Below are 43759 nucleotides of genomic sequence, written 5' to 3'. Positions count from 1 at the left end.
TCGTACTTTGCAGCCAGGTCGGTTTGTGAGAACGCCTGGCTGACCCAGATAACTTGCTGAAGGCCCTCGTCCTGGCAGACTTCGAGCACGACCTGCTGTGTGTCCCGCCCGGATGCCGGCAGTTTGTCATGGAAGTAGAACAGAGCCGTTATATTGGCCTCGCGGTCGACCATTGAGGGCCGCGGTACGGTCGTCACAGGACCCCAAGACAGCCCGAACGGAGCCTCCGCGGCCTGTGTGGCGACCTTGCCGCTCGACCAGAGAAAAGCCACCGCGAGTACCAAGTAGATCCTCCTTCGTCCCGCACCGCTGCTCTCGAAAGTGGTGCGGTGCGGGCCGGGTCCTGGACTTCGCCTGAGACTTGAGGGCTTCCCGAGGGACATGACCGTCTCACTCTGCGGCTGACCTGAGCGGTGGATAGGCGCGATCTTTGGCTTCTTTCACTGAAGGTGTCGGGGTCTCCCTGCCGCCAAAACGTGCGTAGAGCGCCGGCAGCACGATGAGCGTGAGCAAGGTCGCGCTGATCAAGCCGCCGATCACCACGGTCGCCAGCGGGCGCTGGACCTCGGCGCCCGTCTCGGTGGCGAGCGCCATCGGCACGAACCCGAGCGAGGCCACCAGAGCCGTCATGGCAACGGGGCGAAGGCGGGTCATCGCTCCCTCCAGGATGGCCTCGCGCCGGGGTCGCCCCTCGGCCATGAGCTGCTTGATGAAAGTCAGCATCACGAGACCGTTGAGCACCGCCACGCCCGAGAGCGCGATGAAGCCGACCGCGGCCGGCACCGAGAACGGCATGCCGCGCAGCCACAGGGCCGCGATGCCGCCGGTCAGCGCCAGCGGCACCGCGCTGAACACCAGAAGCGCGTCCCGGGGTGAGCCCAGGGCCGAGTAGAGCAGCAGGAAGATCAGGAAGAAGCAGACCGGCACCACGATCATGAGCCGCTGCCGGGCCGAGGCGAGGTTCTCGAACTGCCCGCCCCAAGCGACGTAGTAGCCTGACGGCATTTGCACTTGGCGCGCGACCTTGGCTTGAGCTTCGGCCACAAGCGAGCCGATGTCGCGCCCGCGCACGTTCGCCGTGACCACGACGCGCCGCTTGCCATTCTCGCGGGAGATCTGGTTTGGCCCTTCCGTGACCTCAAATCTCGCCACCTGCTTCAGGAGCACCGAGGCAGCACGCCCATTCGCGCCGGGTGGCAGCGCGACAGGTAGGTTTTCGAGAGCCTCGCGATCTTCGCGCACCTTGTCGGTGAGCCGCACTACGATGGGGAAGCGGCGGTCGCCCTCGAAGACGACACCCGCGTCCTTGCCGCCGATGGCCGCTCCGATGACCTCCTGGATGGCCCCGGTGCTGAGCCCCAGGCGCGCGGCCTCTGTCTTGTTGATCTTGATCTCGAGGAAAGGCAGGCCTTGCGTCTGCTCGACCTTGACGTCCTCCGCGCCTTGTGTGCTCCGCAGGATCGCGGCGATCTGATTGGCTACCTTGAGCATCGGCTCGAACTCCTCGCCGAAGACCTTCACGGCGAGATCGCCCCGGGTGCCGGCGAGCAATTCGTTGAAGCGCAGTTGGATCGGTTGGGAGAATTCGAACACGTTGCCCGCGAGCTCACCCACCGCCTTCTCGATCTGCTCTTGGAGCTCGGCTTTGGACAGCTCCGGATCCGGCCACTCGTCCTGCGGCTTGAGAATAACGAAGGTGTCCGACGAGTTCTGCGGCATCGGGTCGGAGGCAACCTCGGCCGTGCCGGTCTTCGAGAAGACGTAGGCCACTTGCGGGAACTTCGCGACCGCCTGCTCGACCTTGAGTTGCATGGTCTGCGACTGCGACAGAGAGGTCGAGGGGATACGCAGCGCGTTCATCGCGATGCTCTTCTCGTCCAGCGTCGGGATGAACTCCGCCCCGAGCCGGGTGAAGAGCAGGCCTGCCCCGACCAGCAGCAGGAGGGCGGCCCCGATGAACGCCATCGGGGCGCGCACGGCGCCCACGAGTGCAGGGCGGTAGGCCGCCTTCAAACCGCGGATGATGAGGTTGTCCTTCTCGGTGACCTTGCCGGTGATGACGATGGCGATCATCGCCGGCACAAAGGTGAGCGACAGGACGAAGGCGGCGACCAGTGCGATGATGACGGTCAGCGCCATCGGCTCGAACATCTTGCCCTCGACGCCCGTGAAGGTGAGGAGTGGCACGTAGACGAGGATGATGATCGCCTGCCCGAACAGCGACGGCTTGATCATCTCCTCGGCCGAGGCCCGCACCGTAGCAAGCCGCTCTTCAAGGTCGAGCTTGCGCCCGAGCTCGTGCTGCTTTTCTGCCAAGTGCCGAAGTGAATTCTCGGCGATGATGACTGCGCCGTCGACGATGAGGCCGAAGTCGAGCGCGCCGAGCGACATCAGGTTGGCCGAGATCCGCGCCTCGACCATGCCGGTCATGGTCATCAGCATGGCGACCGGGATGACGAGCGCCGTGATGATGGCGGCGCGAATGTTGCCGAGCAGCAGGAACAGAATGACGATGACGAGCGTCGCGCCCTCGGCGAGGTTCCTGGCCACGGTCTTGACAGTGGCCTCGACCAGCAGCGTCCGGTTGAGCACCGTCTGGACCTCGATGCCGGGCGGGAGCGAGCGTCGGATCTCATTCATCTTGGCGTCGACTGCGGCCGCGACCGTGCGGCTGTTCTCGCCGATGAGCATCAGGGCGGTGCCGACCACGACCTCCCGGCCGTTCTCGCTACCGGAGCCGGTGCGTAGATCCCGCCCGATGCGGACCTCGGCGATGTCCTTGATCCGGACCGGCACGCCCCCCCGGGTGGTGACGACCACGTTGCGGATGTCGTCCATGCTCTCCAGCCGGCCGGCCGAGCGCACGACATAGCCCTCGCCGTTGTCCTCCAGGTAGCGGGCGCCCTGGTTGGCATTGTTGGCCTGGAGCGCTCGAGCGACGTCGCCGAAGGACAGGTCCAGGGCGGTCAGCTTCGCCGGATCTGGCTGGACGTGATACTGCTTCTCGTAGCCGCCGATGCCATCGACGCCGGCCACGCCAGGCACCGTCTTGATCTGCAGGCGGATGATCCAGTCCTGGATCGTACGCAGATAGGCCGAGCGCTCCAGCTCGGTCGTGAGCCGCTGGCCCTCCGGCGTCAGGTAACTGCCGTCGGATTGCCAGCCCGGCTTGCCATCGACGACGGGCGCACCTTCGTCGGGCTTCTTGTAGTTCACCGTCCACATGTAGACTTCGCCCAGGCCTGTCGAGACGGGACCCATCTGCGGCTCGGCCCCGGGCGGCAACTCGTCCTTCACCTGGGACAGACGCTCGGCGACCTGCTGGCGGGCGAAGTAGATGTCGAGCTTCTCCGCGAATACAGCGGTGACTTGCGAGAACCCGTTGCGTGACAGGGAGCGGGTGTATTCCAGGCCCTTGATGCCGGCGAGCGCGGTCTCGACCGGGTAGGTGACCTGCTTCTCAATGTCGACTGGGGAGTAGGACGGTGCGACTGTGTTGATCTGCACCTGATTGTTGGTGATGTCCGGGACCGCATCGATGGGCAGCTTCGTCAGCGAGTAGACGCCGAAGCCCGCCGCGAGCAGGGACAGGAGAACCACCAGCCAGCGCTGGTGCACGGAGAAGTCGAGGATGCGGCTGATCATGACTACCCTCCCGCTCAGTCGTGGTGCTCGGCTTCGCCCTTGCCGAGCTCAGCCTTGAGGAGGAAAGTGTTCTTGACCGCGATCTCGTCACCGGAGGACAGCCCGGACACGATCTCGACGGACGTGTCGTCCGCCTTGCCGGTCTTGACGTCGCGGCGCTCGAAGCCCTCGGGCGTGCGCACAAAGGCAACCTTCTCGCTGCCCATGGTCTGGAGCGCATCGCGCGGCACCAGCACTTTCACGTCGTCCTGCCCGATCTGGATCTCTGCCGTGACAAAGGTGCCCGGTCGCCAGCTGAAATCCTGGTTGGGTAGGGCGGCAATGACCCGAGCGGAGCGTGTCTCGGCATTCAGGATGGGGCTGACGAAGATGATCTTGCCCTTCGCTCGTTGGCCGGCATCTTCGTCGCGGGGAGCGATCAGAACCCCAGCACCCTCCTTGACCTTGGCCAGGTCCGTAGTCGGCACCGCGAGCTCGACCCAGACGGTGGAGAGATCCGCCACTAGATAGAGGTCGGCGGGATCACCCTGGCCACCCACTGTCGTGCCGACGTCGACCTTGCGCTCGACCACGCGCCCTGTCAGTGGCGAGCGCAGCTCGTAGCGGCGCAAACTCGACTGGTTCGGTGTGGCCTCATCCTTCTTGGCGGCTGCGACCACCTCGTCCGCATTGAGGCCCAGCGCCGAGAGCTTCTGCCGGGCCAGGTTCAGCCGTAGCTGCGTCTCGGAATAAGTCGCGCGCGCCTGGAGGAACGTGGCCTCCGCCGAGATCCGTTTGTCCCAGAGCGCCTGCTGGCGGTCGTAGTTGGTCTTCTGCAACTCGGTGTTGACCGAGGCCGTCAGGTACTCGCTCTTGGCATCCGCCACCTCACGGCTGTCGAGGACGGCCACAACCTCGCCCTTCTTCACGGGGTCGCCGAGGCGCTTGAGCATCTCCGCGACGGTTCCAACGACCCGGGCTGGCACGCGCGCGATCCGGTCGGTATCCGGCGTGATCGTGCCCGGAGCCATCAGGTGCCGCGAGAGCGTACCACCTTGAACGGGTGCGACCGCGATCTCCTGGTTGGAGATCTGCTTCTCCGACATCTTGATTAGTCCCTCGGCGGCGTGAGTCTCTGCCTTCTCGCCCGCGGGCTTCCCCACTTCTGCTTTCGAGGACTCCGCTTGGCTGTCCACCGCAGGCTCCGCCCTCGTCAGACCCGTCGCCGCCAAAGCCCCTTGGACGATCTGCGACACGCGTGGCACCGCACCACCGAGCGCGACGCCGGCTGCCAGCACAATCAAAATAAGAAATACGCGCATGGCGCTGACCTCGACTGGACCGTCGGATGGCTGCACTGGGGCGCGGCCGACCGGTCCCAAATCCCACATGATCCTAACGCCCAGCGCCTGGGGAAGGCGCGAGCGACCACACCCCACCCTTGCGGTGGGACGAAGTTAGGCCCGAGGAGGTCTGCGAAGGGGGCTGGCGGAGCGGGAGGCGAGCGGCTCGGCCTGGACGGGATAGGCGATCCTGTCAGCCGTCCGAAGAAGTTCAACCGTGTCCGGCTCGGCCCGCATCACCTGGTGACATCCGCAGTGGAGGTGGAGCAGAACGCCCCCGTCCGCTTTATCGTCCGAACTCGTTTCGCTTGGAGCTGGATGCGCTGAGAGCGTCAACAAGCCATCGCTGCGAAGAGGGCTTGCCGATGCGGGAGAGTCGGGAACGACGAGGCAGAATGCGAGCGCGAGGGCGACCAGGCATGCAACCACCGCACGTACCAACTCGCTCGTCCATGGGTGCCGCGGAGCATTCATCGCAGCCCTGATCTACGATCAACCGCACGCGGATACAAGGTCTGGCTCTCTGGAGAGGGAGCATTTCAAACCATGAGGTCGGATCAAGTCTCGCGGTCGCGGTGTTTTGGGGCCGCGGGCAGGGGGCGGTCTCGCGAAGCCGTTGAAAGCTGCGCTGTCGTGGGACTGCCCTCCTGGTCTGGAGCAGCCTCGTCACGCTCGCCCCCACCGCTGCGGCGTGCGGCCTGTTTCAACGGCACGAGGCAGCGCAGTGTGAGATAGGTGACGAGGCTCAGGATAGCAGCAATGTCGTAGAGGCCATAGCCTACCGCCGCTCCTAGCGCACCCGTCGCCCAGAGGCTCGCCGCTGTCGCAGTGCCGGAGGCACGGCCGGCATGTTTCAGGATCGCGCCGCCCCCGATGAAGCCTACGCCCGTGATCAAGCCCTCCAGGATGCGGGCCTGTCCCGTCGACTCCGCACCGAGCACGCGGATGGCGACCAGCACGAAGCCGCATGCGGCAACCGCCACAAGCGGGAAAGTCCGGATGCCAGCCGAGCGCTCCTCTTGCTCGCGATCCCAGCCGATCGGGACCGCGAGCGCATAGGCGATCGCGAGATTGACGACGTGTGACGCCACCTCCCAGACGCTGAGGACCGTAAACTTCATCGACGCGAGACCTCCTTTGATAAGGAATGTTGCTACTTTGTAGCACGCAGGCCGCGATCTCAATGTCAGATCCGGGCTCTGTGCGGAAAGGCCAAGTTTCATGGTACGCTGACCGGCTGCTGTCCGATCACGGGTTAGAAGCGGCGCGCAAATCGCCTTCAGGCAGCGATCTCCTCGATGATCAGCATGCCCAGGAAGCCGACGAAGAACATCGCCGTGGTCCAGGGCTGCTCCGGCACAGTATGTGCCTCCACGAGCAGCTCTTCCGTGACGAGATACAGAAGTGCAACGAGGGCGAAAGCAAAGAAGCCGGCAAGATAGGGACCGGGCAGAGCGCCAACCGGCGTACCCAGGACTGCGCCCAAAGGTAGCAGCAGCGCGAGGCTGGCGACAATGCCAATGACCCGAACCGCCGAGCCGCTTGTTTGCTTCAGTTCGGATGCGACCGCAAGCCCGAGAAACAGCACCTCGAGCGTGAGAGCACCTGTGAGCAGCAGGCCCTGCTTCGCCCCGGCTACAAAGCCGATGCCGAGCACGAGCCCGTCGACTAGAATATCGACACCAACTGTCACGATGAGGCCCAGAGATCCCTTCGCCCGCTCCCCCAAGCGCTTGATCAGGAGCATCACGGCGACGCCGATGGATCCGCCCACGATCACGGCAACCGGGGATTGCTGATGCTTGAGGTCGGGCAGGATCTCGCTCGCGACCGCAGCGAACAGAACACCGGCCGCAAGGTGCTGGACGGCGCTGGTGACCGAGGGGCGGGGCTGTCGCACGACGGCGACAGCAGCCCCCAGTATTGTGGCAACGGCCGGGATGAGCGTGTAGGTCCAAGCTGACATCGGGCCCTATAGTTCTGGTGTGTGGATAGAAATACGATGGCACGCGTCGCTGACCGGCTCAGGTCCGATCAGACATGCAGCGTTTTTTCCTCGGCCCGAAGTGCCGAATCCTCAACTTGGATCGTGACGTGATCAACTTTGAACTCGTTCGCTAGAATTTGCCGCGCCTGGCGCAGCACCGGAGCGACTTCATTCATCTGAGACACCACCAGGTGCCCACTCATCGCATCGAGGCCCGAGGTGATCGTCCAGACATGGAGATCGTGGACTGCTACCACACCGGGGATCTCGGCCAATCGACGCTGCAGGAGTGTGACGTCGACCTGCGGTGGCGTCCCTTCGAGTAGGATATGGGTGACTTGACTCAGCAGGCTCCAGGTCCGCGGCACGATGAACAGGCCGATGCCAGCTCCGACGATCGGATCGGCAAGCCGCCAGCCGGTCAACATCACGATCAGCGCAGCCACGATTACGCCGAGCGAGCCCAGCATATCGGAGAGAACCTCGAAGTAGGCGCCCTTGACGTTCAGGCTCTCCGACGAGCCGCCGGACAAGAGGCGCATGCTGATCAGGTTGACGATCAGGCCGACGGCCGCCACCGCCAGCATCGGGCCGCCGATGATCTCGGGTGGATCGACGAAGCGGCGGTAGGCCTCGTAGAGGATGTAGACGGTGAGAACCAGGAGCACGACGGCATTGGCCAGCGCCGAGAGGACCTCCGCACGCAGGTAGCCGTAGGTTCTCTGCGGTGTTGCGGGGCGTTCCCCGAAGCGGATGGCAAGAAGCGCCAGTGCGAGACCGCCCGCATCGGTGAGCATGTGGGCGGCATCGGCCAGAAGCGCGAGGCTGCCGGTGATCAAGCCCCCGATCACCTCCGCAGCCATGTAGGTCAGGGTCAGTCCGAGCGCCCAAACCAAGCGCCCGCGATGCCGTCCGGCAGCCGAGCTGCCGAGAGCCGCCCCGTGATCATGCCCTGCACCCATTCCAACACCTCCTTCTTTGGCTGAGCGATCACACCACCTCGGACAAGCGGCTGCGAGACAAACCTCATCGCCGCTCCCGCTCGAGGTGTAGCAATCGGAATAAGGTGCCGCAGGCCGAATTCTGCCTCCGCACCGGTGCGGTGAAAGCCGATCACGCTGGCCCAGCCTCCTTCATCGAGACTGAATTGATGTGATCCGTCGACCCGCACAGACGTTCGCCGCCGCGCGAGGTATGAACGAGCGCAATCACGCCGTCGCAGGCTCGATGCCTGCGCCCAGGCGCACGCTACCGCCGCCACTCGATATGCTGCCTGCGCGGAAGAAGCCGAGCAGGCGCAGAGCATTCGCGGTGACGATCATGGTCGCTCCGGTATCCGCCAGGATGGTGATCCACAGACCGGTGAACTCGAGCACGCTCGTGACGAGGAATACCGCCTTCAGGCCAAGCGCGATGGCGATGTTTTGACGGACGTTGGCCATGGCAGCCCGTGCCAGACGGATCATCTCCACAACGTCTGGGATCCGGCTTCTCACGAGCGCAGCATCGGTGGTCTCCAGCGACGCATCGGAGCTGGAGACCATCACCACGCCGACGCTTGCCGCGACGGCGCCTCGTTGATGCCGTCGCCCACCATCATCCGGCATCTGCTCGGTGCGGTACTCCAGCCCTAGGACGTTTGCAATGGCCGCGCCCGTGCGCGCATTGTCCTCGGAGAGCATGATCGGGCGGATGAAAAATCCTACAAATCGGCAATTGTCGATCTCGCATGTAGATCAGCACCGAAGTGAGTCCCAGGCCTGATCGAAAATAGGCCCTTGAAGCTATATTGGAAACGGACGTCGAGATGGGATCCCGATCAGCGCAGATCGGCTCCCACTCAGAACTCGCTTTTTGCTTTGAACCAAATGCGTCAGATTCATCCCTGATGTGAGCCACTTCGGTGCTGATCTACAATCAGGCCGGGGTCCTTGGCGCCCAGCTTATTCGGAGCGGCGCCGAGGGAAACGGCGAGTTCGGTCATGGCCGCCCCGGCGAGGCTGGTTACTGTCAAGCTGACGACCAGCGCCAGAACAAGCGCGAGCATGCGGACTGGGGTCGCCCACCAGCCCGCGGCCACCATGCCACACACGACAAGATCTCGATGCTGTCGAAGCCCGCCCCAGCATGGTGCTGGAGCGGGCCGATCACGGTGCGTGAGATGGGGGAAATTGCACCGTGACGGATGGGCCACAGACATGCAGCGGCTCGGCTGCGAGCGCATAGCCGATGCCTGCGGCGAGGAGCGTGAAAGCAATCAGCAGAGGCAGCATCCGCATGGTGGCGTTCCCTCCATCAAAGCGGCCTCACGCCATCGCGTCAATTCTTGCCGTGGCTGTGCCCGTGGTTGTGACCGTCCTTCTCGGAGTGCGCCGGCTTGCCGTCGGGGCTCTTCTCCTGCGCCTCGCCGACCCGTGGATCATCACGGTGAGCTGGCCCACCCGAGACGGAGCCGGTGTTCGGGACCGCGCGTTCCGGGTTCGACGCGTTGCCGTGCCCGTCTAAGGCAAAAGCGGGCACGATGGCGGTGGTCAGTCCTCCTGAGACGAGCGCGGCAGCCAGTATGCGGTTCATCGATCCGTCTCCAGCTTCGGTGCGGCAGTGGCCGCGTCCAACAGTGATGTATCCGAGCCGTTTGTCTTCCAGTCGCCGCCTTCGTGACAAAGTGTGTCAGCCGCTGGGATCGACCCGGGGCAAGCGGATCTCTGCCCGTAGACTGCCCTCGGGCCTATTGGCTAGGTGGAGCGTGCCCTCCTCGGCCTCGACGGCGCACTTCGCGATGGTCAGCCCGCGTCCTGTTCCGCTCCTGTTGCGATTGCGCGAGCCCTCCAACCGGGTGAAGGGCTCAAAGGCGGGGCAACGTCTCCGGACGGGATACCCGGACCGTCGTCGTCGACCCGCATGATCAAAGTGGTCGCTTCGATCCTCAAGTCGATCCGTGCTCGCGAGCCGTAGCGCACCCCATTGTCAACGAGGTTCTCCATCGCCCGCCGGAAGGCGACCGGTCCTACCGTTGCCCCTACGCCGACACCGTACTCGTGCGCCTGGGTCACTGGATCACCGACTACAACGAACACCTTCTCCATCGAGGGCTCGGCATGCGCTCGCCTCGCGAGTTCATCCGTGCTCAAAAGCAGCTTGCCTCGTGTCCGGTCTGACGGGGGCAACCCCACGTTCGCGGCCCCTGTTTGAACGCGCAAGCCCTGCACGCAGTGCCGCGCAATCGTCCCGTACATGACACCTCCGCCATGCTGCGGAGCCGCCGTTGCGAACTGTCCGGACAGTCCCGCGTTGTGGCCGCACAGCTTCGCGGCTGCCCATCAATCGACAGGAGACCTCATGTCCCGGATCGCCCTCTCCCTCGCGCCTCTCCTTCTTCTCACCGGCTTCGCAGCGGCTCAGACGAGCCCCACGACGCCTGCGTCGCCCCAGAGTCCTACGGCTGCTCCGCGCGGCAATGCGGAGGCTGCCCATGGGACTAAGGGTCACAGGGAGCGCGAGCACGAGGGCCTGCAAAACGTCAAGGTCTCTCTTGCCCAGGCCCTCGGCACGGCCGAGAGCAAGGGACCGGGCCGAGCGATCGAGGCGGACTTCGAGAACGAGGGCGGGAAGCTGTACTATGAGATCAAGGTGCTGGGTAGCGACGGCAAGCTCATCGATCACCACATCGATGCGAATTCCGGTCAGGTGATCAAGAGCGACAACCACCCGATCGAGAGTTGGTTCGTCCGTTTGAAGCCCGCCGACGTGCAGAGTGCCCCCACGACGCTGAAGCAGGCGGTCGCGACCGCCGAGCAGAAGGCGGGCGGAAAAGCGGCCGAGGCGCAGATCGAGCGCGAGGCCAGCAGCGTGCAGTACAAGGTCACGGTCATGACTGGCAGCCAGTCGCAGGAGATTGTGGTGGGCGCCGACGGGAGGATCATGCCGAACAAGTAGGCGTGGGTTGGCCGGGCGGAGGTTTGCGCTCCGCCCGGATCAGAGCGTTCAGCGAGCCGCGGCCGGGGGGCGGTCCTCCCTCGCAGGCGCGCTGTCCTCGGTTTGCAGCCCCTCTGTGAGGAGACCGGACGGTGCCCCAGTGATGGCACTGCGCAGGAGCGCGGCAAGCCGGCGTCCATCGACCAGGAACAGGATGCCCGCCAGCCCGAGATAGAGCCAAGCAAGCCAGGTCAGCGTCGCGATCGTGCGGGCCTCATCGTTGCGGTAGACGAACGCCAGTCCGACCTGGACGGCGAACAGCCCGGCCAGCGCGAGCGCGGACCGGAAGCCGAGGCGAAGCCGAAGCAGCAGCGCGATGCCGAACAGGGACTGTGCCGCGGTGAGGAAGAACTCCTCACCCTGGCGGGCATCGAGCGGCAGGGGACTGAGCGAGCCCGCCCCGACACTGAGCGCCAGGGGCAGCATGCCCACCAGCAAGGTCCACTGATTGATCTTGTCGCTGATCATGGCGGTCAGTCCGTCGCCGGCCCGGTTGGCCCGCACGAACAGCACGGCCACCGCGATGGCGGGGGCTTCGCTGGCCAGCGGCGCCAGCCACTGGATCAGCAGGAACTCGTTAAGCCCGATGGCGCGTCCGGTGCTGACCATCGCCTCGGCGAAGGGCTCGGCGGAGGCCAGGATCACGACACCGGCAAACGCCACGAGCCCCGCGATGGCGGCCCATTGTGCGCCGGAAGAGAGGCTGTTCAGGGCAGCGGCTGGGCCCGGCTCCTCCACCTCATCCGGACTGTCGCTCTTTTCCAGGTTGCGCACGCGCCAGACATAAGCGCCGAAGATGGCGGCTAGGATCAGGAAATCGACGAGCGAAATGCTGCGCTTGAGTAGAATGACGAAGGCGTACAGGCTCGCCAGCAGCAGGAAGCCGATCTCGGTCGCGTTGCCGGGGGCGAGATCGACCGAACGGTGGCGGTCCTTGGCCCAGTGCAGCACGACCATGAGCGGCCAGGCCAAGCCGACGAGCATGCGGTTGGCCCCGGTCATGTTGGCGGCCGCGTACTGGACGTATTGCGACTGAGGGCCGGAGACACCCGCCATGTAGGCGTAGTAGATGTCGACCGCGTATTCCGGCAGCACCGTCACCAGGGCGACCGCGGCCAGGATCAGACCCTGCGAGATGTGTGCCTCGGCCGTCTCCGCGCCCCAGGAGAGCAGGAAGCCGGCCGCCAGGATCGCGACCCCGAATGCGGCGACGTCGACGAAGGGGCTCGGCCGCCAGCCGACCAGGCGTAGCACCAGCGCCGGCAGGGTCGCCGCGACGGCAAGGGCGACCAGGAGCAGAAATCGTTTCATGCCGGTGATCTCCTTAGAACCGGGCGCTCCTTGCTGTGCTGCGCGCTTCAGCCCTGCACACCGGCTCTCCGGTTGAAGGTCAGGACGCGGTAGAGGTACAGCGCGAGCGCGAGGATCAGCACACCGTTCCCGATCGGCTCGATGAAGCCGGCGACGGCGCGATAGTCCGCGCCCAAGCGATAGCCGGCCGTGGCCAGCAGGCCGGTCCAGATCGCGCTTCCCATGGTGGAATAGGCCAGGAAGGGCACGAGCGGCATGCCGGCGACGCCGGCCGGAACCGAGATCAGGCTCCGCACGCCCGGGATCATGCGGCCGAGAAAAACCGCGCCACCGCCGTGGCGGACAAACCAAGCGCTAGCGCGTTCAACCTCGGCCGGGCTCAAGGTCAACCAGCGCCCGTGCCGGGCGGCAAAGCGCAGCAGGCGCTCGTGCCCGAGCCGGCGGCCAACCCCGTACCAGATCAGGGCACCCGCGAGCGACCCGGCCGTGCCACTGATGACCACGCCCACGAAACTGGTCTGCCCGCGTGCCGAGACGAAGCCGGCAAGCGGCATGACGAGTTCCGAAGGGATCGGCGGGAAGACGTTGTCGAGGAGCATCAGCAGGAAAACGCCGAGTGAGCCGCCGCGCTCGATCGTGGCGAGGATCCAGTCGAACAGGGCACGTCTCCCCTCGAGCTTGCCGGACGAAGCTGCAGGCCGGTCTCGGCGTGGGTCACAGCGGGAACGCGTCCGGGCGACATGGGTTCACGCGGCAGCGTTCCCGTTCTAGCTCAGAGTCCGGTTCCAGCGGCCAGACCGGCGGCGATCGGGCCAGGAGAGAGCAAGGTCCAGCGATGCACCATCCGTCGCATACAGCGCCCGCGCTCGCGGGCAGCGAGGGGCTACTGCAGCCCGGCCGGACGTGCTGGCGGGTCGAGCGGGCGGCGCGCTTCGCCCCGATCGTCGACGCGGCGGACTACTTCGCCCACCTGCGCAGCGCCCTCCTGCGCGCCCAGCATTCTGTTCTGTTCGTCGGCTGGGAGTTCGACACCCGCATCAAGCTCGATCCCGATCACCCGATAGCGGGCCTGCCAGAGGAACTCGGGCCGTTTCTGTCTGCTCTCGTCGAACGCCGCTCCAGCTTGAGCATCCGGGTGCTGCAGTGGAACTTGGGCATCCTCGGCACGCTGGCGCGTGGCACGACGCCCCTCTATCTGCTGAACTGGATGCGCGCCCGACGCTTCCAATTCCGGCTCGACAGCGCCCATCCGGTCGGCGCCTCGCATCACCAGAAGATCGTGGTGATCGACGACGTGCTCGCCTTCTGCGGCGGCATCGACATGACGGACGATCGCTGGGACACCCGCGCGCACGCCGACGGGGATGTGCGCCGAGTGCGCCCATCGGGACGCGCCTATGCGCCGTTCCACGACGCCACAGTGGCGGTCGACGGTGCTGCGGCTGCCGTGCTCGGTGCTCTGGCGCGGGAGCGTTGGTATCGGGCCACTGGCGAGCGACTTACGCCGCCTGACCGAACCGATCACGATCCCTGGCCCGACAGTCTGACTCCGGTGCTGCGCGACGTGGAGGTCGGGATCGCCCGCACCGAGCCACCCTATCAGGGCCGTCCTGGCGTGCGCGAGATCGAACAGCTCTACCTCGCCTGCATCGCGGCGGCGCGGCACACGCTCTACGTCGAGAGCCAGTACTTCGCCTCGCGCTGCATCGCCGAGGCGATGGCGGCGCGGCTGGGAGAGCCCGACGGACCCGAGGTCGTCGTCGTCAATCCCGACCGTGCCATGGGCTGGCTGGAGGAGACAGCCATGGGGCGCGGGCGCAGCCGTGTCTTGGCGCATCTCCGGTCCGCGGACCGCTTCGGGCGCTTCCGCCTCTACCGCCCCGTGACGGCAGCCGGCCAGCCGATCTACGTTCATGCCAAGGTGTTGATCGTCGATGATCGCCTGCTGCGGATCGGCTCGTCGAACTTGAACAATCGCTCGATGGGCCTCGACACGGAATGTGATCTCGCCGTCGAAGCGGTGCGCGAACCGGTAACCGCACAGACAACAGCGGCAGCGATCATCGGCTTGCGCGATGCGCTTCTCGGCGAGCACCTCGGCGTCGCGCCAGACGACATCGCTCGCACTCTGGCTCGTACAGGTTCGCTGATTGCGACGATCGAAGCGTTACGCGGAGGTCGCGGGCGCACCTTGGTTCCCTTTGAAGTACTAGCCGCAGGAACAATGCAGCCTTTGAGCGAGGGCGAGCTTCTCGATCCCGAGCAGCCTGAGCCGGTCTGGAGAGCTATGCTGCACGCGCTTGCCGATCGGCCTCGCCGTCGCGCTCATCCGCAGGGACACGGCCCGGGACGGAAGGGCGTCTCAAGCGAATGACAGTTCTTAGACTTTAAGCAGTAAGCGCTCGGTGAAGGCCGCCTTGTGTCTGTAGTGCTTTGCTCTGGATACAGTGTCTGGCGTCAGATGGCGCTGTATCGGCCCTGTGTCTGGACCTATGACCAACTCTCCTCATGTCGTCGTTGCGGGCACGCGCCGCGTCTGGTCGCCCGAGCAGAAGCGCATCATCCTGGCCGAGGCGGACGATCCCGGCACGACCGCCTCGGAGGTCGCCCGCCGGCACGGTCTGCACTCCAGCCTGCTGTTCCGATGGCGGCGCGCCTTGCTGGCCGAGCGACAGGCCTCGGCTGCGGCTGCCCCGCCAAGCTTCATCCCGCTCGCCCTGCCGCCTCCGGCCACGACGGCAGACGACGTGCCGGCCAGGTCGGGCCTGATCGAGATCGAGCTGTCGGGCGGGCACCGGGTGCGGGCCGCAGCCGGAGCGGACCTGACGCTCCTCCAGGGCGCGATCGCCGCGCTGCTCGGCCGATGATCCCCGTCCCGTCCGGCTCGCGCGTCTGGCTGGCCACCGGGCACACCGACATGCGCAAGGGGTTCGACGGGCTGGCCGCCCTCGTCCAGGACCATCTGGCGCGCGATCCGTTCTCGGGCCAGGCCTTCGTGTTCCGCGGGCGGCAGGGCCACCTGATCAAGGTGCTGTGGTGGGACGGCCAGGGCCTGTGCCTGTTCGCCAAGCGCCTGGAGAAGGGGCGCTTCGTCTGGCCGTCCACCGCCGGTGCCGCTGCTGCATTGACGCCGGCCCAGCTCGCCATGCTTCTGGAGGGGATTGACTGGCGTGCGCCGCTGCGCACCGACCGGCCGACGATCGCGGGCTGAGAGCGGCAGACTACCGAGGCGGCTACGTCGGGTGCCAGAACCGGTGGCGACGGCCCTTGGCGAGAGCTAAGCTGTTGGCATGGCTCTCGATCTTGCGACGCTGCCCGACGACGTCAACGCGCTCAAGCGTCTGATCGTCGGCCTGGCGCGCGAGGCGGTCCATGCCAGCACCCTGATCGAGAAGCTGCGTGGCGAGCTCGCCCGGCTGAAGCGGGCGCGGTTCGGCACCTCGTCCGAGAAGTTCGGCCCGCGCCTCGAGCAGCTCGAACTGGCCATCGAAGCGCTGGAGGTCGACGAGGCCGAGCGTCTGGCCGGCGCGTTGGTCGTCGCCGAGGCGAGGGAGGCCGCACGGCTCAAGCCCGCCCGGCGGGACCTGCCGGCCCACCTGCCGCGCGAGAGCGTGGTCCACGCCGGTCCCTGCGCCTGCCCGGCCTGCGGCGGGAGCTTGCGCCGGATCGGCGAGGACGTCACCGAGAGCCTCGACTACGTGCCGGGCCGGTTCAAGGTCGTGCGTCACATCCGCGAGGCGTTCGCCTGCCGCGCCTGCGAGCAGGTGGTCCAGGCACCGGCTCCCCACCATGCGGTTCCCCGCGGGCGGGCTGGTCCGGGGCTCCTGGCCCACATCGCGGTGGCGAAGTTCGACGACCACTTGCCGCTGTATCGCCAAGCCGAGATCTATGCGCGCGACGGCGTCGATCTGGCGACCTCGACGCTCTCGGGCTGGCTCGGCGCGACCGCGGCCACGCTGCAGCCGCTGACCGAACTTCTGCGCCGGGAGGTGATCGGGGGCTCGGACGTCCTGCACGGCGACGACACGCCGATCCCGGTGCTGGCGCCCGGCACGGGCAAGACGAGCACCGGACGGCTGTGGACCTACGTCCGGGATGAGCGTCCCCACGGCGGCGCCCGCCCGCCGGCGGCGGTGTTCTTCGCCTCTCCCGACCGTCGAGGCGAGCGCCCGCTCGCCCACCTGGCGGCCTTCTCCGGCGTGCTGGTGGCCGACGGCTATGCCGGCTTCAACGGGCTGTACGAGGCCGGGCGTGCGGGCGGTGCCCTGACCGAGGCGGCGTGCTGGGCGCATGTGCGACGCAAGATCTTCGACGTGCACGCCGCGACGGGCTCGGCGCTTGCGGCGGAGGCGCTGGAGCGGATCGGGGCGCTCTACGGGGTCGAGCGCGACCTGCACGGCAAGCCGCCTGATGCTCGTACCCGCGAGCGACAAATGCGGTCGAAGCCGCTGGCCGAGGCGCTGAAGGCGTTTGCCGAGACGAGCCTGGCCCAGGTGCCGGGCCGGTCCGACCTGGCCAAGGCGCTACGCTATATGCTGGCGCGCTGGCCGGCGCTCATGCGAACCTTCGACGACGGCCGTCTCACCCTCGACAACAACGCGGCCGAGCGGGCGCTGCGCTGCGTGGCGGTCGGGCGCAAGAACTACCTGTTCGCGGGATCAGAGCTGGGCGCCGAGCGGGCGGCGGCGTTCTACACGCTGATCGAGACGGCGAAGATGAACGGGCTCGATCCCGAGGGCTACCTGCGCGATGTGCTCACGCGCATCGCCGATCATCCGGCCAAGCGCTTGGCCGATCTGCTGCCCTGGAACTGGATGCCGACCGGTAGAGCCGAGCAGGCCGCCTGACCAGTGGCTCCGTCACCGAGCGCTTACTTTAAGCAGGTCGATGGTGCGCCTGTTGAGGTCATCGAGCGTCGCAATCACCTTCAGATCGAACTCGTAGGTGCCCATGGCTGCGCGCAACCCAGCCATCTCAGTGACGGGATAGACGTTGGGCATCTCGAGATTGCCGCTCACATCGGCAGTGGGGTAGTCAGGGTGACTTCTGTCGAGGAGGCGGCGTTATCGGCCAAAACCTCTCAGCTTCGAACTTGGATGTGTGACAAGAATCACTATTATGCGCCCCTAATAGCAAGACTCAACATGCGATCAAACGCCTTTGTGACTCCGATATTAAGGTTATGCTGACGCGAAACATCGTTTGCCTTTAGCATCTCTTGCTCAAGACTGACGGCGCTTGACGTTTCTAGAACATCCCAGCCTTCCCGAGACTGCATTGTCCGCACAGGAGCATCGCTCGCCAAAATGCTGGTATGGGCAGAGGCCGTGACTGCCAATTCGAGGTGAGTCTGAGCCATCACCTGAGAAAATGGTACCACGTCCCTGGCCTTGTATCCCGGTGTGTTCGCGTTCGCGACATTACCCGCAATGGTTGCCTGCCGCACGGCAAGATAGCGTGCCTGCTTCGATGCCAGATCGAATAGGTAGACCTCAGTCATGTCGCTAGCTCCAAGCTTTGCACCAGGGTCGGAACGCGAGCCACGCGCGCTCCTCCAAACGAAGGTGTAGGTTCATAACCTTGCATGAGGCTGTAATGGTAGCGAGCAGAGTGCCGAAGAGCATCGCCTTGGTCTTGAGCGCGACGGTGGCGACGACGTAAGCGTTCGGTGAGGCTTCCTTTTACCCACATCCTGGCGATGTCCGCGCGACGGCGGCTCCGAGCGCAATGTCGGTGAGCCGTGCAAAGCCGCGCCACATGACGAGATTGCCGGGCGGCGGAGCGCGTGAGCGAGCGAGATAGCCGCCGAGGCTGCGGTCCATCTGTCCGACGAGCCGGTGCAGCCGCTGCTCGAGGCTGGCATCGGCGAACGTGCTTTCGGCGAGTTCCTCTTCCCATCAGCACCGTGTGGCAACGGGCATGGAACACCTCGTCGTCCAAGGGTTCAGAAGCCCTTCAATCACGGGTGACGCCGATCGCGCAACGATCCAAGCTTGACCCTGAGTGTAGGTAAAAGGAAGCATCGCCGAGAGCTTACTGTTTCGGAAGAGTGGCGTTTGATTCAATCCGCACCAAGCTCGGCGGCGCAGCCAGGGCCGGACTGGCTGCAGCACGGCGGCGCACACTACCAAAGCGCCACGCATACGCTTTGATCGCCCAACGCGCTGCATCCCAACAACATTCCGTTACCAAACAGGTAGAGTGGGAGAGTGACAGTATATCAATGGCCCGATCAGAAATCCGTGTGCAAACGCGCACTGAAGAAATGGGCAGGCCCACGATCTCTGTTGTAGCCCGGGTTTGCCACAAACTGATAATCCAGTGACAGTGCTACATCTCTGGTCAGGCTGACGGAGTAATACGTCTCCAGGATGGTCTCAGGCCTGTAGCGGAGCTGGCCCTCGCCGATGACGAGGCCCAGACCTCCCTTCGCGAAGAATTCCCTATGCGAGCGGGAGATGCCGTTGATCGCCGCCCCGATGCCGACGGCATCATCGGATCTTCCCCAGGTCGTGCCTTTGAGCGAGAAGCCGCCGGAGGCGCTACGGTCGATATCGGCGAAGGAGAGGCTCTCGTTGCGGCCATCAGAGGCACTGATACGCGCGAACATGCCAAGCGTTGGGCTCAAGGCCTGCTCAAGGTTGATATAGCCACCGCTCTTGTTGCGATTTTTCCGGTTCGCCAGTGCGGCCGTGTTCGCATCTGGGAATGCGACCGGATCCAAGCCCGTGAGCGTCACCGCTTCTCTGTAGTTTGCTGAGCGTCCCTCGTTCGAGAACGCTCCAAACCGGAGCCGGCCGGCTTGGTCGAGGACACTATAACGGACTTCGAGTTCGACATTCAGGCCACCTTTCTGAAGGATGCGTGGATCGAGAACATTACTGCTCGGCTCCTTTGGCACTTGCGCATAGGCGGCCCGGACTGCAAACTCCTTGCGGTTGTACTCGACGACTACGCCTTGCGTGTAGCCGGCAAGATTGGCGGGAAAGTCCCAGGCTGAGGAAGCCCAGAGCGCCCAGTTGAAGAAGTCGACGCGAGGATCGTGGGCATAGACGTTGCCATCGAAGAAGTCACCCATCGCGAACTTGCCAGCAACCACCGTGATCCGCTCCACATCACGCTGAGTTGCCACTTGGTTCGGCCCATCGAGCACATCTTCCGTCTCACCGCCGAGGCCGAAGGTCTGGCGCACAAAGTAGCGGCTTGAGCGCAGCTTCGGAAATGGCGCGCCGGCCTTCTGCGCCTCGCCGTTGACGAACCCTGCCACGCCAAGTGTCCGGCTTAGACCGAAGCCTTGACTGAACTCAGGGTTATAGTAGAACTCGGTTCCCTCCGTGATCTTAAAACCCAGGAAGGCGGTCGCCGTTGTTGTCTGCTGTGCCTGATGCGGCACAAGGCTCTGTGGCCCAAGGTAGGGCGAGCGGAAGCCTGATACGCCCTGAGCAACTAGCGTCGTTTGTCCGTGTAGCGAGAAGCGGCCGGTGTCGCCGTTGTCTGGGTCATGCAGAGCCGCCTCATGCGGTTCTGGGGACAGGCGCAAGCCTTCCGGGAACCACATCAGGCGCGCCATCATCTGGTGCGAGGTAAAGTTCGCTTGGGTCGTCACCGGCCCGCCCGTACTACCCGGCACGATACCAAAGCCAAAACGGCTGCTGTCACCTAGATCGATATAGCGGTAGTCGATACCAACGGCGAAATTCGGATGGATCGCGAACTGCGCGCCTGCACCCAGCGTAAAGCCGAGGTAGGACATATCCCGCTGGGAGGCTGCAGCTCCATTGCTGGCGAGATTTGGATAGCTCGCCAGGAAGCGTGCGTTCGCACCCGCTAGTCCGAAGGTTGCGTAGACGAGGTAGCGATCGAAGCTGTAGCCGAAGCGAGCCCGCAGCATGCCATAGAGATCGGTTTTGCCGCGGATCAGATTGAAGGCCGGATTGATGTCCGCGTAGCCGAACCCGGGCACCGTCGAGGCCACAGGCCGCTTCAGGTTCGCGCCATCAATACTGACCTCAAGGCCGTAAATCCAGGAGCCCTGCTGCCAGTTCCAGCCGCCGAAGACGCCACCGACAGCGGTGGTGGCCTCACGCCCTCGATCGCTCCGGCCTGTTGCATCGCCTGTTTTGAAGGCTGGAACAGCGCCTGCGCCAATCGTAGTCGGACCGAAGTTGTAGGCTCCATAAGAACCACCGGCGCTGCCCTCGATGCCAGCGTAGCCCCCCGACCAGCCGACGAAGGCTGGGAGTAAAGACGAGCGCGGTTCTACGGCCGTTCGATCAGCAGCTCGCCCAGGTGACACGGCATTGATGACTATCGCTAGGACGCTAAAAACTGTAGCGATCGGCGCTCGTCTGGGTGCGGAAAAACAGCGTCGCATTTGTGATTGGACATTATAATTCATCAGATGCTACATCGATTAGCGCACACAAACCTGACGAGCCAAGCTTCGGCCAAACTCTTAATTTTACCACCCCCTTCACCAAAATTCCTTGAAATTCACTCCATGAGTGATGTCAGCCATCATGCACTTGGCATGCTTACCATTGAAAATTGTCATTCGTATGACGGTGGAGTTATCCGTCAGTTGTTCAGTGATCCGCCCCTATTGAAGTGGTTCATCGGCGAGTTTGGTGCATCAGGCTGCGAGGAGGAAACGGGAGCTATGCGGGAGAATGGGTGACGCGGTTTGGGTGAAGGCGGCGTATCGAGGCGGGTGTCGAGCCTGCCAGAACCTCTCGTTGAGAGCGATACGCCATGGACAGCCCTACCAACATCGTCCGGCTTCGTCAGCCTGAAGAGATCGACGATCCCCTGACCGAAGTGCTGCGGTCGGGTGCCCGCCGCCTGCTCGCCCAAGCGGTTGAGCTCGAGGCCGAGGCCTTCCTGAGCGCCATGCAGGATCTGCGGCTGCCGGATGGGCGCGCCCGTCTGGTCCGTCATGGGCACGGCCCCGAGCGCGCGATCCACACCGGCATCGGCCCGGTGCCGGTGGCGCGGGTCCGCATCCGCGATCGTGGTGCGACCAGCCCCGAGGAGCGGATCCGGTTCTCCTCGGCCCTCCTGCCGCGGTGGGCGCGGCGCAGCCGCAGCCTGGATGCGTTGCTGCCGGTCCTGTACCTGCGCGGGATCTCGACCGGCGATTTCCAGGAGGCGCTCGCGGCCCTCCTGGGCAAGGACGCGCCGAACCTGTCACCAGCGGTCGTCACGCGGCTGACCGCGACGTGGGCCGACGAGTACGCCCGCTGGCAGGCGCGCGATCTCTCGGCGCGCCGCTACGTCTACGTCTGGGCCGATGGCGTCTACCTGCAGGCCCAGATGGAGGAGCAGGCCGAGTGCATGCTGGTCCTGATCGGCGCCACGCCGGAAGGCAGGAAGGAACTGGTCGGCTTCCAGGTTGGGGTGCGCGAGAGTGCGCAGAGTTGGCGAGAGTTGCTGGTCGACGTGAAGCGGCGTGGGTTGTCGGTGGCGCCGACGCTGGCCGTAGGTGACGGGGCTCTGGGCTTCTGGAAGGCGCTGGACGAGGTCTTCCCCGGCACGCGTCACCAGCGCTGCTGGCAGCACAAGACGGCCAACGTCCTCAACAAGGTCCCGAAGTCTGTGCAATCGACGACGAAGGCGGATCTGCGTGAGATATCCGGGGCGTCGACGCGGGCGGAGGCCGAGGTGGCGATGGATGTGTTCGTGGAGAAGTACGGAGTGAAGTATGCCCGTGCGAGCGAATGTCTGACGAAGGACAAAGAAGTTCTGCTTGCATTCTACGACATGCCGGCGGAACAATGGGACCATCTGCGAACGACGAACCCGATCGAGAGCGTGTTTGCGACAGTCCGGCATCGAACGGTGCGCACGAAGGGGGCGCTCTCGCCCACGACCGCCAAGCTGATGGTGTTCAAGCTCGTGATGGCTGCGGCGAAAACCTGGCGGCGGCTGAAAGGCGAGAACCAGTTGCCGAAAGTGGTGGCTGGCGTCATCTTCCGGGACGGGACCGAGGTTACCGCGAGCCCTGATCACCGCGCCGCCTGACCAACCTCGTCACCCAAATCCCCGCATAGCTCCCTCGGCGAGGACGCCGAGCTCATCGCCGATAGGATGCACGCTCTGCTGTCGCCAATCTGCTCGATCCTGATGCCGTCCGATCCGCTCCTCACCTTCGTGGCCGAGGCGCTGGCCGAGGAGGCTCATATCCAAGGGTTCACCTATGCGGGTCACTGCACGATCCGCGGCGTCGCGAAGCGTTGGGCGGGGCAGGAGATCTGGCGCGAGCCCGGGATAGACTATGCTGCGCAGGCGCGGATGGCGCGACGGATCGAGGTCAAGCGGTTGAAGCGGGCGTTCGATGCCGCACTGCGCCGCATCGGCAGCCCGTTCCCCGGGACGGATACGGTGGCCGCGGCACGGGCAGCGCCGCATCTGCCGGAGGGACGGCTCAGTGAATAGCGCCCCTCCGCCACCACCCAGGTCGAGGACATCCGCCTCATCGTGATCGTTCATGGACCGCACGGCCCGGCCGGCACGCGGATCTCGGAAGCGGCAACCCGGGCGCTCTATCGGATGCTCGGTCAGCATTTCGAACCGGGGCGATTTGACGGCAACGGTTAATCCGTGCCTCATGACACGTTAACGTGGCCGGGCACGCTGCCCGAGTCGCATCACCGGAGTTTCCCGCCGCCGCAGTGAAACCCTGAAAAGACGAGACCCCCGGAAGCCCCTGGCAGGGCGACCGAGGGTCTTGAGCCCCGAGGGGGCCGATCCAGTCACTAAGCAAGACGGATCATCCCCCGAAATCGCTGCCTCGTCAATCCGGAACCCGCTTCCGGAAACGATGGTGCTTTATCTGGGAACCGGGCGCATCCGACGCGACCCGGCTCGATCTGCCGCGGCCTCACCCTGAGGCCGACCGATGACCTATGCCGAGATGAAAGAGGCGATCGCCCGGGCGCTGCCGGCGATGCTGCCGGCCCTGCGCGAGCAGCTCTACGCGCTGAACGCGGCCGAACGGATCGACGACCGCGAGGCGGGCGAGCTCGACGACGCGATCGAGGCACGGCGCACTGCCGGCCGTGCGTCCCCCGCTGCCGCGCCTCTGCCCGCCCCCGCTGTGCCGCTCGGTTCTGTAATGGAACGCGCGTCGATCTTCCCGCCCCGGAGCCGTCCCCGCATCAGCGACCGTCCGGCCGCGAAGCTCCGCCGCCGGCGCGTCGCCTATTCCGGTCCGATCCCGCCGGGTCTCGCCGAGCGGTTCACGGTGGGCGAGATAGCGGCACTGGGTATCGTCGCCGACGAGATCGCGGCCAAGGGCCGGTGCGACCGCTCGGTGGCCGAGATCGCGCAGCGGGCCGGGGTCTGCACCCGCCTCGTTCAGAGGGCGATCAAGGAAGCCCGCCTGCAAGGCCTCATCTCCGTCGACGAGCGCAAGCAACGCGGGGCCAAGCACCTGACGAACGTGATCCGCGTCCTATCCCGGGAATGGGCCACGTGGCTCGCCCGCCGCTCCAGGTCGAGGTGGGTGGGTGAATCGAAGGTCACCCCTGCGGATACGAATCGATTCTCTTCTTCTTTGAAGGAAGGGGCGGCAGCTCGCGGAAGCGTCGAAAGAGGTTTTCGAAGGGGGGATTCCAGATCCGGTCAGCCCGGACGACCGGCCGCGGGGTTCCGATTCTAGCCTGAGACTGACGCCACCCCTGGAATCGAGAACGCCGGACCCTGGTGAGGATCCGGCGCTCGGTGAGGGATTCGGGATCAGGTCGCGGCGATCAGCGCTTCGTGTTACGCCGGCCGTCCTCTGGCACGAGGGAGAGGTCGAGACCCTCGGCGTAGCCCTTCGCGGCGAGCGCCTCGATCACGAGGTACTTCACCGACACCTTGCGCTTGGCCGATTCCATCTTGAGCGCGAGCCAGATGAGATCGGGCACCTCGAGCCGCAGCGGGCTCACGGGGCCATCGTACATCGCTGGGGCGGGCGGCGGCGCGGCGGGGGGGGCGACAGGCGCCGGCTCCGCGGCAGGCTCGGGCGGCGGCGCGAGCGGGCGGGCGAACCCGGCCTCGGCCCCGCCGGCGACGAGCTGCGCGAGATCCTCGGGGTTCGTTCGCGGGCGCGGAGCGCGGCCGAGCGGGATGGATTTCGCGGGCGTGGACATCAGGCGGCGGCCTCGGACGGGGTGATGACGGCGAGGATTTCATCGAGCGCGCGGGCGATCTCGGCCGCGGCCTTGGGGTCACCGTCGGGCTCGAGCGGCGTCAGGCCGTTGAAGTGCATCGACTGGTAGGCGTTCGGGCGCCGGATCGTCTCTGTCGTGAGCACCGGAATGCCGGCGTCAACCACCTCTTGGCGCGCGTGCTTGGCAACCCGGCTCGCGATCGTCGCCATGCCAGTGAAGATGACGCGTGCCGGGATGGGCCGGCGCAGCATCTTCTCGGCCCGCTTCACCTCAGCATGGGTGCGGAACACCTCCTGCAGGTCCATGCCCGAGATGCCCGAGGGGATCACGACGATGTCGCTCTCGGCGATCGCGAAGGTCACGGCCTTAGAGGCGGCGCCTTCAAGGTCGATCACGACGAGGGCGTAACGCTCGACGGCCTCGGCTATCCGGTCTTGCATGGTCGCTTCCGTAACGCCGGCGATCACGTCGACGCCCCCTCCCCTGCCCTCGCGGTCGGCCGCCTCGCGCCAGGCGCGCACGTGGCCGTTCGGGTCGGCGTCGAGGATGACGACGCCCGCGCCGCGCTGGGCGGCGGTCGAGGCGAGGCAGATCGCGAGCGTCGTCTTGCCGACGCCTCCCTTGGTCGAGCACAGGCTGACGACAGGCATGAGGGCTCCTTCACGGATGGGCGGGCGCCGGCCTGGGCGGATGCCGGCTTGGGCAGGTGAGCGGACAGGCGCACGCCCAAGCGCCCAGATAGGCGTAAGGGCGAAGTCACAACAAAGCATGAAGGCGCGCAGGCGCAAAGGCGGGACGGCTTAAAGGCGCACGCCTTGGCGCCTTTCTGTCAGCGCGCCATCATGTGCGTAAAGGCGATTGATCCAGAAGGCGCAAGGACTAGAAGGCTCATATACGCAAATGCGGAAAGGCGCGCGCCTAAATGTACATTTGATCAAGATGCAGGGTTCTCGGACCGGATCCGTTTCCCCGAACGCCCGATCCCTTGTCCGCTGGGTGCACCCTGTTGAGACAGGCCTATGACACAGCCGTGGGCGTCTCAACAGGGTTGCAAATAGGGGCTTGAAACAGATAGGATTGAACCTCTAGACCCTGGTGAGACGAATCATGGGTAGGATCGGCTACGCACGCGTCAGTACCACGGACCAGGACCTCTCCCTCCAGCTTGCCGCCCTCTCTGCCGCAGGGTGCGGGGTCATCCGGTCCGAGAAAGTCAGCGGATCCACTGTCACCGGTCGCGCTGAGCTGCGCACCGTCCTCGACTTCATCGGCAACGGCGACACTCTCGTGGTCACCCGCATCGACCGCCTCGCCCGTTCCCTCGGCGACCTTCAAGACATCGTCCGCGAGCTCAAGGCCAAGGGAGCCTCCCTCGTCGCCACCGAGCAACCGATCGACACCGGCACCGCCGCCGGCAAGGCCTTCCTCGACATGCTCGGGGTGTTCGCCGAGTTCGAGACCAACCTGCGGCGCGAGCGCCAGATGGAGGGCATCGCCAAGGCCAAGGCCGCCGGCGTCTATAAAGGTGGCAAGACCCGCATCGCCGTCGACGAGGTACAGCGCCTGGCAGGGGAGGGGATGGGACCCTCAGCGATCGCCCGGCAATTGGGGATCGGCCGGGCCAGCGTCTACCGCCTGCTCGGCGCGAGCAAAGCCGTGGCGGCTCCGGATGGCTGAGGACGCAGCTGACCACGAGTGTAACGCTTTGCTTGACAGTGACGCGCAACGCGTTACACTCTCGGCATGATCAAAAGCTTCCGCAGCAAGGCGCTCACACGCTTCTGGACCAAGAGCGATGCGAGCGGCCTGCGGCCAGACTGGGTCCGCAGGATCGACCGCCAGCTCGTGCTGCTCGATCAGGCGACCCGTCCAGAGGACATGGACATCGTCACGTACGGCTTCCACGCCCTCTCAGGCGACCTGGCCGGCCGTTACGCCATCACCGTTTCGCGCAACTGGCGCCTGACCTTCGCGTTCGACGGCCAGGATGCCACCGACATCGATCTGGAGGATTATCATGGCTCCTGAGGTTCGCCGCGACCCCGGTCGTCCTCCCATCCATCCCGGCGAGATCCTGCGCGAGGACGTGCTTCCCGCCCTTGGCATGCCGGTGTCCACCGCGGCTAAACACCTGGGCGTCACGCGCCAAGCCCTGCATCGCGTTCTTGCCGGCTCTGCTGCCGTGTCCCCGGAGATGGCGCTGCGGATCGGCAAGTTCTGCGGCAATGGTCCCGACGTGTGGCTCAAGATGCAGGCTGCCCACGATCTCTGGCATGCGGCTCGCACCGTCGACGTCAGCACAATCCCGACGATGAACGCGGCCTGAGAGCGGCCTGCGCGGTCACAGGGGGCGAGTACGGCCCCTGGAACAGGTCACCCATGGCCTTGCGCCGGAACAGGGTGCGCCAGCGCCAGCGCCGGCGCTGATGCTCGTCGCGGTCGTGCAGCATGTGGCAGCGCTGGCAGAACGCCGCCAGATTGGTGTCCTCGTTGTTGGCGGTGTCGTGGTCGCGGTGCGCCGCGGCCAGCACGACCCGAGTGATGCGGACCCGCGTGAGCAGGTCCTTGTCGCGCAGCCGCTTCCGCAGCCGGCGGCCCTGACCGTCACGCCAGCTCGCGATCTCGGCGTCCCACCATCGCCCATCCCCGAGACGGAAGACGCGTTGCAGGTGGGGGCGGGCGCATTCCTCGCATCGGCCCTGTGCGCGACGGAAGCGGATCGCGTCGGAGAGCTGGGGCCAGTCGATGGGATAGAAGAAGCGGTGCTCGCGCCGGATCGGCATCCCTGCTCCTCGACCTGGCGGGCCTTCATGCCGAAGGAGCCTATCACGTTCCAGGGTTAAGCTCTGCCTTACGCTCACCACGCGGTCCGTTCGCTGCGGCCGGAGATCCTCATCATCACTTGGGCCCGCAGTTCGCGATCCATCGTGCCGGCACCAGACGATCCTCACGCTCGGGTACGCGGCCATCACACGGGCATGTGTTCGATCAATTTTTACATAAGCAGCTTGCCAAAATTGAATGCCCGCTATGCGATCCATCTCGGCGTCAGGAGATCGCAACGCATATGACTCGTCTTGTCCGTACGATAGGAAACCGCGTCCGCCAGATATTCCACGATGCGGTGCGATCTTCAGCCCGGTTAGCCAACGAGTATCACAAGGCGGGGATCCCGTTCTCGATCGTCGACCGCGACAGTCGATGGGCTGCGGAGGCACCAGGCTACCGCGCAAGGGGTGTACATGCGCGCGAATGCCCCATCGTGCTCGTTCCAAGAAAGCAGTTCGCGTATCTAACATTCATCGATGCTGCTGTCCAAGCTGCTTATCTCCGGGGCAATCTAGTAGATATACATGCGAAGGATGATGCTCATCTAAACAGAAACGATTATCTTAGAGATTGGGTGTATCGGTTCCAGCAATCTTGGATCGCTGTCGTCGTGCCGGAGCGTGCCAAAGATTTTCTAGCTCCTCGGGCGGTAGGCGAGTTCTTGCTATCCGAACCAATCGAAGATTTCGTCAAGGCGCGGAAGCTGGACCGCGAATTGTACAACGTGGTGGCAGATGCCTCGAAGGGGCACGCTCGGCTCGTGCTTGAGCTGCCACTTCCCACCGTCGTGCCGTTCTTCCTGCGCCTCTGGAGTATCGACGCCGACGATCTCGTCTTCCGGTTGCCGGAAGAGGAACGCCTGCCCGAGGCGGCCGCACAGCCGTGAGCCAGATCGGCAGCTTCTGGCGCGGCGTCATCGTGGTCGTCCTGACCATCGCCTGCCTCGCCGTCTACTACCCGCTCGCCTTCATCGTGCAACACGGGTTCGACCCGACCAGTTGGCACGATGCCCTGCTTCTTCCTCAGGAGTGGTTTGAGAACCTGCAGCACAAGGTCATCCTTCCCTGCATCGGCGTCTACGTCGATATGGCCCGTGGCGAGCACCGGGCCTTTGCCGACGGTGGCATCGCCGCGATGGCGATCCTCGCAGTTGGCGTGGTCGGCGGCGGCAGCTTCTTCGTTCTGAGTGCCCCGCAACCAGGATTGCGTGATCCTCGCACCGTCCTGGGTAGTGCCCGCTTCGCCAGTGCCGCCGAGCGCGCCGCGATGGCTCGCGGCCTCGAGCTCGGCCTCGATCCGATCACCAGCAAACCTGTTCGGGTCCAGGTCGAGGGCAACCTCCTCTCCATCGCCCCGCCGCGGACCGGCAAGACCTCAGGCCTCATCATCCCCAATCTCGCCATGCCCCCGGACCTCGGCGTCTGGGACGGGCCAGCCGTCGTTATCGATCCCAAAGGCGAGATCTATCGTGCCGTCGCCAATCGGCGCCGGCGCCTCGGCCGCACCGTGCGATGCCTCGACCCCTTCAACATCGTCGGGGGAGGCGATCGCTGGAACCCGCTCGCCACCCAACCCGCCGACGATCTGCTCTACCTCCAGCACCTCGCTCGTCTGCTACTGCCAGGGTCCGCAAGCGCGAGCGAGAGCAGCCAGTTCTTCCGCAACCGCGCCGCCGTCCTCTTCCTCGGCGCCGTGCTCGCCGCCCTGCGCTCGGATCAGCGCACGCCGCTCGCCGCGGCCGGATACCTGAAGGACCTGCCCGCGCTCGCCGCCGCCCTGGGCAACGCCAACGATCTCGCGACGCGGGCCGTGCGGGCGTTCGTCGCCAGCGAAGCCAAGAGCAAGGAGGATGTGATCTCGACCGCCGAGCAGGCCTTCGACTGGCTCCTCGACGAGCGCATGCAGCGCCTGACCGGCCAGCCGACCTTCGCGCTCGATGAACTGCTTGGAGGCGACACCGACCTGTTCATCGTCGTGCCCTCGGAAGCCACCGACCTGATCGCAGGCTTCCTGCGCTGGCTGTTAGCCGATCTGTTCACGGTCGCCCGCCGCCGCCCGGACCCGCAGCGCCGCCGCATCCTGTGCTTCATCGACGAGGCCGCTCAGCTCGGGCGCTTCGAGGCGATCGTGCGGGCGGCCGGCGAGCTGCCCGGGCACGGCATCAGCCTATGGACCTTCTGGCAGAGCCGCCAGCAGATCATCGACACCTACGGTGAGGCCGGCGCTCACACGATGACCGACACGGCCGAGATCGTGACTGTCTCAGACCTGCCGGCGGTGTCGGTGGAGGAGCGCGAGCGGTTCTCGCGCATGCTCGGGCGCTACACCGCCCGGCTGCCTTCGACCAGCCAGACCAACGGCGTCGAGGATCGGGGCTCGACCTCGCAGGCCCTGCAAGGCGTATCGCTCGAGGACGAGACCGGGCAGGACATCCTGGCGGCGGACGCTCTCGTCGTGTTCGCCAATGGTCGGCGCTACACGCGCCACCCGGTGCGGCTGTGCAAGACCCGGGCGTTCGATGACCCGCGCTTTGCCGGCCTGCTGACCGGCATCGCTCCGGTCGGGAAATCCTGACTAAGAGCGCCTAACAGAACCGCTCGATCTGGTGGAGGGTGATGAGACTGGCCTGGAGGAATGTGAAGGCCTCATAGATGTCGGCGCGCCGTTCGTAGCGGATAGGCAAGCGGCGGGCGCGGTTGAACCAGGCGTGGCTGCGCTCGACCACCCAGCGATGTCGCCCCAGCCTGTCGCTCCTCTCGATGCCGCGCCGGGCAATCCGCGGTCTGATCCCGCGTGCTCGGCACTCCTGCCGCCGCACTCTGGCATCGTAGGCCTTGTCGGCGTGCAGCTTGTCGGGGCGACGGCGCGGGCGTCCCCGCCGCCCGCTGTGCAAAGGCGGGATCGTGTCCAGCGTCGGAGCCATGAGCGGGCTGTCGTGGCAGTTGGCGCCGGTCAGGACGAGGCCGAGCGGCGTGCCGCGCGCGTCGGTGACGAGGTGGCGCTTGGTCCCCGCCTTGCCCCGATCCGTCGGGTTCGGGCCGGTGGCAGATCCCCTTTTTTCGCCGGCACGCTCGCGCTGTCGACACTCGCCCGGCTCCAGTCGATCTCGCCCGCCGCATGCAGGCGTTCAAGCAAGACCTGATGCAAGCGCCGCCACACACCAGCCGCCTGCCAATCGCGCAGCCGGCGCCAGCAGCTCATGCCGGAGCCGCACTTCATCTCGGCCGGCAGCATCTCCCAAGGAATGCCTGAGCGCAGCACGAACAGGATGCCGGTCAAAGCGGCGCGGTCGTCCAACCGAGGACGCCCACCCTTGGGGCGAGGCGGGTGCGGCGGCAGAAGCGGGGCGATCGCAGCCCAGAGATCGTCGGGTAGAAGCGGGCGAGCCATACCAGCCCAACGCCCAGCCGCCCCGATCGTGCCGTTCTGTTAGGCGCTCTAAGAGATGCCCCTGAGAGAGCCTTGGCGCTCCTCAACGGAGCGCGAGGCAATCCTGCGGGACGAGGGCCGTGGCGTAGCCGGCCCGAGGGGCCCAGAGCGCGATACGAACCGTCGCACCCTCCCGCCCGCGCAGGACGGCCCGCGTGCCGGGTTGAAGGACGAGGGAGCGGCTGCTGGCGTCAGGCATGACGAGCCGGACAGACTCGCATGCCCGGGTGACGACGACGCCCCGGCCCGTATGCGACCAGGCGAGCCCGATGGTCGCGACGAGCGCGCCGGCGGCCAAACCCGAGACGACGAGGTGGAACGGGTTGGGACGCCACCGTGCCAGGCGCAGGCGAAGCCGTGCGGGCAAGCCCCGCTTCAGTCCAGACATCGACCGGGCTGCAGGCGCCAGCGACACCCCGACCTTCTCACGCAGGCGCCGGCGATCGGCCCGCGATAGGATCGGATCGTCCAGGGCCGCCAGCTGCTCGCGGGGTGTCGGTTCAGCGAGCGCCCGCGTTAGCCGCTCGGCGCTCGCCTGTTTCACCCGGTCTTTGGACTGATCGGCGGCCGCCTTCGCCTCGCTCAGACGACGATCGAGCGTGTCACGCCGACTTGGCATCGGACTTCGCCTCGGCCTTGGCCTCGATCAGCCACCGAGCGGCGGGCTCCACGGCGCGCATCGCCGCGAGCCGGAAGGCGTCGAGCTGCGCCCGGGTACGCAGCGCCATCGCCACATCCGGTTCGGCGCCCGGCAGAGCCAGGTGCTTGGCCAGAGCCTCTTCGTCGAGTTGGGGGATCAGCGCGAGCCCGAGCGGGCGCGTGATCGGCAGGGCACGGGTCGCGAAGGTGAACTTCGCCAGGCTCGTGACCGCTCCAGCGCCCTTGGTGAGGTCCTTGATCTCGCCGGCCTCCGGTTCGCCGTGCACGTGGTTGACCACCAGGAAGCGGTCCTTGACCCAGCCCTTGCCCGCCGCGACCACCGCCCGGGCGGTGGCGTAGGCTTCGTCCTTGTGCGCCACCACGACGACCAGCCCCAGGGCCTTGCCGCGGCGGGTGAACGCGCCGGCCATCTGGCCGAGCGCCTCCAGGAAGGCGACACCGCCGTTGGCGCCGATGTCGACGATGGCCGGCAGCGGCTCGGTGAGCAGCTTGTTGAGGGCCGGATCGTACTCGGCGATGGCGGCCTCGCCGCCGGTCTCGTCGAGGCGCTTGCGCTCGGTGCGGATCTGGAAATGACGCACCCGCTCTCCGAGCTCGACGAGGTGGCGGCTCGACTCGATCTCGTAGACGGGCGCGTCCGGTACGCACTCGGCCAGAGCGCGGGTGACAGTCGACTTGCCGATCGCGCTGGTATCCTGCGCGACAAAGAGGATGCGGCTCATGCGGGGTCTTTCCTGAGAAGCTTCTGGACGGTGACCAGCGCCTTGAGGCGCATGTCCTCGGCCGACGGTAGGGGATCGGACCCGTCGGGATCGTGGGGGGCGGCGAGGTCCGAAGAGAGGGCGAGCGGCTCCACGGCAGATGGGAGCGCAGGATCGGGAGCCTCGCCTGCAGGACGCTTCTCACGGTCAAGGTCGGGACGCTGAGCCCTCACCCGATCCGCGGCCGCCCGGCGGATGCGCTCGCGGCGCACGCTGGCGATGAGGGCGGTGAGACGCTTGCCGGTGATCGGCCGCAAGGAGGCGCCGGAACCCTGCATCACGCCCTGCGCCGCGAGGGCCGCGGCGATGTCGACCCAGCTGGCGCCGTCGCGATGGAGCTGCTCGAAAGCATCGAGATGCTCGCGCACGAGCGCCATGCTGCCATGGCCGCGCCGGCCTGCAGCCTCGGCCCGCTCGGCGGAGCGGCGCTTGAGGTCGCGGCGCAGGCGGGAAAGATCGAAGGGCGGCATGGTGGCCGTCCTAGCAGGTGAGGATTGAAGGCCAGCTTGAGGGGATGGGCGGTATTCGGCGTATGGCCACAAGGGACCGGTAAGGACCACCAAGGCCCACACGAGGACCAGCAAAAGCCTAGCGGAGGACCACGAGGAGAGAGGATCACACCGCACGCACTGAAGTGCCGTCCCGTTAACCCTCGACCCTGATCCGCCTCGCCGGCGCCGCCGCGCCCATGCCAGGGCTGCTCGTAACGCCCCTCGTGCCGGATCCGCCGCCGCATGACAATCGACGTCACCCTCTCGCTCACCATCCCGGCCGCTCTCGCCGCCTCGCTCCGGCAGGAAGCTGCCCAGCGCGGCTGGACGCCCGAGAGCCTCGCCGTTGACTGCGTCGCTCAGCACCTCGAGGCCGCCCTGCGCCACCGGGTGGTGCTCGAGCGCATGGAGCAGGTCGACGCCGCCCTCCTGCAGCTTGCCCAGACCGTCGGCCAGATCGAGGCGGCGGCCGAGGCCGTCGAACCCGGCGCCCTGTGCCGCTACCGGCCCGATCGCGATCCGGCCGGGACACTGTGACTGCCTCGCTGCAGCGCCTGCGGCCCGGGCCCGAGGCGTCGGCCTACTACCTGACCCAGGCTCAGGACGAGGCCCGGCCGGATCGCCGCGAGGCCTACTACCAGGCCGAAGGCAGCGGGGTCTGGTGGTCGAGCGGTGGGAGCGTGGTGCGCCACGGCGCGGCAATCATCGGCGCCTCCTTCCGCGATCTCTGCGCCGGTCTCGACCCGAGGACCGGCCGCCCTCTGGTGCGCGGCGCCGGTGCCGGTCACCATGCCGGAACCGATTGCACGATGACGGCTGGGAAGGCCGTGAGCGTGCTCTGGGCGGCGGGAGATGCGGATCAGCGCGCCGCGATCGAGCAGGCGCACCGGGCGGCGGTGGACGCGGCCCTGCAGTTCGTCGAGCGCGAGGGCCTGATCGAAGTGCGCACCGGGGCCGGCGGGCGCGAGCATCGCCGTCCCGCGGACCTCATCGTGGCGACCTTCGACCATTATACCACCCGCGAGGGCGATCCCAACTTGCACACGCACTGCGTGTTGTTGAATGTCGCCGGCAATCCAGGGGAGAGCGGCGGTCGCTACAAGTCGTTGCGCCACCTCACGACCGACCCCGCCCGGCTGTTCGAGCAGCAGCGTGGCGTGGGCGCCGCCTACCGGGCGGCCCTAGCTGAGCAGCTTTACGCCCGGTTCGGCTGGCGATTTCGCCCGGCTGGGGACGGGCAATGGGAGGTGGCGGGGGTCGCCGAGAGGGTGCTGGAGACGTTCTCGAAGCGCTCCGCCCAGATCCGTGAGCGGGTCGGCTCCGAGGCGACGAGCGCTCAGCGTGAGGTAGCGGCCCTGGCCACGCGGCGAGCCAAGGACCTCTTGCCGAGCGGTGTCGAGCTCGAGGCGCGCTGGCAACGCGAGCTGGCGGAGCTCGGAACGGATCCCTGGCGAAGTGCCCGTGAGGCAGCCCGGGATCCCGAGCTCGCGCAGCGGATCGAGCCGGAGCATGACCTCGCGTTCGATCCGCCCGAGATCTCTGGCGCCACGCCGGTCGCCCGAGCCGCCTCGAGGCTGCTGCGGCACGAGAACGTGATCACCCGGGCGGCGCTGTTGCAGGTCAGTCTCGAGGAGGCGAGCCTGCACGGGCTCGGCATCGGAGCCGTCGAAGCCGAACTCGCGCGACTCGAGCAGGACGGTACCCTGGTACGTCTGTCCTCCGCCACGCTCGAGCCGAGCCAGGGAGCGTGCTGGACCACGCCGGGAATTGCGGCCTGCGAGGCGGCCTTGCTACGCGCCGCCGAGCGACCGCGGGAACGGAGGTGGATCAGCCCTGAGGCAGTCACTGCGGCGCTCGAACAGGCTCCCCAGCTCGCGCCCGAGCAGGCCGAGGCCGTGCGCCTGGCCGCCGACACGGATGGGGTGTCGCTGATCGAGGCGGGCGCCGGCACCGGCAAGACCACTACGGCTCGCGCCCTGGTGGAGGCGGCCCGGATCGCCGGACTGAGGGTGGTCGGGCTGGCGCCATCTTGGGTGGCGGCCGACGAGCTTTCGCGCAGCACCGGCATTCCCGCGAAGGCCATCGCGCGCTGGCGCCACGATCAGGCCCGCGGCCCGGCAGCCCCGGCGAACCATGACGCCGTCCTCGGGGTCGACAGCCTGGTTCTGGTCGATGAGACCGGGATGGTCGGCACGCGCGACCTCGAGGCCGTGCTGAGCGCGGCGCGCGCAGCGGGCGCGAAGGTGGTGTTGTTGGGTGATCGGCGGCAACTCGCTTCGGTCGCAGGGGCAAGCGCACTGCGGGCGGTAGCGGAGGTGTGCGGTCGCCAGGCCGTGCTGGAGCAGGTGCGTCGGCAGCAGGTGCCCTGGCAGCGAGCAGCCTCGGAGCTGATGGCGCGGGGCGAGACCGAAGCGGGGCTGCGCGCCTACGCGGCGAAGGGCTGCGTCGAGCTCGTCTCCGGCTCGGAGGCGGCCCAAGTGAGGGTGATCGCGCTGTGGAGCGAGTTGCGCGCGCGACACGGCGAGGACGTGCTGATCGTGACCCGACGCAACCGTGATGCGGCGGCACTGAACCGACTCGCGCGGGAGGTGCTGCGGGCCGAGGGGCGGCTCGGGCCCGATCTCGTCGAGGTGAGCGCGCTCGACCGCGAGGAGCGGCGAGTCGCGCTGGCGCTGGCGATGGGCGACCGGCTGCGGTTTGGCGAGACGCTGCCGGAACTCGGGGTACGCAACGGCAACCGGGCCGAGGTGCGGGGGGTAACGGTGGCGGCCGACGGTCAGGTGAGGGTGCGCCTGGAGCTGGAGGACGGGCGAGTCCTAGAGGAGGTTTGGGAACGGCTGGCCCGTGCGCCACGGTTCGGTCCGCGCCGGCTGCCGCGGATCACGCCCGCGCTGGCCGGCACGGCGCATGCCGCGCAAGGCCGGACGAGCGCCGCGGCGGTCCTGTACGTGGGCAGCTCCGCCGAGGCGCGCGAGACGTACGTGGGTCTGACGCGCCATCGGCATGAGGCGCGGGTGGTGGTGGAGCGAGATCGCCTCGACGCATTGTGCCGGCAGCGACAGGCAGATGCACGGCTAGCCCCAACAGCGTCTGTGCTGCTCGAGCGGCTGTTCGCGGAGGCGAGCCGCTATCGGGAGAAGGCGAACGTAGCCGATTTTGTGGCCGACCGGCTCGCGTTTGTGCGCAGCGGGGTGGTGGACCTACGAGAGCCGGAGATCGGGCTCGGGATCGGACGGGCGATTACCGCGGCCCGAGTGCTGGCCTGTGCCTTGCGTCAGGTGGACCTGACGCCGCGGCGTGACGAGCTATTCTCACGGCTGCTGGCCTGGCGGCACGATGCGGAACGAGCACGGCACCAAATGAAGCGCATGCCCCCGAGCCGCGCCGACATCCCCGTACCGCGAACGCGGGACGTCTCTCCCGAGCGCTGAAGCCGGGTTGCCTATTAGCCTTAGGGAAGGGCACGCCGCGGCCGGTGAAGATCCGAATGCCCCTGGCCTCAGGCGGCGGGAATGTCCGTCTGGGAAAAGTCGTTGCCCTTGAACAGCAGCGGCTCGCCCGTCGCTTTCGCCAGCGCGTACGCGAAGCAATCGCCGTAGTTCAGGCCCGCCCTGTGACGGCCCTTGCCGAAATCGAGAAAGCCCTGGCGCGCTAGCTCGCCCTGCTCAACGGTGAGCGGTTCGATGACGATGCCGGCCCGGCGCAGGAAGGTCTCGGCCTGCCGCGTGCCCTCCGGTCCAAGCTGACGCTCGACGACAATCGCGAGCTCGAGCCAGGTTGCGACGCTCATGCGGCAGGTCTCGGCTTCGTGGATACGTTGGACGAAGGTCTCGGCCTCGGGCTCTCGGTAGAGGATGGCAATCAGCGCTGAGGTATCGAGGATCATTTCGGTAGGCCGTCCTCGTCGTAGAGCAGCTCGCTGTGCGGGAGGTAGGGGGACACCACGTGAGCGGCGGCACGATCGGCAATGGCAAGCAATTCGGCGATGCTCGCGCGTGCTCTGCGGCGCTCAATCCGGGCGAGGCGGTCGCGAAGGGCCTGCGTGACGACGTGGGTCATGGTCTCGCCGGTCTCGCGGGCGATCGCCCGCGCCAAGCGATGGGCTTCAGGATCCTTGATGTTGAGGCTCATGCCGTGCGATCAGCCCTCGAAAGGTAGAAATTTGTTTTGGTTTCTACCATACCGTCTGGAAACCGCCAGTGAAGTGCCTCGAAGCGAAGAGGCCTCTGCCCGTCGTCGCTTGCAGTGCAGAGGCTCTCGTCGCCGGTGCAGCTGACCCACAACGCCCGTGGCCGCTGGGCCTGATAGGGCGGATGGCCCCTGCTCATGGCATCGGTGTACCAGAATGAGGCCGCTGGTTCTCATCATCAGGAGCCGTCTACCCCATCAGGCCCGTCGGTGCTCGTCTCATCCGATCAGCCGCACGGCTTTGCCTTTGTCGATCTCGGCCTCGTTGTAGTAGCGCGCTGCCTGCTGCACCGAACGGTGCTGCGACAACTGCATCGCTTCGGGCAGCGGCACACCCTGTTTTCCGGCCTCGGTCATGAACCCCGACCGTAGTCCGTGGGCTGAGAACAGGGAGGGGTCGAGCTCGGCCCGGGCACAGCGCCCTTTCAGGATCGCGTTCACGCTTTGCGGGTCGAGCGCCGTCGCACCGAGCCGCCCCCAGCGGTCGATGCGCCGGAACACCGCCCCGCTCTCGATCCGCGACAGCGCCAGCCAGTCGATCAGAGCCCTGGCCGCCCGCCCGATCACCACCACCCGGGCATCGTCCTCCGCCGTCGTGGTCTTGGTGCGCCCGAGCCGGATCGTGAGCTTCGGCACGGTCGGGCTGTCCGGGTCGGCCGGATCGCGCGGTACCGGTGCCTCGCGCACCAGGTCCTCGACTCGCAAGCCCACTATCTCGGCCCGGCGTCGGCCGCCGGAGGCGAAGGCGACCAGCAGCAGCGCCCGATCGCGCACGTCGACAAGGCGATGCTCGTACAGGCAGGTGGCGAGCAGTTTCTCGATCACCGCGGCGGTGACCGCCCGCTGGCTCTTGCGGGTGCGAGGCCGCCGGTTCGCCCGAACGGCGAGGGACAGTGCAGTGCGCAGGCGCGGCGCCTTGAACGGCCCTTCGACGGCGCGGAAGCGATGCAGGGTCGACCAGTGGGCGAGGCGCCGGCGCACGGTCGAGACCGCGTGCGGACCAGTGACCCGCAGCAGGCCGCGGGACCGCAAATCATCCTCGACGGTGCTGGGCATGCCGTGACGCGGATCGTTCTCACGCTCGGCCGGATCCCAGAGGTGATGGGCGACGAATTTCAGCGCCAGGGCCTCGGTCGCCGGCCAGGGCAGAGGGTGGCCGGTGGCCGCGAGGCACCAGGCCTCGAGGTAGCCGAGGTCGGAGGCGAGCGCCCGCAGCGTGTTGGCGCCCATGCCGGAGCGGGCGAGATGCTTGAGGGTGGCGGCGTCTTCGTCGGTGAGGAGGAGGGCGAGGCGCTCGCGGGCATCGAAGGGGAGGAGCCCGGCGAGGGCGTCGAGGTCGCGCTCCCGGGCGAGCGCTGGATCCGGGAGGAGGGCAGGGGCGGGATCGGCCATGGCGGACGGGGCAGCAGCAGGGGATTTCGTCGCATTCAAGCCGATTTCCGCGCCCGCGTCCATGATCATCGATAAGGAGATATTATCAATGGTCAGAGCGTTCGTCGCGGGCTCATACAAGTGCGCGAAGCGAAATCTACGATCGCTTCCATCATGACGGATCGGTACAATCCCCGCAATGGCTTACCGTCTGCCCGAGCCGCTCCCCTGGGCCGCCCTCGCCACGCCGCTCGCCGCCGCCGAGGACGCCCTCGCTCGTCTCGACCAGCTCCTCGCCACCAGCCCCATCCGCCACGGATGGTGCGCCCGCACCGATTTCGCCGACGCCTGCGCCAGCCTCGCCCTCCAGGGCGACCTCGTCCTCCTCGAAGACCTCGTCCTCCACGATGCCGGCCGCGACCGCCACGCCCCTTCCCAGGAGCTCACCCGCGCCCACGCCGTCCTGCGCACCCGCCGCCGCATCGCCGCCGCCGAGCCCGGCTGGGCCACCAGCCCCACCGGCCTCGCCGCCCTGGCCGAGGATCCGGATCAGGCAGGCGATCAGGACATGGTCCCAGTGCCAGTCCCGCCGATCGACGCCGCGGACGGGGAGGGGGATTTTGCGGACGTCGACGACGCCTTCTCCGCCGAGCTCGCCGACATCGACGCCCTGATCGCCCGATCCAGCCGCCTCCTCGCCGACACCGGAGCGGTGAGGGAGAAGTCGCCGCTCGTCTACGATCCGGCCTGGGGCGAGACCGACCGCCTCGCCGCTTGGCGCCACGCCGTCGCCGACACCCGCACCCTGCCGCCCGTCCTCGCCGCCACCGTCGCCTATGATGCCTGGGCCGCCCTCGAGCCGCTTCAGCACCGCGCCTGGCTCGGACCTCTGCTCGCCGCCGACCTCCTGCGCGCCCGCGGCAAGGCCCGCCACCACTTGCCCGCCCTCGCCAGCGCCCTGCGCCGCGTGCCCCGCGACCGCTGGCTCGTGCGCGATCCGCTGACCCGCTGGCTGACAGTCCTCGGTGCTGTCACTGCAGGTGCCGAGCACGGCATGAGAGATCACGACCGCTGGATGCTGGCGCGCGAGGGGCTGCTGCTCAAGGTACGGGGCAGGAGGGGGAGCTCCAGCCTGCCCCGCCTGATCGACCTTGTCCTCGCTCGCCCGCTGGTCTCCACCACCACCATCGCGGACGAGCTCGGCGTCACGCCCCGCGCCGCCCAGACCCTCGTAGCCGAACTCGGCCTGCGCGAGCTCACCGGGCGAGAACGCTTCCGGGCTTGGGGGATCTTGTAAGCCGAGTACCACCAGAGGGTATGAGATCCATAAGGTGCGCGGTTGCAGAAGCTACCGTGCATGCCTGCGACTTGGTGCGACAAAATACTGACGTACAGGATTATCTGTCGGATTGCCGGGGGCCACGAACCTGTGAGGACTTGCCCAACGTCGGCGATCCTCCATAAAGCTTTGCGTGGTTGGATCTGCATGGATCCTGGTAGCAGAAAGAATTGACGTGTCGGACGAGCCCCAAGCCCCACAGTCTGAACTCATCGATCTCGCGGCTGATATCGTGTCGGCCTACGTAAGCAAGAACAACGTTCCAGTCGCCGAACTGGCCGGCTTGATCGCCTCTGTCTACGCTTCGCTGAGCGGTCTCGGCCAATCAGCCGCCACGCCGGTCGAGGATCACAAGGTCACACCGGGCCGAATCCGCAAGTCTGTAACCCCGGACGCCATCACCAGCTTCATCGACGGCAAGCCGTACAAGTCGCTCAAGCGGCATCTGACCTCGAACGGCCTGACCCCCGACGAGTACCGCCAGAAGTACGGCCTGCCGCGCGACTACCCGATGGTGGCGGCCTCCTACACAGCCCGGCGGTCCGAGCTCGCCAAGAGCCTCGGTCTCGGCCAACTCCGCCGTGATCGGGCTGACGCCGGGAAGGCGGCTGAGAAGCGGGCCAAACCCGATCCCGTCGTCACCGCGCCTGTCGACGCTAGGCCTGCACGCCGCAGCCGGCCGAAGAAGGCCGAGGCCAGCGCATCCGAGTGACGTGGGATCCCACCAACCCGTGGCGACGGCAGCGTGCCCGATGCACGCTGTCGCTCTCGGGCGTGCTCCTCGTTGCGGGAGGTTTCGTGATCGCCGGGGTTGGCGTGTATTTCGCCCTCGAGGATGTCGCGATCCTCTGGATCAGGTAGGTGCGCCCCAGTCCAGGGTTGTGCGGCTTGGTGCGATGCTCGATACGCTGTTGTTGCTCGATCCTGAACCGAGCCGTGCAGTAGGAAAGCATTCGATGTCGCACCAAGAACAGGGCCTCTCGACCACTCTCGTTGAGCTCGCCGCCGACATCGTGTCGGCCTACGTGTCCAAGAACTCCGTTCCGGTTGCGGAGCTGCCGAACCTGATCGCGTCAGTCCACACCTCGCTGACGAACTTGGGGCAGCCAGCTTCCGCGGAGCCGGAGAAGCTGACGCCGCCAGTGCCGATCAAGAAGACGGTGACCCCGGATTACATCATCAGTCTTGAGGACGGCCGCCAGTACAAGTCGCTCAAGCGCCACCTGTCGACCCGCGGGCTCACCCCCGAGGAGTACCGCCGCAAGTGGGGCCTACCGCACGACTACCCCATGGTCGCGGCCACCTACGCTGCCCAACGCTCCGAGCTCGCTAAGAACAGCGGGTTGGGCCGGCCCCGGAACGCAGCCTGAGGTCCTTCTCAGCCACCCCCCTGTCGATCAACATCACGCACAGCCTGTTGGCAGGGGTCTTGGCATGAAGCCGCGCCGCGACGAGCATCAGCGCCACCGCTGGCTCACGCTATACCGGCGCAGGACCATGAGCGACCCGTTTCGAGCTATGCGGAGATTTGGGTGACGTGGTCAGTCAGGCGGCGCGGTGGCAACTGGTTCTCGCCCGTCAGCCGCCGCCAGGTCTTGGCCGGTCGTGGGCGAGAGTGCCCCCTTCGTGACGACGGCTGGCGACAGGTTCAGGGCGTCCTTACTCAGAAGGGCGGCGAGCGCCTCCTGGAAGTCGCCGATCGAGATCTCGCGCAAGTAGAGGACCGGCAGCAACGCATCCAGGCTGCGGGTGCGGCGCACCCACCGCGGCAGCAGTTCGAGAAGGGCAACACGCACCAAACTGCTCCCCACTAAACCAGGGCAGGTTCATGGTTTCAACAGAGCAACACCTGCCTAGATGTGCCGGCGGAGCCCGTCGTTCACGATCCGTGGGGCTCCGTGACGCACCACACAGCTGCATTACAAACGCGGGAGGAAGACTTTAATCGGTACTAGCAACTTCCACTCCCTCCCATACGCACAAACGATTGTTCATTTAAAAATTAGTGAGTGATATATTTATGTTGATGATTTTCGCAGACGGCGATACAAAGCGTGAGCTGCGTCCATGTAGTCCTGATTGGGATTTTTTTCACAAAAATCTCTCAGAAATTCTACCTGTTGTTGTAGAGAAAAATATGGAGGGCTAAGATCAAGGTCCTCGTCCACTCCTTGAGGAGCTCGGATCAGCGCCCCGCTCATGAATCCCTGCGCCCAGGCAAAGTAGTCACGCTGGATTGCCGGTGTTTCCCTAACATCCAGATTGAAGCGAACACAAGTCGAGGCGCCTAATCCGACGATCTTGACAGTTTCAGAATGAGCATGGCTTATATTTATACAGATAGAAGCTGCAACATAGATATTAAAGATAAAATACTTCATTTTTTTATCCAGAAAAATTAATTGCTGATCATCAAAAATCATTTCTGTGATCTTAGATCATATCCAGCGCCTGAATTTGAAAATTTGAGCATTGCCGCGTGCTGCATCTAGTCTCTCCTAAATTACAGCTATGCGTCGTATCACGCAATCACCTTTAGAGACGCTCGTCCGCTTGGCCGCATGATATCATTGCTTTCGGCCACGAACTAGGGCCATGCGACCGATCCAGAGGGAGTGCTCTGACAAGCGCCGCACCCCAGAAAAGTCGGCTTCCAACAGGAACTTCGGCCATGCTCCGGATGTATGCGGCCTGATCGCCTCCGAGCCATAGAGCAGTTGAGTAATCTTCAGGATTACATCCTCGCGCGAGGTCTTAGGCTTGTCGATATCGGCTACTAAGATGGTCCCTCCACGTCTTGTAATCCGCCTGAATTCTCTCAAGTTCTTGGTTTTATCCTCAGGAGACAGGGAATGTAGGTTGAGCACAATCGCCACTTTATCGAACGATCCCGCAGCAAGCGGCATCATCCTAACGTCCTCGAACGTCATGGCTTTGTAGTTTTGCAAGCATATCAGGGAAGCTTGCTTCGAGGATTTCGCGACTCTACGCTGGCTATAATCGACAGCGACAAATTGCGCATCTGGAAAGCGGTCTGCAAAGCACAAGGCCCGCGATGAGCTTCCAGGCCCGCAATCGAGAATGCGTTCGCCCGGTTTCGGTGCGAGCGCCTCCGCAAAAGGCGCACACCATTTCAAGTCATCCAAAAGGCATCCATCGACAACCATACGAAAGGCCCCCGACACCATTTTGCCGCGGATCTGGAAGCTTTTTGAAAACCCATCGTGGATGACGAACTCTTTGCTCTCAGTGTAATATATACTATGTTGGATCTTTTCTGACATCGGTATATTGCCCAGTTTGTGTTGCTATTCCCGACCAAGGCTGTGTATTTGCAATATAAATTAGCTATATACGACTGGTACATTTCGATACCGTCGGCCATCCGCGGTGTGCGAGTCGAACCAGAGGCCGTCGGCCTGATCTTATCGGAAAGGATCACAGCGCTGCCGATGCCGTTTGACATGGTGATATGAGCGATGAGGCGGTCCACCACCTACACCACGCCATAGGAGAAGGTATAGACATCGCAGTTGGTACGCTCGCAGACGCGCGCTTGCTCGCGTGCTTGTTGGGCGCCATCACGTTGACTTGGGCATATGCCTGAGAGGCGATCACCCTTGCCGGGCTGCCTCGATCTGGATCTGGACCAAGCGACGCCGGCCCGGATCCGATCGCGCAGCTGCTCGACTCTCATGACAAAGCCCCAAATTTTCCTGGAGAAGGTGTCGCAAGGGTAGATACGGCGAGGCGTCACTGGGTTGGTGTGTCCAGCAGGGTGGAGGTGTGTACCGATGCTGGGTGCCCTGTGCTGGTTTGGTGCGTGGCCGAGCACCTTTCGTACTGTTCGCCAGTGGCGATCATGATTAGCCGCTTGCGGCCGTCTTCAACTGAGCGGACTGCCAGGATTATGTGTCCGCTCGGCCAGACGACGGTCTCTAGTCTGCCATCCTTCACAGGCTCTCCATGACGTCGAACCCCTTCGCGGTAGATCAGGTCGTACTTTGCAGCCAGGTCGGTTTGTGAGAACGCCTGGCTGACCCAGATAACTTGCTGAAGGCCCTCGTCCTGGCAGACTTCGAGCACGACCTGCTGTGTGTCCCGCCCGGATGCCGGCAGTTTGTCATGGAAGTAGAACAGAGCCGTTATATTGGCCTCGCGGTCGACCATTGAGGGCCGCGGTACGGTCGTCACAGGACCCCAAGACAGCCCGAACGGAGCCTCCGCGGCCTGTGTGGCGACCTTGCCGCTCGACCAGAGAAAAGCCACCGCGAGTACCAAGTAGATCCTCCTTCG

Annotated in this window: 44 protein-coding genes and 3 pseudogenes; 19 read left to right on the top strand and 28 right to left on the bottom strand. The window is 65.8% G+C overall.

The window, feature by feature from the left end:
* From G4G93_RS35650 to G4G93_RS32895, 7 genes and pseudogenes are all read right to left on the bottom strand, one after another.
* Positions 1-284 (bottom strand): annotated as a pseudogene (locus tag G4G93_RS35650) (threonyl-trna synthetase); the annotation flags it as partial.
* Positions 285-390: 106 nt separating this feature from the next.
* Positions 391-3645 (bottom strand): efflux RND transporter permease subunit, encoded by a 3255-nt coding sequence (locus G4G93_RS32920; protein ID WP_165091476.1) that lies wholly within the window; start codon positions 3643-3645, stop codon positions 391-393.
* Between the two features lie 14 nt (positions 3646-3659).
* Positions 3660-4946 (bottom strand): efflux RND transporter periplasmic adaptor subunit, encoded by a 1287-nt coding sequence (locus tag G4G93_RS32915; protein ID WP_165091475.1) that lies wholly within the window; start codon positions 4944-4946, stop codon positions 3660-3662.
* A 578-nt stretch (positions 4947-5524) separates the two neighbouring features.
* On the bottom strand, positions 5525-6088 hold the full coding sequence (locus tag G4G93_RS32910; RefSeq protein WP_165091474.1) for an MgtC/SapB family protein: 564 nt from the start codon (positions 6086-6088) through the stop codon (positions 5525-5527).
* A gap of 158 nt (positions 6089-6246) precedes the next feature.
* Entirely contained in the window at positions 6247-6933 is a 687-nt protein-coding gene (locus G4G93_RS32905; RefSeq protein ID WP_165091473.1) for a ZIP family metal transporter, read from the bottom strand.
* Between the two features lie 68 nt (positions 6934-7001).
* On the bottom strand, positions 7002-7916 hold the full coding sequence (locus tag G4G93_RS32900; protein ID WP_165091472.1) for a cation diffusion facilitator family transporter: 915 nt from the start codon (positions 7914-7916) through the stop codon (positions 7002-7004).
* Between the two features lie 246 nt (positions 7917-8162).
* The gene (locus G4G93_RS32895; RefSeq protein WP_165091470.1) at positions 8163-8636 is read right to left on the bottom strand and encodes a hypothetical protein; all 474 of its coding nucleotides are present in this window, start codon (positions 8634-8636) and stop codon (positions 8163-8165) included.
* Between the two features lie 221 nt (positions 8637-8857).
* Between G4G93_RS32895 and G4G93_RS32890 the strand changes: the two genes are divergently transcribed.
* Positions 8858-9136 carry a hypothetical protein gene (locus G4G93_RS32890; protein WP_165091469.1) on the top strand — a complete coding sequence of 93 codons (279 nt, stop codon included), beginning with the start codon at positions 8858-8860 and terminating at the stop codon, positions 9134-9136.
* Positions 9137-9273: 137 nt separating this feature from the next.
* Here G4G93_RS32890 and G4G93_RS32885 read toward each other — a convergent pair whose 3' ends face one another.
* Positions 9274-9528: a hypothetical protein gene (locus G4G93_RS32885; protein ID WP_165091468.1), complete on the bottom strand. Its 255-nt coding sequence runs from the start codon at positions 9526-9528 to the stop codon at positions 9274-9276.
* Between the two features lie 96 nt (positions 9529-9624).
* Positions 9625-10040: pseudogene (locus G4G93_RS36860) on the bottom strand (ATP-binding protein).
* 253 nt (positions 10041-10293) lie between these two features.
* Between G4G93_RS36860 and G4G93_RS32875 the strand changes: the two are divergent.
* Positions 10294-10890 (top strand): PepSY domain-containing protein, encoded by a 597-nt coding sequence (locus G4G93_RS32875; RefSeq protein WP_165091466.1) that lies wholly within the window; start codon positions 10294-10296, stop codon positions 10888-10890.
* Positions 10891-10938: 48 nt separating this feature from the next.
* On the opposite strand, the gene G4G93_RS32870 is transcribed toward G4G93_RS32875, so the two are convergent.
* Entirely contained in the window at positions 10939-12240 is a 1302-nt protein-coding gene (locus G4G93_RS32870) for a sodium:proton exchanger (RefSeq protein WP_165091464.1), read from the bottom strand.
* 47 nt (positions 12241-12287) lie between these two features.
* On the bottom strand, positions 12288-12839 hold the full coding sequence (locus G4G93_RS32865; protein WP_246737169.1) for a DedA family protein: 552 nt from the start codon (positions 12837-12839) through the stop codon (positions 12288-12290).
* A gap of 236 nt (positions 12840-13075) precedes the next feature.
* Between G4G93_RS32865 and G4G93_RS32860 the strand changes: the two genes are divergently transcribed.
* The 4 genes from G4G93_RS32860 (at position 13076) to tnpC (ending at position 17087) form a co-directional block, all read left to right on the top strand.
* Positions 13076-14614, top strand: a complete 1539-nt coding sequence (locus G4G93_RS32860; RefSeq protein WP_165091462.1) for a phospholipase D-like domain-containing protein — start codon at positions 13076-13078, stop codon at positions 14612-14614.
* 118 nt (positions 14615-14732) lie between these two features.
* A complete protein-coding gene (gene tnpA, locus G4G93_RS32855; protein WP_165091461.1) occupies positions 14733-15107 on the top strand; it encodes an IS66-like element accessory protein TnpA in 375 nt (124 codons plus the stop codon).
* A complete protein-coding gene (gene tnpB / locus G4G93_RS32850) occupies positions 15104-15451 on the top strand; it encodes an IS66 family insertion sequence element accessory protein TnpB (RefSeq protein WP_165091459.1) in 348 nt (115 codons plus the stop codon). Before tnpA ends, tnpB begins: the two co-directional genes overlap by 4 nt.
* 79 nt (positions 15452-15530) lie before the next feature.
* A complete protein-coding gene (gene tnpC, locus G4G93_RS32845) occupies positions 15531-17087 on the top strand; it encodes an IS66 family transposase (protein ID WP_099957694.1) in 1557 nt (518 codons plus the stop codon).
* Between the two features lie 12 nt (positions 17088-17099).
* Here the strand turns inward: tnpC and G4G93_RS32840 are convergent, their stop codons facing one another.
* From G4G93_RS32840 to G4G93_RS32830, 3 genes are all read right to left on the bottom strand, one after another.
* Positions 17100-17258 carry a flagellar basal body rod C-terminal domain-containing protein gene (locus G4G93_RS32840; protein ID WP_276330954.1) on the bottom strand — a complete coding sequence of 53 codons (159 nt, stop codon included), beginning with the start codon at positions 17256-17258 and terminating at the stop codon, positions 17100-17102.
* A gap of 98 nt (positions 17259-17356) precedes the next feature.
* Complete coding sequence (gene flgB / locus G4G93_RS32835; protein ID WP_099957696.1) at positions 17357-17740, bottom strand: flagellar basal body rod protein FlgB; 384 nt, start codon at positions 17738-17740, stop codon at positions 17357-17359.
* A gap of 732 nt (positions 17741-18472) precedes the next feature.
* Positions 18473-20614, bottom strand: coding sequence for a carbohydrate porin (locus tag G4G93_RS32830; RefSeq protein ID WP_165091482.1), 2142 nt, complete (start codon positions 20612-20614; stop codon positions 18473-18475).
* Between the two features lie 377 nt (positions 20615-20991).
* Here G4G93_RS32830 and G4G93_RS32825 point away from each other — a divergent pair, with 377 nt between their 5' ends.
* The 3 genes from G4G93_RS32825 to G4G93_RS32815 all read left to right on the top strand — a co-directional run bounded on the left by G4G93_RS32825 (position 20992) and on the right by G4G93_RS32815 (position 23899).
* The gene (locus tag G4G93_RS32825) at positions 20992-22260 is read left to right on the top strand and encodes an IS256 family transposase (RefSeq protein ID WP_165091457.1); all 1269 of its coding nucleotides are present in this window, start codon (positions 20992-20994) and stop codon (positions 22258-22260) included.
* Between the two features lie 66 nt (positions 22261-22326).
* Positions 22327-22674, top strand: a complete 348-nt coding sequence (locus G4G93_RS32820; protein ID WP_165091455.1) for a hypothetical protein — start codon at positions 22327-22329, stop codon at positions 22672-22674.
* Positions 22675-23137: 463 nt separating this feature from the next.
* Positions 23138-23899 (top strand): hypothetical protein, encoded by a 762-nt coding sequence (locus tag G4G93_RS32815; RefSeq protein ID WP_165091454.1) that lies wholly within the window; start codon positions 23138-23140, stop codon positions 23897-23899.
* Positions 23900-23990: 91 nt separating this feature from the next.
* Here the strand turns inward: G4G93_RS32815 and G4G93_RS32810 are convergent, their stop codons facing one another.
* Entirely contained in the window at positions 23991-24374 is a 384-nt protein-coding gene (locus G4G93_RS32810; RefSeq protein WP_165091422.1) for a hypothetical protein, read from the bottom strand.
* Positions 24374-25045 (bottom strand): ParA family protein, encoded by a 672-nt coding sequence (locus G4G93_RS32805; protein ID WP_165091452.1) that lies wholly within the window; start codon positions 25043-25045, stop codon positions 24374-24376. Before G4G93_RS32805 ends, G4G93_RS32810 begins: the two co-directional genes overlap by 1 nt.
* 457 nt (positions 25046-25502) lie before the next feature.
* Between G4G93_RS32805 and G4G93_RS32800 the strand changes: the two genes are divergently transcribed.
* The 3 genes from G4G93_RS32800 (at position 25503) to G4G93_RS32790 (ending at position 26721) form a co-directional block, all read left to right on the top strand.
* Positions 25503-26072, top strand: coding sequence for a recombinase family protein (locus G4G93_RS32800; protein ID WP_165091450.1), 570 nt, complete (start codon positions 25503-25505; stop codon positions 26070-26072).
* Positions 26073-26138: 66 nt separating this feature from the next.
* Entirely contained in the window at positions 26139-26423 is a 285-nt protein-coding gene (locus G4G93_RS32795; RefSeq protein WP_165091449.1) for a type II toxin-antitoxin system RelE/ParE family toxin, read from the top strand.
* Complete coding sequence (locus tag G4G93_RS32790) at positions 26413-26721, top strand: HigA family addiction module antitoxin (protein ID WP_165091447.1); 309 nt, start codon at positions 26413-26415, stop codon at positions 26719-26721. The genes G4G93_RS32795 and G4G93_RS32790 overlap by 11 nt, the downstream gene beginning before the upstream one ends.
* On the opposite strand, the gene G4G93_RS32785 is transcribed toward G4G93_RS32790, so the two are convergent.
* Positions 26690-27178 (bottom strand): hypothetical protein, encoded by a 489-nt coding sequence (locus tag G4G93_RS32785; RefSeq protein ID WP_165091445.1) that lies wholly within the window; start codon positions 27176-27178, stop codon positions 26690-26692. The genes G4G93_RS32790 and G4G93_RS32785 overlap by 32 nt on opposite strands.
* A gap of 284 nt (positions 27179-27462) precedes the next feature.
* Between G4G93_RS32785 and G4G93_RS32780 the strand changes: the two genes are divergently transcribed.
* Positions 27463-28110, top strand: a complete 648-nt coding sequence (locus tag G4G93_RS32780) for a hypothetical protein (protein WP_165091443.1) — start codon at positions 27463-27465, stop codon at positions 28108-28110.
* On the top strand, positions 28107-29798 hold the full coding sequence (locus G4G93_RS32775) for a type IV secretory system conjugative DNA transfer family protein (RefSeq protein ID WP_165091442.1): 1692 nt from the start codon (positions 28107-28109) through the stop codon (positions 29796-29798). Before G4G93_RS32780 ends, G4G93_RS32775 begins: the two co-directional genes overlap by 4 nt.
* A gap of 10 nt (positions 29799-29808) precedes the next feature.
* On the opposite strand, the gene G4G93_RS32770 is transcribed toward G4G93_RS32775, so the two are convergent.
* From G4G93_RS32770 to G4G93_RS32755, 4 genes are all read right to left on the bottom strand, one after another.
* A protein-coding gene (locus tag G4G93_RS32770; RefSeq protein WP_165091440.1) for an IS5 family transposase occupies positions 29809-30614 on the bottom strand; the annotation gives its coding sequence in 2 pieces (ribosomal slippage) (positions 29809-30278 and positions 30278-30614; 807 coding nt in all).
* Between the two features lie 82 nt (positions 30615-30696).
* The gene (locus tag G4G93_RS32765; protein ID WP_165091438.1) at positions 30697-31020 is read right to left on the bottom strand and encodes a hypothetical protein; all 324 of its coding nucleotides are present in this window, start codon (positions 31018-31020) and stop codon (positions 30697-30699) included.
* A 235-nt stretch (positions 31021-31255) separates the two neighbouring features.
* A complete protein-coding gene (locus G4G93_RS32760) occupies positions 31256-32035 on the bottom strand; it encodes a chromosome partitioning protein (RefSeq protein WP_165091436.1) in 780 nt (259 codons plus the stop codon).
* The gene (locus G4G93_RS32755) at positions 32032-32544 is read right to left on the bottom strand and encodes a hypothetical protein (RefSeq protein WP_165091434.1); all 513 of its coding nucleotides are present in this window, start codon (positions 32542-32544) and stop codon (positions 32032-32034) included. The genes G4G93_RS32760 and G4G93_RS32755 overlap by 4 nt, the downstream gene beginning before the upstream one ends.
* A gap of 264 nt (positions 32545-32808) precedes the next feature.
* On the opposite strand from G4G93_RS32755, the gene G4G93_RS32750 reads away from it, so the two are divergent.
* Both G4G93_RS32750 and mobF read left to right on the top strand, forming a co-directional pair.
* Positions 32809-33102, top strand: a complete 294-nt coding sequence (locus G4G93_RS32750; RefSeq protein WP_165091433.1) for a hypothetical protein — start codon at positions 32809-32811, stop codon at positions 33100-33102.
* On the top strand, positions 33099-35996 hold the full coding sequence (gene mobF / locus G4G93_RS32745) for a MobF family relaxase (RefSeq protein ID WP_165091431.1): 2898 nt from the start codon (positions 33099-33101) through the stop codon (positions 35994-35996). Before G4G93_RS32750 ends, mobF begins: the two co-directional genes overlap by 4 nt.
* A 68-nt stretch (positions 35997-36064) precedes the next feature.
* Here mobF and G4G93_RS32740 read toward each other — a convergent pair whose 3' ends face one another.
* The 3 genes from G4G93_RS32740 to G4G93_RS32730 form a co-directional block, all read right to left on the bottom strand.
* Positions 36065-36451 carry a type II toxin-antitoxin system VapC family toxin gene (locus G4G93_RS32740; RefSeq protein WP_165091429.1) on the bottom strand — a complete coding sequence of 129 codons (387 nt, stop codon included), beginning with the start codon at positions 36449-36451 and terminating at the stop codon, positions 36065-36067.
* On the bottom strand, positions 36448-36696 hold the full coding sequence (locus G4G93_RS32735) for a type II toxin-antitoxin system VapB family antitoxin (protein WP_165091427.1): 249 nt from the start codon (positions 36694-36696) through the stop codon (positions 36448-36450). Before G4G93_RS32735 ends, G4G93_RS32740 begins: the two co-directional genes overlap by 4 nt.
* 276 nt (positions 36697-36972) lie before the next feature.
* Positions 36973-38145, bottom strand: a complete 1173-nt coding sequence (locus tag G4G93_RS32730; RefSeq protein ID WP_165091481.1) for a site-specific integrase — start codon at positions 38143-38145, stop codon at positions 36973-36975.
* Positions 38146-38323: 178 nt separating this feature from the next.
* Here G4G93_RS32730 and G4G93_RS32725 point away from each other — a divergent pair, with 178 nt between their 5' ends.
* From G4G93_RS32725 to G4G93_RS32715, 3 genes are all read left to right on the top strand, one after another.
* Positions 38324-39421, top strand: a complete 1098-nt coding sequence (locus G4G93_RS32725) for an RHE_PE00001 family protein (RefSeq protein WP_165091425.1) — start codon at positions 38324-38326, stop codon at positions 39419-39421.
* Between the two features lie 217 nt (positions 39422-39638).
* Positions 39639-40175 carry a MucR family transcriptional regulator gene (locus G4G93_RS32720; RefSeq protein ID WP_312892318.1) on the top strand — a complete coding sequence of 179 codons (537 nt, stop codon included), beginning with the start codon at positions 39639-39641 and terminating at the stop codon, positions 40173-40175.
* A 244-nt stretch (positions 40176-40419) separates the two neighbouring features.
* Positions 40420-40833 carry a MucR family transcriptional regulator gene (locus G4G93_RS32715; protein WP_165091479.1) on the top strand — a complete coding sequence of 138 codons (414 nt, stop codon included), beginning with the start codon at positions 40420-40422 and terminating at the stop codon, positions 40831-40833.
* A gap of 198 nt (positions 40834-41031) precedes the next feature.
* Here G4G93_RS32715 and G4G93_RS32710 read toward each other — a convergent pair.
* From G4G93_RS32710 to G4G93_RS32695, 4 genes and pseudogenes are all read right to left on the bottom strand, one after another.
* Positions 41032-41238: pseudogene (locus tag G4G93_RS32710) on the bottom strand (IS256 family transposase); the annotation flags it as partial.
* A 243-nt stretch (positions 41239-41481) separates the two neighbouring features.
* Positions 41482-41886: a hypothetical protein gene (locus G4G93_RS32705; protein ID WP_246737167.1), complete on the bottom strand. Its 405-nt coding sequence runs from the start codon at positions 41884-41886 to the stop codon at positions 41482-41484.
* Positions 41887-42030: 144 nt separating this feature from the next.
* Positions 42031-42747, bottom strand: coding sequence for a class I SAM-dependent methyltransferase (locus tag G4G93_RS32700; RefSeq protein ID WP_165091423.1), 717 nt, complete (start codon positions 42745-42747; stop codon positions 42031-42033).
* A gap of 469 nt (positions 42748-43216) precedes the next feature.
* Positions 43217-43759 (bottom strand): threonyl-trna synthetase (locus tag G4G93_RS32695; RefSeq protein ID WP_312892317.1); only part of this gene is annotated, 543 nt, incomplete at its 5' end.

Origin of the sequence: Methylobacterium sp. DB0501 (assembly GCF_011043735.1) — a bacterium.
Classification (GTDB): domain Bacteria; phylum Pseudomonadota; class Alphaproteobacteria; order Rhizobiales; family Beijerinckiaceae; genus Methylobacterium; species Methylobacterium alsaeris.
Note: the sequence above shows the minus strand (reverse complement) of the source record. Positions and strands in the feature narration are given on the sequence as shown.

Coding starts and splice junctions, on each gene's coding strand:
- G4G93_RS32875 (WP_165091466.1), top strand. CDS start 10,294: ATGTCCCGGATCGCCCTCTCCCTCGCGCCTCTCCTTCTTCTCACCGGC.
- G4G93_RS32730 (WP_165091481.1), bottom strand. CDS start 38,145: ATGGCCGATCCCGCCCCTGCCCTCCTCCCGGATCCAGCGCTCGCCCGG.
- G4G93_RS32920 (WP_165091476.1), bottom strand. CDS start 3,645: ATGATCAGCCGCATCCTCGACTTCTCCGTGCACCAGCGCTGGCTGGTG.
- G4G93_RS32810 (WP_165091422.1), bottom strand. CDS start 24,374: ATGTCCACGCCCGCGAAATCCATCCCGCTCGGCCGCGCTCCGCGCCCG.
- G4G93_RS32705 (WP_246737167.1), bottom strand. CDS start 41,886: ATGATTTTTGATGATCAGCAATTAATTTTTCTGGATAAAAAAATGAAG.
- G4G93_RS32825 (WP_165091457.1), top strand. CDS start 20,992: ATGGACAGCCCTACCAACATCGTCCGGCTTCGTCAGCCTGAAGAGATC.
- G4G93_RS32800 (WP_165091450.1), top strand. CDS start 25,503: ATGGGTAGGATCGGCTACGCACGCGTCAGTACCACGGACCAGGACCTC.
- G4G93_RS32905 (WP_165091473.1), bottom strand. CDS start 6,933: ATGTCAGCTTGGACCTACACGCTCATCCCGGCCGTTGCCACAATACTG.
- G4G93_RS32805 (WP_165091452.1), bottom strand. CDS start 25,045: ATGCCTGTCGTCAGCCTGTGCTCGACCAAGGGAGGCGTCGGCAAGACG.
- G4G93_RS32735 (WP_165091427.1), bottom strand. CDS start 36,696: ATGAGCCTCAACATCAAGGATCCTGAAGCCCATCGCTTGGCGCGGGCG.
- tnpB (WP_165091459.1), top strand. CDS start 15,104: ATGATCCCCGTCCCGTCCGGCTCGCGCGTCTGGCTGGCCACCGGGCAC.
- G4G93_RS32780 (WP_165091443.1), top strand. CDS start 27,463: ATGACTCGTCTTGTCCGTACGATAGGAAACCGCGTCCGCCAGATATTC.
- G4G93_RS32755 (WP_165091434.1), bottom strand. CDS start 32,544: ATGCCGCCCTTCGATCTTTCCCGCCTGCGCCGCGACCTCAAGCGCCGC.
- G4G93_RS32900 (WP_165091472.1), bottom strand. CDS start 7,916: ATGGGTGCAGGGCATGATCACGGGGCGGCTCTCGGCAGCTCGGCTGCC.
- G4G93_RS32725 (WP_165091425.1), top strand. CDS start 38,324: ATGGCTTACCGTCTGCCCGAGCCGCTCCCCTGGGCCGCCCTCGCCACG.
- G4G93_RS32860 (WP_165091462.1), top strand. CDS start 13,076: ATGCACCATCCGTCGCATACAGCGCCCGCGCTCGCGGGCAGCGAGGGG.
- flgB (WP_099957696.1), bottom strand. CDS start 17,740: ATGACTGAGGTCTACCTATTCGATCTGGCATCGAAGCAGGCACGCTAT.
- G4G93_RS32785 (WP_165091445.1), bottom strand. CDS start 27,178: ATGCCGATCCGGCGCGAGCACCGCTTCTTCTATCCCATCGACTGGCCC.
- G4G93_RS32895 (WP_165091470.1), bottom strand. CDS start 8,636: ATGCTCTCCGAGGACAATGCGCGCACGGGCGCGGCCATTGCAAACGTC.
- tnpA (WP_165091461.1), top strand. CDS start 14,733: ATGACCAACTCTCCTCATGTCGTCGTTGCGGGCACGCGCCGCGTCTGG.
- G4G93_RS32820 (WP_165091455.1), top strand. CDS start 22,327: ATGCACGCTCTGCTGTCGCCAATCTGCTCGATCCTGATGCCGTCCGAT.
- G4G93_RS32915 (WP_165091475.1), bottom strand. CDS start 4,946: ATGCGCGTATTTCTTATTTTGATTGTGCTGGCAGCCGGCGTCGCGCTC.
- G4G93_RS32760 (WP_165091436.1), bottom strand. CDS start 32,035: ATGAGCCGCATCCTCTTTGTCGCGCAGGATACCAGCGCGATCGGCAAG.
- G4G93_RS32790 (WP_165091447.1), top strand. CDS start 26,413: ATGGCTCCTGAGGTTCGCCGCGACCCCGGTCGTCCTCCCATCCATCCC.
- G4G93_RS32715 (WP_165091479.1), top strand. CDS start 40,420: ATGTCGCACCAAGAACAGGGCCTCTCGACCACTCTCGTTGAGCTCGCC.
- G4G93_RS32750 (WP_165091433.1), top strand. CDS start 32,809: ATGACAATCGACGTCACCCTCTCGCTCACCATCCCGGCCGCTCTCGCC.
- G4G93_RS32740 (WP_165091429.1), bottom strand. CDS start 36,451: ATGATCCTCGATACCTCAGCGCTGATTGCCATCCTCTACCGAGAGCCC.
- G4G93_RS32865 (WP_246737169.1), bottom strand. CDS start 12,839: ATGCTCCTCGACAACGTCTTCCCGCCGATCCCTTCGGAACTCGTCATG.
- G4G93_RS32815 (WP_165091454.1), top strand. CDS start 23,138: ATGACCTATGCCGAGATGAAAGAGGCGATCGCCCGGGCGCTGCCGGCG.
- tnpC (WP_099957694.1), top strand. CDS start 15,531: ATGGCTCTCGATCTTGCGACGCTGCCCGACGACGTCAACGCGCTCAAG.
- G4G93_RS32910 (WP_165091474.1), bottom strand. CDS start 6,088: ATGAAGTTTACGGTCCTCAGCGTCTGGGAGGTGGCGTCACACGTCGTC.
- G4G93_RS32830 (WP_165091482.1), bottom strand. CDS start 20,614: ATGCGACGCTGTTTTTCCGCACCCAGACGAGCGCCGATCGCTACAGTT.
- G4G93_RS32700 (WP_165091423.1), bottom strand. CDS start 42,747: ATGTCAGAAAAGATCCAACATAGTATATATTACACTGAGAGCAAAGAG.
- G4G93_RS32870 (WP_165091464.1), bottom strand. CDS start 12,240: ATGAAACGATTTCTGCTCCTGGTCGCCCTTGCCGTCGCGGCGACCCTG.
- G4G93_RS32795 (WP_165091449.1), top strand. CDS start 26,139: ATGATCAAAAGCTTCCGCAGCAAGGCGCTCACACGCTTCTGGACCAAG.
- G4G93_RS32885 (WP_165091468.1), bottom strand. CDS start 9,528: ATGAACCGCATACTGGCTGCCGCGCTCGTCTCAGGAGGACTGACCACC.